Annotated in this window: 56 protein-coding genes (1 of these 56 running past the window's edge); 29 read left to right on the top strand and 27 right to left on the bottom strand. The window is 50.4% G+C overall.

What is annotated here, in order from left to right:
- From glnH to rhtA, 3 genes are all read right to left on the bottom strand, one after another.
- A protein-coding gene (gene glnH, locus HEN33_RS08760; RefSeq protein ID WP_000843866.1) for a glutamine ABC transporter substrate-binding protein GlnH crosses the window boundary here: on the bottom strand, window positions 1–520 show its 5' portion. 227 nt of this gene lie to the left of the window's left edge; the window shows 520 of its 747 coding nt (coding positions 1–520); the start codon lies at window positions 518–520; its stop codon lies off the left edge, out of view.
- 403 nt (window positions 521–923) lie between these two features.
- Window positions 924–1,427 carry a DNA starvation/stationary phase protection protein Dps gene (dps, locus tag HEN33_RS08755; RefSeq protein ID WP_000100800.1) on the bottom strand — a complete coding sequence of 168 codons (504 nt, stop codon included), beginning with the start codon at window positions 1,425–1,427 and terminating at the stop codon, window positions 924–926.
- A gap of 298 nt (window positions 1,428–1,725) precedes the next feature.
- Window positions 1,726–2,613: a threonine/homoserine exporter RhtA gene (rhtA, locus tag HEN33_RS08750; RefSeq protein WP_001295297.1), complete on the bottom strand. Its 888-nt coding sequence runs from the start codon at window positions 2,611–2,613 to the stop codon at window positions 1,726–1,728.
- Between the two features lie 234 nt (window positions 2,614–2,847).
- Between rhtA and HEN33_RS08745 the strand changes: the two genes are divergently transcribed.
- Complete coding sequence (locus HEN33_RS08745) at window positions 2,848–2,913, top strand: protein YliM (protein WP_120795379.1); 66 nt, start codon at window positions 2,848–2,850, stop codon at window positions 2,911–2,913.
- A gap of 52 nt (window positions 2,914–2,965) precedes the next feature.
- Complete coding sequence (gene ompX / locus HEN33_RS08740; RefSeq protein WP_001295296.1) at window positions 2,966–3,481, top strand: outer membrane protein OmpX; 516 nt, start codon at window positions 2,966–2,968, stop codon at window positions 3,479–3,481.
- Between the two features lie 48 nt (window positions 3,482–3,529).
- Here ompX and opgE read toward each other — a convergent pair whose 3' ends face one another.
- Together opgE and mntS are read right to left on the bottom strand one after the other, a co-directional pair.
- A complete protein-coding gene (opgE, locus tag HEN33_RS08735; protein WP_176263129.1) occupies window positions 3,530–5,113 on the bottom strand; it encodes a phosphoethanolamine transferase in 1,584 nt (527 codons plus the stop codon).
- Window positions 5,114–5,384: 271 nt separating this feature from the next.
- Window positions 5,385–5,513, bottom strand: coding sequence for a manganase accumulation protein MntS (gene mntS / locus HEN33_RS08730; RefSeq protein ID WP_001001761.1), 129 nt, complete (start codon window positions 5,511–5,513; stop codon window positions 5,385–5,387).
- Between the two features lie 185 nt (window positions 5,514–5,698).
- Between mntS and mntR the strand changes: the two genes are divergently transcribed.
- Both mntR and HEN33_RS08720 read left to right on the top strand, forming a co-directional pair.
- Window positions 5,699–6,166, top strand: coding sequence for a manganese-binding transcriptional regulator MntR (mntR, locus tag HEN33_RS08725; protein WP_000091016.1), 468 nt, complete (start codon window positions 5,699–5,701; stop codon window positions 6,164–6,166).
- Window positions 6,163–7,281 carry an anion transporter gene (locus HEN33_RS08720; RefSeq protein WP_000056409.1) on the top strand — a complete coding sequence of 373 codons (1,119 nt, stop codon included), beginning with the start codon at window positions 6,163–6,165 and terminating at the stop codon, window positions 7,279–7,281. Before mntR ends, HEN33_RS08720 begins: the two co-directional genes overlap by 4 nt.
- Before the next feature lie 58 nt (window positions 7,282–7,339).
- Here the strand turns inward: HEN33_RS08720 and ldtB are convergent, their stop codons facing one another.
- The gene (gene ldtB, locus HEN33_RS08715) at window positions 7,340–8,260 is read right to left on the bottom strand and encodes a L,D-transpeptidase (protein WP_001056376.1); all 921 of its coding nucleotides are present in this window, start codon (window positions 8,258–8,260) and stop codon (window positions 7,340–7,342) included.
- A 218-nt stretch (window positions 8,261–8,478) separates the two neighbouring features.
- Here ldtB and HEN33_RS08710 point away from each other — a divergent pair, with 218 nt between their 5' ends.
- Complete coding sequence (locus HEN33_RS08710; protein ID WP_000961458.1) at window positions 8,479–10,071, top strand: ABC-F family ATPase; 1,593 nt, start codon at window positions 8,479–8,481, stop codon at window positions 10,069–10,071.
- Window positions 10,072–10,320: 249 nt separating this feature from the next.
- Here the strand turns inward: HEN33_RS08710 and HEN33_RS08705 are convergent, their stop codons facing one another.
- The 4 genes from HEN33_RS08705 to HEN33_RS08690 all read right to left on the bottom strand — a co-directional run bounded on the left by HEN33_RS08705 (window position 10,321) and on the right by HEN33_RS08690 (window position 16,024).
- Window positions 10,321–11,580 carry a DUF1479 domain-containing protein gene (locus HEN33_RS08705; RefSeq protein ID WP_160530849.1) on the bottom strand — a complete coding sequence of 420 codons (1,260 nt, stop codon included), beginning with the start codon at window positions 11,578–11,580 and terminating at the stop codon, window positions 10,321–10,323.
- A 151-nt stretch (window positions 11,581–11,731) separates the two neighbouring features.
- Entirely contained in the window at window positions 11,732–12,547 is an 816-nt protein-coding gene (gene ybiV / locus HEN33_RS08700) for a sugar-phosphatase YbiV (RefSeq protein ID WP_160530851.1), read from the bottom strand.
- A 139-nt stretch (window positions 12,548–12,686) separates the two neighbouring features.
- Window positions 12,687–15,119, bottom strand: a complete 2,433-nt coding sequence (locus HEN33_RS08695; RefSeq protein WP_103253279.1) for a glycyl radical protein — start codon at window positions 15,117–15,119, stop codon at window positions 12,687–12,689.
- A gap of 5 nt (window positions 15,120–15,124) precedes the next feature.
- Window positions 15,125–16,024 carry a glycyl-radical enzyme activating protein gene (locus HEN33_RS08690; protein ID WP_176263130.1) on the bottom strand — a complete coding sequence of 300 codons (900 nt, stop codon included), beginning with the start codon at window positions 16,022–16,024 and terminating at the stop codon, window positions 15,125–15,127.
- Window positions 16,025–16,153: 129 nt separating this feature from the next.
- On the opposite strand from HEN33_RS08690, the gene fsa reads away from it, so the two are divergent.
- Window positions 16,154–16,816, top strand: coding sequence for a fructose-6-phosphate aldolase (fsa, locus tag HEN33_RS08685; RefSeq protein WP_001305948.1), 663 nt, complete (start codon window positions 16,154–16,156; stop codon window positions 16,814–16,816).
- A 178-nt stretch (window positions 16,817–16,994) separates the two neighbouring features.
- On the opposite strand, the gene moeB is transcribed toward fsa, so the two are convergent.
- Window positions 16,995–17,744: a molybdopterin-synthase adenylyltransferase MoeB gene (moeB, locus tag HEN33_RS08680; protein WP_176263131.1), complete on the bottom strand. Its 750-nt coding sequence runs from the start codon at window positions 17,742–17,744 to the stop codon at window positions 16,995–16,997.
- Entirely contained in the window at window positions 17,744–18,979 is a 1,236-nt protein-coding gene (gene moeA / locus HEN33_RS08675) for a molybdopterin molybdotransferase MoeA (RefSeq protein WP_176263132.1), read from the bottom strand. The genes moeB and moeA overlap by 1 nt, the downstream gene beginning before the upstream one ends.
- Before the next feature lie 203 nt (window positions 18,980–19,182).
- Here moeA and iaaA point away from each other — a divergent pair, with 203 nt between their 5' ends.
- The 7 genes from iaaA (at window position 19,183) to HEN33_RS08640 (ending at window position 29,278) form a co-directional block, all read left to right on the top strand.
- Window positions 19,183–20,148 (top strand): beta-aspartyl-peptidase, encoded by a 966-nt coding sequence (gene iaaA / locus HEN33_RS08670; RefSeq protein WP_032183815.1) that lies wholly within the window; start codon window positions 19,183–19,185, stop codon window positions 20,146–20,148.
- Complete coding sequence (gsiA, locus tag HEN33_RS08665) at window positions 20,135–22,006, top strand: glutathione ABC transporter ATP-binding protein GsiA (protein WP_088541633.1); 1,872 nt, start codon at window positions 20,135–20,137, stop codon at window positions 22,004–22,006. Before iaaA ends, gsiA begins: the two co-directional genes overlap by 14 nt.
- A 19-nt stretch (window positions 22,007–22,025) precedes the next feature.
- Window positions 22,026–23,564 (top strand): glutathione ABC transporter substrate-binding protein GsiB, encoded by a 1,539-nt coding sequence (gsiB, locus tag HEN33_RS08660; protein WP_176263133.1) that lies wholly within the window; start codon window positions 22,026–22,028, stop codon window positions 23,562–23,564.
- A 17-nt stretch (window positions 23,565–23,581) separates the two neighbouring features.
- Window positions 23,582–24,502: a glutathione ABC transporter permease GsiC gene (gsiC, locus tag HEN33_RS08655; RefSeq protein ID WP_176263134.1), complete on the top strand. Its 921-nt coding sequence runs from the start codon at window positions 23,582–23,584 to the stop codon at window positions 24,500–24,502.
- A 2-nt stretch (window positions 24,503–24,504) separates the two neighbouring features.
- Window positions 24,505–25,416, top strand: coding sequence for a glutathione ABC transporter permease GsiD (gene gsiD / locus HEN33_RS08650; protein WP_176263135.1), 912 nt, complete (start codon window positions 24,505–24,507; stop codon window positions 25,414–25,416).
- A gap of 177 nt (window positions 25,417–25,593) precedes the next feature.
- Complete coding sequence (locus HEN33_RS08645; protein ID WP_176263136.1) at window positions 25,594–27,942, top strand: sensor domain-containing phosphodiesterase; 2,349 nt, start codon at window positions 25,594–25,596, stop codon at window positions 27,940–27,942.
- A gap of 7 nt (window positions 27,943–27,949) precedes the next feature.
- Entirely contained in the window at window positions 27,950–29,278 is a 1,329-nt protein-coding gene (locus HEN33_RS08640) for a GGDEF domain-containing protein (protein ID WP_000086878.1), read from the top strand.
- A gap of 46 nt (window positions 29,279–29,324) precedes the next feature.
- On the opposite strand, the gene rimO is transcribed toward HEN33_RS08640, so the two are convergent.
- Window positions 29,325–30,650, bottom strand: a complete 1,326-nt coding sequence (gene rimO / locus HEN33_RS08635; RefSeq protein WP_000049367.1) for a 30S ribosomal protein S12 methylthiotransferase RimO — start codon at window positions 30,648–30,650, stop codon at window positions 29,325–29,327.
- A 212-nt stretch (window positions 30,651–30,862) separates the two neighbouring features.
- Between rimO and bssR the strand changes: the two genes are divergently transcribed.
- Together bssR and yliI are read left to right on the top strand one after the other, a co-directional pair.
- On the top strand, window positions 30,863–31,246 hold the full coding sequence (gene bssR / locus HEN33_RS08630; protein WP_000497137.1) for a biofilm formation regulator BssR: 384 nt from the start codon (window positions 30,863–30,865) through the stop codon (window positions 31,244–31,246).
- Window positions 31,247–31,356: 110 nt separating this feature from the next.
- A complete protein-coding gene (yliI, locus tag HEN33_RS08625) occupies window positions 31,357–32,472 on the top strand; it encodes an aldose sugar dehydrogenase YliI (RefSeq protein WP_176263137.1) in 1,116 nt (371 codons plus the stop codon).
- On the opposite strand, the gene gstB is transcribed toward yliI, so the two are convergent.
- Complete coding sequence (gene gstB, locus HEN33_RS08620; RefSeq protein ID WP_176263138.1) at window positions 32,469–33,095, bottom strand: glutathione S-transferase GstB; 627 nt, start codon at window positions 33,093–33,095, stop codon at window positions 32,469–32,471. The two genes, yliI and gstB, sit on opposite strands and share 4 nt — an antisense overlap.
- Window positions 33,096–33,341: 246 nt before the next feature.
- On the opposite strand from gstB, the gene dacC reads away from it, so the two are divergent.
- The gene (gene dacC, locus HEN33_RS08615) at window positions 33,342–34,544 is read left to right on the top strand and encodes a serine-type D-Ala-D-Ala carboxypeptidase (RefSeq protein ID WP_000195961.1); all 1,203 of its coding nucleotides are present in this window, start codon (window positions 33,342–33,344) and stop codon (window positions 34,542–34,544) included.
- A gap of 46 nt (window positions 34,545–34,590) precedes the next feature.
- On the opposite strand, the gene deoR is transcribed toward dacC, so the two are convergent.
- Together deoR and ybjG are read right to left on the bottom strand one after the other, a co-directional pair.
- Window positions 34,591–35,349, bottom strand: a complete 759-nt coding sequence (deoR, locus tag HEN33_RS08610; protein WP_000450117.1) for a DNA-binding transcriptional repressor DeoR — start codon at window positions 35,347–35,349, stop codon at window positions 34,591–34,593.
- Window positions 35,350–35,406: 57 nt separating this feature from the next.
- A complete protein-coding gene (gene ybjG, locus HEN33_RS08605; RefSeq protein ID WP_105277056.1) occupies window positions 35,407–36,003 on the bottom strand; it encodes an undecaprenyl-diphosphate phosphatase in 597 nt (198 codons plus the stop codon).
- A gap of 285 nt (window positions 36,004–36,288) precedes the next feature.
- Here ybjG and mdfA point away from each other — a divergent pair, with 285 nt between their 5' ends.
- Window positions 36,289–37,521 (top strand): multidrug efflux MFS transporter MdfA, encoded by a 1,233-nt coding sequence (gene mdfA / locus HEN33_RS08600; protein WP_088541635.1) that lies wholly within the window; start codon window positions 36,289–36,291, stop codon window positions 37,519–37,521.
- Between the two features lie 40 nt (window positions 37,522–37,561).
- Here mdfA and ybjH read toward each other — a convergent pair whose 3' ends face one another.
- From ybjH to HEN33_RS08585, 3 genes are all read right to left on the bottom strand, one after another.
- Window positions 37,562–37,846 carry a protein YbjH gene (ybjH, locus tag HEN33_RS08595; RefSeq protein WP_000605480.1) on the bottom strand — a complete coding sequence of 95 codons (285 nt, stop codon included), beginning with the start codon at window positions 37,844–37,846 and terminating at the stop codon, window positions 37,562–37,564.
- Between the two features lie 85 nt (window positions 37,847–37,931).
- On the bottom strand, window positions 37,932–38,747 hold the full coding sequence (gene ybjI, locus HEN33_RS08590) for a 5-amino-6-(5-phospho-D-ribitylamino)uracil phosphatase (protein WP_001353328.1): 816 nt from the start codon (window positions 38,745–38,747) through the stop codon (window positions 37,932–37,934).
- The gene (locus HEN33_RS08585; protein WP_176263139.1) at window positions 38,747–39,955 is read right to left on the bottom strand and encodes an MFS transporter; all 1,209 of its coding nucleotides are present in this window, start codon (window positions 39,953–39,955) and stop codon (window positions 38,747–38,749) included. The genes ybjI and HEN33_RS08585 overlap by 1 nt, the downstream gene beginning before the upstream one ends.
- Window positions 39,956–40,038: 83 nt before the next feature.
- On the opposite strand from HEN33_RS08585, the gene rcdA reads away from it, so the two are divergent.
- Window positions 40,039–40,575, top strand: coding sequence for a DNA-binding transcriptional regulator RcdA (rcdA, locus tag HEN33_RS08580; RefSeq protein WP_001295289.1), 537 nt, complete (start codon window positions 40,039–40,041; stop codon window positions 40,573–40,575).
- Window positions 40,576–40,749: 174 nt separating this feature from the next.
- On the opposite strand, the gene HEN33_RS08575 is transcribed toward rcdA, so the two are convergent.
- Window positions 40,750–42,435 carry an aspartate:alanine antiporter gene (locus HEN33_RS08575; RefSeq protein WP_001024876.1) on the bottom strand — a complete coding sequence of 562 codons (1,686 nt, stop codon included), beginning with the start codon at window positions 42,433–42,435 and terminating at the stop codon, window positions 40,750–40,752.
- A 269-nt stretch (window positions 42,436–42,704) separates the two neighbouring features.
- Between HEN33_RS08575 and HEN33_RS08570 the strand changes: the two genes are divergently transcribed.
- Window positions 42,705–43,079, top strand: a complete 375-nt coding sequence (locus HEN33_RS08570; protein WP_000681109.1) for an inner membrane protein YbjM — start codon at window positions 42,705–42,707, stop codon at window positions 43,077–43,079.
- A gap of 32 nt (window positions 43,080–43,111) precedes the next feature.
- Here HEN33_RS08570 and grxA read toward each other — a convergent pair whose 3' ends face one another.
- Complete coding sequence (gene grxA / locus HEN33_RS08565) at window positions 43,112–43,369, bottom strand: glutaredoxin 1 (RefSeq protein ID WP_176263140.1); 258 nt, start codon at window positions 43,367–43,369, stop codon at window positions 43,112–43,114.
- Window positions 43,370–43,528: 159 nt separating this feature from the next.
- Between grxA and HEN33_RS08560 the strand changes: the two genes are divergently transcribed.
- From HEN33_RS08560 to rlmC, 10 genes are all read left to right on the top strand, one after another.
- Window positions 43,529–43,816 carry a YbjC family protein gene (locus HEN33_RS08560; RefSeq protein WP_176263141.1) on the top strand — a complete coding sequence of 96 codons (288 nt, stop codon included), beginning with the start codon at window positions 43,529–43,531 and terminating at the stop codon, window positions 43,814–43,816.
- Window positions 43,800–44,522, top strand: coding sequence for a nitroreductase NfsA (nfsA, locus tag HEN33_RS08555; RefSeq protein ID WP_000189134.1), 723 nt, complete (start codon window positions 43,800–43,802; stop codon window positions 44,520–44,522). Before HEN33_RS08560 ends, nfsA begins: the two co-directional genes overlap by 17 nt.
- Window positions 44,523–44,582: 60 nt before the next feature.
- Complete coding sequence (rimK, locus tag HEN33_RS08550) at window positions 44,583–45,485, top strand: 30S ribosomal protein S6--L-glutamate ligase (RefSeq protein ID WP_176263142.1); 903 nt, start codon at window positions 44,583–44,585, stop codon at window positions 45,483–45,485.
- Between the two features lie 87 nt (window positions 45,486–45,572).
- Window positions 45,573–46,049 carry a type III secretion system chaperone family protein gene (locus HEN33_RS08545; RefSeq protein WP_000203025.1) on the top strand — a complete coding sequence of 159 codons (477 nt, stop codon included), beginning with the start codon at window positions 45,573–45,575 and terminating at the stop codon, window positions 46,047–46,049.
- A gap of 350 nt (window positions 46,050–46,399) precedes the next feature.
- Entirely contained in the window at window positions 46,400–47,512 is a 1,113-nt protein-coding gene (potF, locus tag HEN33_RS08540; RefSeq protein ID WP_000126061.1) for a spermidine/putrescine ABC transporter substrate-binding protein PotF, read from the top strand.
- Between the two features lie 94 nt (window positions 47,513–47,606).
- Window positions 47,607–48,740, top strand: coding sequence for a putrescine ABC transporter ATP-binding subunit PotG (potG, locus tag HEN33_RS08535; protein WP_000996009.1), 1,134 nt, complete (start codon window positions 47,607–47,609; stop codon window positions 48,738–48,740).
- 9 nt (window positions 48,741–48,749) lie between these two features.
- Window positions 48,750–49,703, top strand: a complete 954-nt coding sequence (gene potH / locus HEN33_RS08530; RefSeq protein ID WP_000105436.1) for a putrescine ABC transporter permease PotH — start codon at window positions 48,750–48,752, stop codon at window positions 49,701–49,703.
- On the top strand, window positions 49,700–50,545 hold the full coding sequence (gene potI, locus HEN33_RS08525) for a putrescine ABC transporter permease PotI (protein WP_032302777.1): 846 nt from the start codon (window positions 49,700–49,702) through the stop codon (window positions 50,543–50,545). Before potH ends, potI begins: the two co-directional genes overlap by 4 nt.
- Window positions 50,546–50,604: 59 nt before the next feature.
- The gene (locus tag HEN33_RS08520; RefSeq protein ID WP_000389258.1) at window positions 50,605–51,093 is read left to right on the top strand and encodes a YbjO family protein; all 489 of its coding nucleotides are present in this window, start codon (window positions 50,605–50,607) and stop codon (window positions 51,091–51,093) included.
- Between the two features lie 40 nt (window positions 51,094–51,133).
- On the top strand, window positions 51,134–52,261 hold the full coding sequence (rlmC, locus tag HEN33_RS08515; RefSeq protein ID WP_176263143.1) for a 23S rRNA (uracil(747)-C(5))-methyltransferase RlmC: 1,128 nt from the start codon (window positions 51,134–51,136) through the stop codon (window positions 52,259–52,261).
- Between the two features lie 174 nt (window positions 52,262–52,435).
- Here rlmC and artJ read toward each other — a convergent pair whose 3' ends face one another.
- The 6 genes from artJ to HEN33_RS08485 all read right to left on the bottom strand — a co-directional run bounded on the left by artJ (window position 52,436) and on the right by HEN33_RS08485 (window position 57,059).
- Window positions 52,436–53,167, bottom strand: coding sequence for an arginine ABC transporter substrate-binding protein ArtJ (gene artJ / locus HEN33_RS08510; RefSeq protein ID WP_001354873.1), 732 nt, complete (start codon window positions 53,165–53,167; stop codon window positions 52,436–52,438).
- Window positions 53,168–53,457: 290 nt separating this feature from the next.
- Window positions 53,458–54,126: an arginine ABC transporter permease ArtM gene (gene artM / locus HEN33_RS08505; protein WP_000895400.1), complete on the bottom strand. Its 669-nt coding sequence runs from the start codon at window positions 54,124–54,126 to the stop codon at window positions 53,458–53,460.
- On the bottom strand, window positions 54,126–54,842 hold the full coding sequence (artQ, locus tag HEN33_RS08500) for an arginine ABC transporter permease ArtQ (RefSeq protein ID WP_176263144.1): 717 nt from the start codon (window positions 54,840–54,842) through the stop codon (window positions 54,126–54,128). Before artQ ends, artM begins: the two co-directional genes overlap by 1 nt.
- A gap of 6 nt (window positions 54,843–54,848) precedes the next feature.
- A complete protein-coding gene (gene artI / locus HEN33_RS08495; RefSeq protein WP_000756580.1) occupies window positions 54,849–55,580 on the bottom strand; it encodes an arginine ABC transporter substrate-binding protein ArtI in 732 nt (243 codons plus the stop codon).
- 17 nt (window positions 55,581–55,597) lie between these two features.
- Window positions 55,598–56,326 (bottom strand): arginine ABC transporter ATP-binding protein ArtP, encoded by a 729-nt coding sequence (gene artP, locus HEN33_RS08490; RefSeq protein WP_000027198.1) that lies wholly within the window; start codon window positions 56,324–56,326, stop codon window positions 55,598–55,600.
- 217 nt (window positions 56,327–56,543) lie between these two features.
- Window positions 56,544–57,059, bottom strand: a complete 516-nt coding sequence (locus HEN33_RS08485) for a lipoprotein (RefSeq protein ID WP_001270657.1) — start codon at window positions 57,057–57,059, stop codon at window positions 56,544–56,546.
- Between the last annotated feature and the right edge of the window lie 612 nt (window positions 57,060–57,671).

Here is a 57,671-nt window from a genome sequence, read left to right as displayed (position 1 = left end):
CTGCGCGGTTGGTGCCCAGTTCCATATAGGCGTTATCAATGTTCGGGAACTGACGCAGATCTTTAGTTTTGATGTTTGCTTTCGCGTAATCAACGGAGCCAGTGCCGCTCTTCACAGCAACCACTTTCCCGTCGAGATCTTTCACGCTTTTCACATCGTTATTGTTAGCTTTCACCATCACTAACAGGCCGCTTTTGTAGTAGCCGTCAGAGAAATCGATCGCTTTTTTACGCTCGTCGGTAATGGTGATGCCCGCCAGCGCCAGATCGACGTTTTTGGTTTGCAGTGCCGGAATGATCCCACTGAAATCCATCGGCTTCAGTTCGTAATCCAGCTTCAGCTCTTTAGCGATGGCAGCCCACAGATCAACGTCAAAGCCCACGTATTTATCGCCCTGTTTAAATTCAAACGGAACGAAGGCGGTATCCGTCGCGACAACTAATTTTTTATCCGCGGCATGAGAAGAAACCGCAAAAGCCAGGGTCAGTGCAGCCAGTGAAACTTTTAATACAGACTTCATAGCATTTCCTTTTTTCTATCCACGGGACGATCCCCTGCGTGACATTCACATATATGAAAAAATCGTGCCAGTTTTGCAACTCATTGATTTATCGAGATGCGGTAAAAACGTGATGCACGATTTATAGGGCAATACCCTGAAGATGCACCATTCTGGGGCACCAAACTGGTGCGCTAAAATTGTGCACTCAACACAGTGATTATTTAGCGTAAAACCTGATGAAAAAACAATCTTTATGTAACGATTGTGTGATGATGTGGATACAAAAAATTTACTTTGATGGTCGTGGACAGCGGATGGATGCACTAAATAAGTGCGTTGAGGCGGATTGCAAAACAAAACGGCCTCCTGTCAGGAAGCCGCTTTTATCGGGTACTAAAGTTTTCCACCATCAGCGATGGATTTATTCGATGTTAGACTCGATAAACCACAGGAATTTATCCAGGTCGCGAGACGCGGCGGTCAGGATATCTGCGGTGTCGTCATCTTTCGCTTCACCAATCGCTTTGCGTACGTCATTAGCGACGATTGCGTAACGGTCAGCCAGTTCTTTCAGGTGATCCTGAACGTTGTGGATGTCCAGCGGGTAACTTTTCAGCGGGGTTTTGCTGTTGATAACTTGAGTGGTCCCCAGAGCTACACCGCCCAGCTGCACTGCACGTTCTGCCATGGTATCCAGATGATCGATCAGTGCGGTGCGGAAGCCATCCAGCATTTCATGTACGGCAATGAAGTTAGCGCCGCGCATGTTCCAGTGCGCTTGTTTGGTAATTAAAGAAAGATCAATAAACTGGATAACCTGGCGATTCAGCAACTCTACTGTTGCTTTTTTCTCGCTGTCAGAGACATCGTTGCGGGTATAAAGCAGATTGGTCGCTTTTGATTTAACTAATTTAGCGGTACTCATAATTTCATATCCTCTTGATGTTATGTCCCAGTAATTAACGAGACTAAGTATAGCACCGGCTATGTGTTCCGCTATTCTGGCTGTTCCTATCACACTAATAGTGGTAACAAGCGTGAAAAACAAAACTAATAAAATTTCAATGAGTTAGATATATTGATAAGAATAATTCTTATTTATTGGCTCGCCAGGAATTTTCGGAATAAATATGCTTTTGCATAATTCGATATATAAAGACGGTGTGGAGGAAAAGTAGCGAGAAATTCTGCATGGTTATGCATAACCATGCAGAAATGTAAATTTAATTAATGTCTAATTCTTTTATTTTGCTCTCTTTGCGTACTGTCAGCGTAGAACCCATTGAAGCGGCGATGATAGCGCCGAGCGCCAGCAGCTGTATGGGTGTCAATGTTTCTCCGAGGAAAATCATCCCGGAAACGGCAGCCAGCGCCGGTTCCATGCTCATCAGCGTACCAAATGTCCGTGTTGGCAAACGGGTGAGGGCAATCATTTCCAGCGAATAAGGTAGAGCGGTCGAGAGAATAGCGACCGCCAGACCCAATGGAATAACCGACCAGTGCCAGAGTGCTTCACCAGCCTGAAGCGCTCCAATTGGCACGAAAATTAACGCTGCAATCAACGAACCAATTGCCACCGTCGCAGGGCCATGTTCCGCTCCTGCGCGTTGCCCACTTAAAATGTAAATAGCCCAACAAGCCCCGGCCCCCAGTGCCAGCGCACAGCCGGTTAAATCGACATGGGAAACGTCTTGCCCCAGCGGTAGCAGGAACCACAGACCAAGAACCGCCAGCACAACCCAGACGAAATCTACCGGGCGACGAGAAGAGAACAGCGCCACCGCCAGTGGTCCGGTGAATTCCAGAGCCACCGCAATACCCAGCGGTACTGTCTGAATAGAAAGATAAAAAAGATAATTCATCCCACCCAGCGAAACGCCGTAAAACAACAGCGGTAACCGCTGCTCTTTGGCAAAGCGCAGTCGCCATGGCTTAAAGAACGCGATGAGGATCAGCGTTCCTAATGCCAGACGCAGCGCAGTGACACCCGGTGCGCCCACCAGAGGAAAAAGTGACTTAGCTAACGAGGCTCCACCCTGAATAGACGCCATGGCAACGAGCAATATGACTATTGGTAACCAGACCGGCATTTTACGTAATGAACCAGGCATCCTTTCTCCCACAAATATCTAAACCTAAGTAAAGCGTGGAGTGTACTGGATATACCCAATGCTGGTTGAGCATTTGTTGAAAAAATTTTCCCCCGTTTTGACTAAAATGCGCCAGGATTGATGGAATCATTAGTCTGGTGATTAGGAATAATCTGGATGAATGACAGGGAATACATGCGTAATACTTACGCAGTTCTCTGAAAAAGTGATTTAAATTTAGATGGATAGCGGTGTATGGAAACGTTCTGTTACATGAAATGGCCCGTTAGACATCATAAATCGCGAAGAGTTTCCCATTAATTTTTGATATATTTAAAACTTAGGACTTATTTGAATCACATTTGAGGTGGTTATGAAAAAAATTGCATGTCTTTCAGCACTGGCCGCAGTTCTGGCTTTCACCGCAGGTACTTCCGTAGCTGCGACTTCTACCGTAACTGGCGGTTACGCACAGAGCGACGCTCAGGGCCAAATGAACAAAATGGGCGGTTTCAACCTGAAATACCGCTATGAAGAAGACAATAGCCCGCTGGGTGTGATCGGTTCTTTCACTTACACCGAGAAAAGCCGTACTGCCAGCTCTGGTGACTACAACAAAAACCAGTACTACGGCATCACTGCTGGTCCGGCTTACCGCATTAACGACTGGGCAAGCATCTACGGTGTAGTGGGTGTGGGTTACGGTAAATTCCAGACCACTGAATACCCGACCTACAAACACGACACCAGCGACTACGGTTTCTCCTACGGTGCTGGTCTGCAGTTCAACCCGATGGAAAACGTTGCTCTGGACTTCTCTTACGAGCAGAGCCGTATTCGTAGCGTTGACGTAGGCACCTGGATTGCCGGTGTTGGTTACCGCTTCTAATCACTTCGGTGATATAAAAAATCCGCCTCTCGGGGCGGATTTTTTGTTTTAAGGTTTCGGGTCGAAAATATCGGTTCCGAGATGGTTGTAATCCACCTTCTGTAACTGGAAGTTGGTGATGTATATCGGCCCGGCTTTCTTCTCAGATATAAACGGGTATTTGATGTTAATTTCCTTCGCTTTAATTCCCGTCCACTGCGAGAAAAAGCCTAAAAAGTCATTGGCTGAACGGCGGGCTTTAATCACCCGATGCGCTTTATCATCGCTGGAGATGACCATAAAAGGCACCTGGAAATTTTGCTGATACTTATCATCATGGGCAAGGTATTGCACGTCTTTGCCGCGTTCTTTAAAGGCCAGACCGTGGTCCGCAAAGTAAACCAGCGAGAAGCTGCTGCCGCTATTGCGTAACTGGTCGTACAGCTTACGCAACAAATCGTCCGTTTGTGTCATGGTATAGAGATAGCACGACGTTTCTTTCGATTGCACAAAGGTTGCGTATTTGCCTTGTGTCCGGTCGCAGGCCTGTGGATGTGAGCCCATCAGATGTAAAACAATCAGTTGCGGTTGCGAGTGTTCTTGCGCCAGCACCTGCGCGGTCATATCCAGTAACGCTTCGTCTTTCGTGTTTTTATCTGCTTCAAAATTACCTTCTTTCAGGAAGTACACTTCATCTGCACGTTTGGCGATGCTGGCGATGGCGGTATCGTATTCGCCGATTTGGCCCTGGTTGGAAAACCACCAGGTCTGGAAGCCCGCGCGATTTGCCAGGGTGACAAAGTTATCCTGAAACTGTGGTTTGCCATCGACTACGCGATTGAGCGTTAAGCCAAGCGATTTCTGCGTGGAGCCACTGGCGGCAATGTAGTCAGCAAATATCAAACCGTTAACACTGCTGGCAAACGGGGTATTGTCCCAGTGACCGCCAAAGGCACCGAGGGCATCGCGACGCGCGCTTTCACCGATCACCACCACATAGGTCTGATACTTCGGCTTAACGGCAGTGACCGTCCAGGTATCTTTCATTCCGGAAAGTTTTGCCATCCGTTCTTGCTCTTCGATCACCTCGTTATTATTGACGATGACATCCTTAGCAAAACGAAATACCGGATAGCCAGTATCTTTCAGTTTAAATACGCCGCCCCAGGCCAGGTTTTGCATGGGAGCAACAAAAAATGTCGCCACACTGAATACCAGACACAGGCTGTCGAAGGTATTCCAGCGCGCTTTTTCACTCTCTTTTTTCCGCCTGATTGCTATTACGCCGAGTGCAAAAATAAATAAGCCGACCAGGTAGCTATACCACGGAAAAATCGTCAGGATTTCGGTCGACTCTTCCATATTGGTGGAGTGCAATGCCAGCAAGGTATTGAAGTTAGGCGCGCCGTAGGCCTGAGCAAAAGGGAAATAACAAGCTGCCACCAGCGAACTGACACCGACCAGAACTTTTTGTACGCGAGGCAATGTTCGCCATAGCAAAAGCAAAATAGCCGTAAATGCGGCGGTATATAGCAAACTGAAGGGGTAACCTAAGCCGAGGTTAATTAATAGCGACTGTAAAAAGTAGAACGCAGTCCACGGGCTAAATACCCGGCTACGGGTAACAAGCGATTCTTTGAGGGTTAAATTCATATGCCACTATCGTAACAAACGCCATGTGCTTACCCTGGCGTCAAGGGTCAATACCTGCAAGAGTGCGTGAAGAGGGGAAAAGGGTCCGCATCCGCGAGCCGCAATATACGCAGGGCTGCAAGAAGATAGAGCGAGCTGCCGTTCAGGTCAACTACTGACGAACAAATCTTTTGCGAAGGGGATTGCAAATCCGACAAAAAGTGGGGTTTTTCAGAGCAAAACGCGTTGTGCCTGCATAAAAGCAGGAGTGAAGCGGCGTACCGCGACGCCGCTATTTATCGGAAGGTTTATCTTGCTGCGGTTTGTTGTTGACCATATCGCACAACATAGAGAGCAGCATTAACCGTACTTTAAAGGGAGAATGACTAAACACGCGCATACACCTCTTGAACTCATTCATAAGACCTCCTGACTTGCTAATCCCGTCGATCCTTGAGGGATGATTGCATTACATACAGATATAGCACAGGCTATATTATATAGCTATTGCTAAAACGTTAATTTTTTGTACCTTCGCAACTCTGGTTTACAATGTGCGCACGAAATGAGAACGCTATGTATGCGTCACCATAATGAGGAAGCACAATGAGTCGTCGCGCAGGTACGCCAACAGCAAAAAAAGTGACGCAGTTAGTGAATGTGGAAGAGCACGTTGAAGGGTTCCGCCAGGTCAGAGAGGCACACCGGCGCGAGCTTATTGATGATTACGTTGAGCTGATTTCTGACTTGATCAGGGAAGTGGGGGAAGCTCGTCAGGTGGACATGGCGGCTCGTCTGGGCGTTTCGCAACCGACGGTGGCTAAAATGCTTAAGCGACTGGCAACCATGGGGCTGATTGAAATGATCCCCTGGCGTGGCGTGTTTTTAACGGCAGAAGGAGAGAAGCTGGCGCAGGAAAGCCGCGAGCGACATCAGATAGTCGAAAATTTCTTGTTAGTGTTGGGTGTCAGCCCGGAAATCGCTCGTCGCGACGCGGAAGGCATGGAGCACCATGTTAGTGAAGAGACGCTGGATGCCTTTCGTTTGTTTACCCAGAAACACGGTGCCAAATGAGCCTGCCTTTTTTACGCACGCTGCAAGGCGATCGCTTTTTTCAGTTATTAATTCTTGTTGGCATCGGATTAAGTTTTTTCGTTCCCTTTGCACCGAAATCCTGGCTTGCTGCTATCGACTGGCACACTATCATCACCCTCAGTGGCCTGATGCTGCTGACCAAAGGTGTGGAGTTAAGCGGTTATTTTGATGTGCTGGGGCGCAAAATGGTGCGCCGCTTTGCTACTGAGCGTCGGCTGGCAATGTTTATGGTGCTGGCGGCGGCGTTGCTTTCAACATTTCTGACCAACGATGTCGCGCTGTTTATTGTTGTTCCGCTGACAATCACACTAAAAAGACTGTGTGAGATCCCGGTTAATCGACTGATTATTTTTGAGGCGCTAGCAGTCAATGCGGGTTCGCTACTGACGCCGATTGGCAACCCGCAAAATATTCTTATCTGGGGTCGTTCTGGTCTTTCGTTTGCCGGGTTTATTGCCCAAATGGCACCGCTGGCTGGCGCAATGATGCTGACACTCCTGCTACTGTGCTGGTGTTGTTTCCCTGGAAAGGCGCTGCAATATCATACGGGGGCGCAAACACCTGAGTGGAAACCGCGGCTGGTGTGGAGTTGTCTGGGGCTGTATATCGTCTTTCTGACGGCGCTGGAGTTAAAACAAGAGCTGTGGGGACTGGTGATTGTAGCGGCGGGCTTTGCGCTGCTGGCTCGTCGCGTGGTGCTCAGTGTGGACTGGACGCTGCTGCTGGTGTTTATGGCGATGTTTATCGACGTCCATTTACTAACCCAACTGCCAGCTTTGCAGGGGGTGTTAAGTAACGTGAGTCATTTATCCGAACCCGGATTATGGTTAACGGCGATTGGTTTATCGCAGGTGATCAGTAACGTGCCGAGCACGATTTTGCTGCTCAATTATGTGCCACCGTCTTTATTACTGGCATGGGCGGTAAACGTCGGTGGCTTTGGTTTATTACCCGGATCGCTGGCAAATTTGATTGCGTTACGGATGGCAAACGATCGCCGTATCTGGTGGCGTTTCCATCTCTATTCAATACCGATGCTGTTGTGGGCGGCGCTGGTGGGATACGTTTTGTTAGTTATGTTCCCGGCCAGCTAGGTGCTGGCAAATAAAAAAGGCGGATTATGAGTCCGCCTTTTAATTTAAGTTTTGAAGATTAATTCAGACGAACCGGCATCCCGGAACGATTTTTGATCGCTTCATCCAGCACGACCTGATCCACATCAGGCTGACCAGTTACTGTCTGCACGCTCTTCGTCAGGGTAATTGGCACAATTTCCTGACCTTCAAACTGGGCTTCGGTGGTAGACAGCGGGTTATGGACTTCAATATAACGGCTGCCGTCAGGCTCGGTGGTCGCTTTTACCGGCTCATCAATAAACTGTACGCGAGTACCGACCGGTACTTTCTCGAACAGGAATTTGATGTCTTCGTTACGCAGACGCACACAGCCATGACTTACACGCAGACCGATACCGAAGTTGGCGTTGGTGCCATGGATAGCGTACAGGCGACCGATGTAGAGTGCATACAGCCCCATCGGGTTATCCGGACCTGCCGGAACGACAGCCGGAAGCGGTTCGCCCGCAGCGCGGTACTCTGCGTGCATTTTGGCGGTCGGCGTCCAGGTCGGGCCTGCTTTCTTACGCTCAACTTTGGTGGTCCAGTTGATAGGCGTGTCTTTGCCTAACTGACCAATGCCGATGGGCAGCACGATAACGGTGTTGCTGCCTTTCGGATAGTAATAGAGACGCATCTCTGCGCTGTTAATGACAATGCCTTCATGAACGGTATCCGGCAGGATCAGCTGCTGCGGAATGTTCAGTACAGTACCGCCTTTCGGCAGGAAGGTGTCCACACCCGGGTTAGCTTCCATCATGTTGGAAAGACCCATCTGGTACTCGGCGGCAAAATACTCCAGCGGCTGAGTGTTACCTTCAGGAATGGTGATCACCTGATTCTGACCAACCAGGCGACTCCCGTCGGTTGGCAGAGGATAAGTTACCGCAGAGGCGGTACTGCAAAAGCCGACAACAGCGAAGGCCGCTGCGAATAATGTTTTCAATTTCATATTCATGTTAAGCGAGATTTAGTGCCTGGCAGGCCATTGGGTTGAGAATATTAGAGTATTGGAAGCGCATTATAAGTTCATTCCAGCTCACAGTGAAATCAGATGTGTACGAAATCACATTTTTTGCCTTTGGGAAGAGTGTAGACCTTAAGCGGGGGACGGGATCTTCTTTCAGACTTATGGCATAATACGCGGTTTGTCATATCTCTTTTCAGGATACGCCTGTGTTAGTTTCCAGTAACGTCACCATGCAGTTCGGCAGTAAGCCGTTGTTTGAAAACATTTCCGTCAAGTTTGGCGGCGGCAACCGTTACGGCCTGATTGGCGCGAACGGTAGTGGTAAATCCACCTTTATGAAGATCCTCGGCGGCGACTTAGAGCCGACGCTGGGTAACGTTTCCCTCGATCCCAACGAGCGCATTGGTAAATTGCGTCAGGATCAGTTTGCCTTTGAAGAGTTCACCGTGCTGGATACGGTGATCATGGGGCATAAAGAGTTGTGGGAAGTGAAGCAGGAGCGCGACCGCATCTATGCTTTGCCGGAAATGAGTGAAGAGGACGGCTATAAAGTGGCCGATCTGGAAGTGAAATACGGCGAAATGGACGGTTACTCTGCGGAAGCTCGCGCCGGTGAACTGTTGCTTGGCGTGGGAATCCCAGTGGAACAGCACTACGGCCCGATGAGTGAAGTTGCTCCTGGCTGGAAGCTGCGTGTGCTGCTGGCGCAGGCGCTGTTTGCTGATCCGGACATTCTCCTGCTCGACGAACCGACCAACAACCTCGACATCGACACCATTCGTTGGCTGGAACAGGTGCTGAACGAGCGTGACAGCACCATGATCATCATCTCGCACGACCGTCACTTCCTTAACATGGTTTGTACCCACATGGCGGATCTGGATTACGGTGAACTGCGCGTTTATCCGGGCAACTACGATGAGTACATGACGGCGGCGACTCAGGCGCGTGAACGTCTGCTGGCTGATAACGCCAAGAAGAAAGCGCAGATTGCTGAGTTGCAATCTTTCGTTAGCCGCTTTAGTGCCAACGCCTCGAAATCTCGCCAGGCAACTTCGCGCGCACGCCAGATTGATAAAATCAAACTTGAAGAGGTGAAAGCCTCCAGCCGTCAGAACCCGTTCATCCGTTTTGAACAGGATAAGAAACTGTTCCGTAACGCGCTGGAAGTGGAAGGTCTGACCAAAGGGTTTGATAACGGTCCACTGTTTAAAAATCTCAACCTGCTGCTGGAAGTCGGTGAAAAACTGGCGGTACTGGGTACCAACGGCGTCGGTAAATCAACGCTGCTGAAAACGCTGGTGGGCGATCTGCAACCGGACAGCGGCACCGTAAAATGGTCTGAAAACGCGCGCATTGGTTACTACGCCCAGGACCACGAATATGAGTTCGAAAATGATCTGACCGTATTCGAATGGATGAGTCAGTGGAAACAGGAAGGCGATGACGAGCAGGCGGTACGTAGCATTCTCGGTCGTTTGCTGTTCAGCCAGGACGACATCAAAAAGCCAGCGAAAGTGCTTTCCGGTGGAGAAAAAGGGCGGATGCTGTTTGGTAAGTTAATGATGCAGAAGCCGAACATTCTGATCATGGACGAACCGACCAACCACCTTGATATGGAATCCATTGAGTCGCTGAACATGGCGCTGGAACTGTATCAGGGCACGCTGATCTTTGTTTCTCACGACCGTGAGTTTGTAAGCTCCCTGGCGACCCGAATTCTGGAAATCACCCCGGAACGCGTGATCGACTTTAGCGGTAATTACGAAGATTACCTGCGTAGTAAAGGGATCGAGTAAGTTATTATCAGTAGCCCTGATATGGCCAGGGCTACTGAAACTGATGACAAATGCAAAATTGCCTGATGCGCTACGCTTATCAGGCCTGACAGTGTATCGCAATATATTGAATTTGCATGATTTTGTAGGTCGGATAAGACGGTCACGCCGCATCCGGCATGAACAAAGCGCACTTTGTCAGCAATCTGAGCAACACCGAACCTGCTTTCTTAACCTCACATCAATTCACTTCTACTAATCCATCACCTCTCAAACATCCATGCCCAGCGCGCGCTTACCGTGAATGTTCAGATCATCCAGCGTAAATCGGCCATCCCAGTTTGCTTCATAATCTTCTCGAGGGAAATCGCCCGGTGATGCCCCTTTTTCCAGTGCTTTCCTGACGTTATGCGCATAAGCCCGGTTTTTCTCACACATCGGCGCGGCAGGGATATACATCACATTCCCCCAGCCTTGTTGATTATTTACCGATGCGACGGAGTGGATCACGTCGCAGTGCCACCAGACGGAATCCCCCGCTGTAATAGCTGGAATGGAAGTGAGTGCTTTAATCAGTAGTGGATGCCATTTCTCTGAAATGGGCAGAACTTTGCCAGGAGCGACCCCACACAACTCATCGTCCGGTACGTCATCCAGCAGTGGGCGCAATAAAACATACGCCATCGCTTCCGGGATTGGCACCACATGCAATAATCCCTGTCCTGGTAACATATCGGAAAGCGCCGTCCAGCCTTGAAAAGTGCGGAACACCGAACATTTTGTGGTGTTATCCACCGTGTACTCTTCAACATCAGTACGGTATGCAGCATCCCACGGATCGTAATCGTCGACATTACCGTTGAAAACATGGGCAAAAACACGCTGATAAGCGGGTAATAACCAACGTTCCAGCGCCCCAGAATCAGTGTGTGCACCCAGACCTTTAGACGTCGTGCCTGGTGGGCGGCGGCGGATCCTGTCCGGATAGATCACGCTAATATCGGGATCAAACCACTGCCTGCCGTTGCTTTCAGACTTCCACAGGCGGTTAAGGAAAGATTGCACCGCCGCCATATTGTCACTTTGTCGCGCCTGCATTTGTGCCTGCGACCAGTAAATAGGGTAGATTTCAGGACGAGATGCCTCCAGCGATCCAAAGAAGCTGTCGCCGGGACCTTTATAAACATCATCAAAATGATTGGCATCAAGATAGTCAAGCATTGCGCGATCCCATGCCAGTGCCTGTTCGCGGGGGAAATGGCCTTTAATTACTGCACAGCCGCGACGTTTAATTTCATTGCGCGTGGCTTCATTCACTGTACCTGCTGCAACGTCGCTATATGGGACTTCCGGCCAAACCGGTAATCCTTGCCCTTTGAGGGCGTCTATTTCTGCTACACGTGCTTCGATTTTTGCAGAGAGTTTATCGAAGACCTGTTGTACATCGCCGATCTGTTGTCGCAGCTCCGCTTTCATCTTACGGATAGCCGTTTTCGCATCTGTTGGCAGTGTCTCATAGGTAAAAGTCATATCAACCTCACAACTTTCGTTCGAAAGTGAAAATAGTTATGATTGATACTTTAAGTTAAAAATAAGTTAACGCAAGATGAAAATCTTGAGTAAGTGCACAAAGTGAGCAAAAAAGAGAGATGCCGGAACGATTGCTCCGGCCGGGAAAAGGTTACTTATTGAAAGGAGCGGTGTTATCCAGCACCGCCTGAATCACATTCAGCGCGCCTTCATGATTATTATCATCGGTAGCGTAACGGGAGATTTGTTTAATGTTTTCCGCAGCATTGCCCATCGCAAAGGAATAACGCGCCATTTTCAGCATCTCCGCATCGTTACCGCTGTCGCCAATCGCTACCACATTTTGCGGTGACAGATCCCAGCGTTTCAGTAACCGCGAAATACCATTCGCTTTATGCAGGCCAGGAATAATCAGGTCGATAAAGCCAAAACCACTGGTAACCGGCTTCATAATGCCGTCGAGCGCAACGTGCAGTTTGTCGACGACCAAGGGGATCTGCTCATCTGGCAGGTTGAGCGAAAATTTAAACAGCACATCGTCAATCTCCTGATAATCTTTTACAGGTTTCAGGCGATGGTAGTGTTTTGCCATCAGTGCGACGAATGCTTCGGGGGCATTTTCGCTGACATATGCACTTTGCAGACCGCAGGCGACAAAATTGAGTTGCTTATCTTTTAGCAACTCGCCAATCACAATCCGCGATTCATGTCGGGTTAATTCGCCGTGGAACAACTGCTTGCCATGTTCGTAAACCAATGCGCCGTTTTCTGCGACAAAAGAGATCTCATCCTTTAGCTCAGGAAAGAACGAAATAAGCTGGTAATACTGATTACCGCTGGCGACAACAAACTCAATGCCACGCTTTTTAAGTTCCTGATATTGCACCATAAAACGCTCATTGTTGTACGTTTTGGCGTCGCTCAGAAAAGTACCGTCCATGTCTGTGACGATAACTTTTACGCTCATAGATGTGCTCCTGACAATGAATGCAAACCGCCACAGTGTAATGACAATGTGACGCGGAGCACAAATTTATTTCGGATTAAAATAATATCGATGGGATGAGTATTTTCGCCCGGCAACAACCGTTACCGGGCGAAGGAGATTACAGCATATGTTCAGTACGGGCGATGATATCGTCCTGTGCGTCTGGAGAGAGCGCAGTGAAGAAGGCGGAATAACCCGCTACGCGCACCACCAGATCGCGGTACTGATCCGGATGTTTTTTCGCTTCCAGCAGCGTTTCGCGGGAAACGATGTTGTACTGAATATGCCAGCCTTTATGCACCTCGAAGAAGGTGCGCAGTAGGATCATCAGTTTCTGCTTGTCAGATTCGTTCTCCAGCGTTGCCGGATTCAGTTTCTGGTTGAGCAACACGCCGCCGAGAATCGCTGCCGTAGGCAGTTTACCCACCGAGCCAATGACCGCCGTTGGGCCGAGATGGTCAGTACCGGAGGCCGGACTAGCGCCTTCTGCCAGCGGGGTATGTGCTTTACGTCCGTCCGGCGTTGCCATAGTCTGCGCGCCAAACGGTACGTTAGCGGAGATAGACGACGTACCTGCGTAATAGTTGCCGCCAATCGGACCACGACCGTAGCGCGGGTTATGGTACTGTTTCAGTTCGTCGATATAGGTCTGATAAGCGCGAGCCAGCAGCGTATCGACAGTATCATCGTCGTTGCCGTACTTCGGCGCGCCGTTAATCAGCCGCTGACGCAGCTGCTCGTGCGTCAGGCCGTCGAAGTCATCCGCCAGTGCGGCAGCCAGTTGTTGCTGACCAATCGCGCCCTGTTCAAACACCAGTTTCTTCACTGCCGCCAGGCTGTTGCCGAGGTTAGCAATGCCGACCTGCAGGCCAGAAACCCAGTCATACTTCGCGCCGCCTTGTTTAATGCTTTTCGCTCGCTCAATACAGTCATCCACCAGCGCCGAGCAGAGAATATCGTGCACGTTCTCTTCCAGCATGGTGTCGACGACATATTCGATTTCGATTGATTTACGGGTGTAGTAACGGATTTGCGTGTCCCACGCGTCCATCACTTCATCGAAGTTGTTGAAGTTACCCGCTGACAACGCTTTTTCTTGTGGCAGGAACACTTTGCCGCTGGTGGCATCACGACCGCCTTCCAGCGCCGCCAGCATCACGCGGGCGAAGTTGATAAAGCTCATCCCGGTGCAGCGATAGCCCCATTTGCCACCGACGGCGGTTTCGATACAGCCAATCGCCGCGTAGTCGTAAGCATCCTGCGGTTCAATACCGAGTTTAATAAATTCCGGGATGACGATTTCGTCGTTGTTGAACGCCGGCATCCCGAAGCCGCAGCGGATCACCTGTACGCAGGCATCGAGGAAATCGTTACTCATTCCCGCGTGGTAGCGCACGCTGAGGTTAGGCTGAGTGGAACGCAGGCGGCCGCAAGATTCGAGGATTGCGTAAGAGAGTGGATTCACCGCGTCCATCGGCTGACCATCAACCAGATTTTGCCCGCCAATGGTGACGTTCTGATACAGCGGACTTCCCGCAGAGGCTTTTGAGTGCGAGCCGGAGCGGATCTTGTTCACTTCCAGCAGTTTCAGCCAGCAGCTATGCAGCATCTCGATGGCGTGTTCACGATCCAGTGTCTGGTTCAGTTCAACGTCGCGGCGATAGTACGGGTAGAGATACTGGTCCATACGACCAAACGATACTGAGTGACCGTTAGATTCGATCTGCAAAATCAACTGGATGAAGTAGCACAGTTGCAGCGCCTGCCAGAAAGTCTGCGGCGGCTGGTGGGCGATAAGGTCGCAGTTTTCGGCCATCGCCAGCAGTTCATCGCGACGGCTTTCGCGGGGTTCGGTAGCGGCCATTTCACGCGCCAGGGCAGCGAAACGTTCAATATGTTCACTGACCGCCACCAACACGATATCAATCGCTTTCAGGAATTGCTCGCCGTGCAGATCTTCCAGCACGGTCAGGTTAATACGCATGCGGCGCTCCGCCACTTTCTCGCGCAGACCATCAAGCCCTTTTTCCAGCAACAGTGGGAAATTGACCGCCAGGTGCGCATCGCCGGAGGTCATATTACCTTCCGCTTTAATGATACCGGTCGCCAGCAGGCCTTTTTGCTCATCGGTAAACATGCCATAGCAGCGATCCTGTACCGTCTGACCGCGCCACCAAGGGCACACTTCATGCAGAACGCGTTTGTTCTCTTCGCTCACCGCAAAACCTGCACCCGGACGATCCGCCAGATCATCAATCTCTTTTTCGATCCAGGAGACGGTATATTCCGGGAAGATCGGCGCGGCGCGAACTTCGCTTGCCTGGTTGCCGATGATCAACTCATCGTGCTTGATCCAAATAGTGCGATTCGCCAGGTGATGGGCCAGCGCCAGAGCGCGACGTACCGGGATCGGCTTATCGAGATGTTGTTGATACATCTCGGTATAGTGCTGCGCGCGCTCGGTACAGACCGGCGGTTTCACAATATTCACCAGCGCATTTTTGTGCGCTTTAATGCGGTCGCTGAGCGTGTCCAGTTTCAGTGTGGTCATGGTTGTTATCCTCGTAAGGTCGCGGTTAACCCTTTCTGGCAGGCATACTGCAGGGCAAAGTCGAGCAGTTCTGGCGCATCAAGCGGTTTTTCCGGGGCGTCATAGGGCAGATTAAGTAAGTGATATTTGTTGATGCCCAGCGTGTGGTAGGGCAGGAAATGAATTTCGCCGACGTGCAGCTCGTCGGCGGCAAAATCAGTAATGGCTTTCACAGAGGTTTCATCGGCATTAAAGCCCTGAATCAACGGCACGCGGATGATGATTTTTTTCCCCGCCGCAGCGAGTTTTTTCAGGTTATCCAGCACTCTGGCGGCGTTACCGTCGGTCCACTGTTTAAACGGCGCGTCGGCAACATGTTTTAAATCGGCAAGAAACAGATCGATATAGGGCAGAGAAGGGGCGATATATTTCCACGGCACATGCAGACAGGTTTCTACCGCAGTATGAATGCCGGCCTCGTGGCTGGCTTGCAGTAGCCCCATCGCCATTTCCGGCTGCATAAACGGTTCACCGCCAGAAAGCGTTAAGCCGCCGCCGCTGCGATCGTAAAACGGTTTATCACGCAGAACAGTCGCCATGATCTCCTCTACGCTTTTCACTTCACCACACACGGTTAACGCCTGTGTCGGGCAGCAGTCGGTTAACGCCGTCAGATGCTCCGGGGTTAACTTTTCCCGATGAATAAGCAAACCATTCAGCGCGCGCTCAATCACTTCCGGCGCGGTCTTAGCGCACAGCTCACAGCCTTCCAGACACAGACGTGCGTCATACAGAAGATCCTGCGTGCGGGCGCGGCTTTCCGGGTTCTGACACCAGCGGCAGCCCAGTGAACAGCCTTTAAGAAAAACGACCGTGCGGATACCGGGGCCGTCATGGGTCGAGTAGCGCTGAATATTGAAAATCATAGTTGCCTCTCTGTTTCGTTCAAACATTAAAATACTTTCGAATGAAAGTTTGATTGATGTGCGTCAACTGTTCAGAGAGTTTTCCCGTGATAGTCTACATTCAGACAAAAAGTACATTTTGAGGATGGTATGGAACTGTATCTGGATACTTCAGACGTTGTTGCGGTGAAGGCGCTGTCACGTATTTTTCCGCTGGCGGGTGTGACCACTAACCCAAGTATTATCGCCGCGGGTAAAAAACCGCTGGAGGTGGTACTTCCGGAGCTTCACGAAGCGATGGGCGGTCAGGGGCGTCTGTTTGCCCAGGTGATGGCTACCACTGCCGAAGGGATGGTGAATGACGCGCGTAAGCTGCGCTCTATTATTGCTGATATCGTGGTGAAAGTTCCGGTGACCGCCGAGGGGCTGGCAGCTATTAAGATGTTAAAAGCGGAAGGGATTCCGACGCTGGGAACCGCGGTATATGGCGCGGCACAAGGGCTGCTGTCGGCGCTGGCAGGTGCGGAATATGTTGCGCCTTACGTTAATCGTATTGATGCTCAGGGCGGTAGCGGTATTCAAACCGTGACCGACTTACACCAGTTATTGAAAATGCATGCGCCGCAGGCGAAAGTGTTAGCCGCAAGTTTCAAAACCCCGCGTCAGGCACTGGACTGCTTACTGGCAGGATGTGAATCAATTACTCTGCCACTGGATGTGGCGCAGCAGATGATTAGCTATCCGGCAGTTGACGCCGCCGTGGCGAAGTTTGAGCAGGACTGGCAGGGGGCTTTTGGCAGAACGTCGATTTAACAGGACGTTCTGCATCCTCATCAATTGCTGATAACGTGGTGGAGTGCACCAACGCTTGCCGCGCCTGGAAATCTGCGCCCGAACCGTAGGCCAGATAAGGCGTTCACGCCGCATCTGGCGTCTGGAGCAAATGCCTGATGCGACGCTTGTCGCGACTTATCAGGCCTGGGGCTGGCAATTACTGCCCGCACACCTCACACCCCGGATTACGCATCAGTTTCATTTCACGGAACTGACAGGTCATCGCATCGTACATGACGATTTTGCCGCTGGCAGGCTTGCCATAACCTGCCAGCAGTTTGATCGCCTCCATTGCCTGCAACGAACCAATCACCCCGATCAACGGTGCCATCACGCCTGCTTCTACGCAGGTTAGCGCGTTCTCGCCAAACAAACGGCTAAGGCAGCGGTAGCACGGTTCGCCGTCCTGATAAGTGAAGACCGTGATTTGCCCTTCCATACGAATTGCCGCCCCGGAAACCAGCGGCACCTTTGCGGCAAAACAGCCAGCGTTCAATTGATTACGTACCGCAACGTTATCCGTGCAGTCGAGCACCAGATTGTGTTCAGCGATCAATGCAGCAAGCTCCACGTCATCAAGCAACGCATTTACCGGCGTAATCGCGATATGTGGATTGATCCGCGCCAGTGCGTCTCGGGCGGATTCCACCTTCGGTTGCCCGACCGTGGCATCACTATGCAGTGTCTGGCGTTGCAGATTTGAAAGCGAAACCGTGTCGAAGTCGAGCAGCGTCAGGTTGCCGACACCGGTGCTTGCCAGATACTGCGAAGCTGCACAGCCGAGTCCACCGAGGCCGACGATCAGCACGCGAGAATCTTTTAGCGCCTCCTGACCGTCAAAATCAAAACCGCGCAGAATGATTTGCCGGTTGTAGCGCAGCATCTCCTGATCGCTGAGTTCCGCCATTACAGGCCTCCGAACAACGCGTTAAACGGTTCTACTTCCACCCATTCGCCCACTTCCACATTGCCGCGCTCGCGCTCCAGTACGATAAAGCAGTTGCCGAGGCTAAAGGAGCTAAATATATGTGAACCCTGATGTCCGGTGGTCGTCACTTCCAGTTCGCCATCGGCGTTGCGTTGCAGCACGCCGCGCTGGAAATCAAGGCGTCCTGGCGATTTCTTCAGAGGCGATGCCGTGCGCACACGCTGGCGCGCGGGCAGGCCGCTGGCGGTGTTGCCGCTCAATTTTGCCAGCAAAGGCTGTACCAGTTGATAGAAGGTCAGCGTTGCTGAAACCGGGTTGCCCGGCAGGCCGCAGAACCAGCTATTGCTGAGTTTACCGAACGCGAACGGTTTACCTGGTTTAATCGCCAGCTTCCAGAAGGCGATCTCCCCCAGCTCTTCGAGAATGGTTTTGGTGTAATCCGCTTCACCAACCGATACACCGCCGGAACTGATCACCACATCTGCCTGGCTATCAGCTTCAATAAATGCGGCGCGCAGGGCGTGTGGATCGTCGCGAATAATCCCTAAGTTGATTACCTCGCAACCCAGCTGTTCTAACATCAGGTGCACGGCGAGACGGTTGGTATCGTAGATTTGGCCGTCGCCCAGCGGCTGGCCTGGCAACTGGAGTTCATCACCGGTAGAAAACAGCGCTACTCGCACTTTACGAATCACCGGAACGTCGGCAATTCCCAGCGAAGCAATCACTGGCAGCTCTGCGGTAGTCAGGCGTGTTCCCGCCGGGAAAACAACCGCATCCGCAGAGATATCTTCACCGCGACGGCGAATATTTTGCCCGCTACGCACTTCAGCAGTAAAACGCACGCCAGCGTCAGTCTGTTCGGTCTGTTCCTGCATCACCACCGCTTCGCAGCCTTCCGGCACCGGCGCACCGGTCATAATACGAATGCAGGTACCCGCAGGCCATTCACCATGGTACGGCTGACCGGCAAAGGATTTACCGGCAACGGGCAGCGGTTGCCCGGAGGCAATATCGGCTAAACGCACCGCGTAGCCGTCCATAGCGGAGTTATCAAACCCCGGGACATCCAGTGGCGAAACGACATCGCTCGCCAGAATACGACCAAAACACTGTACCAGTGGCAGCGTTTCCTGGGCGGTCAGTGGGGTAACGCGAGAAAGCATCTCATTAAGCGCGGTGTCGAGCGACATCAATCCGGTGGTAAATTCCATGAAAACACTCCTGCGGAGGCAAAATCGAATTTGCCTATTATGTCAGAAAAACGCCACAGACTGTATGCCACCTCGGGCGTAGCGCTGGCTCCTGCCTTTACATGCCATATCCATCTTTCTATATTCAAAAATTGAATGAGTAATTCATAAAAATTCTGATATTTATAGCAAAAGTGGCGAGCCACCCTTAATGGACGAATACTATGGGCAAAGCAGTCATTGCAATTCATGGTGGCGCAGGTGCAATTAGCCGCGCGCAGATGAGTCTGCAACAGGAATTACGCTACATTGAGGCGTTGTCTGCCATTGTTGAAACCGGGCAGAAAATGCTGGAAGCGGGCGAAAGTGCGCTGGATGTGGTGACGGAAACGGTGCGTCTACTGGAAGAGTGTCCACTGTTTAACGCCGGAATTGGCGCAGTCTTTACGCGAGATGAAACGCATGAACTCGACGCCTGTGTGATGGATGGTAACACCCTGAAAGCCGGTGCGGTGGCGGGCGTTAGGCATCTGCGTAATCCGGTTCTTGCCGCCCGGCTGGTGATGGAGCAAAGCCCGCATGTGATGATGATTGGCGAAGGGGCAGAAAATTTTGCATTTGCTCATGGCATGGAGCGCGTCTCGCCGGAGATTTTCTCCACGCCTTTGCGCTATGAACAACTCCTGGCAGCGCGCGAGGAAGGGGCAATGGTCCTCGACCATAGCGGTGCGCCACTGGATGAAAAACAGAAAATGGGCACCGTGGGGGCCGTGGCGTTGGATTTAAACGGCAATCTGGCGGCAGCCACGTCCACGGGCGGAATGACCAATAAATTACCCGGACGAGTTGGCGATAGTCCCTTAGTGGGTGCCGGATGCTACGCCAATAACGCCAGTGTGGCGGTTTCATGTACCGGCACGGGCGAAGTCTTCATCCGCGCGCTGGCGGCATATGACATCGCCGCGTTAATGGATTACGGCGGATTAAGTCTCGCGGAAGCCTGCGAGCGGGTAGTAATGGAAAAACTCCCTGCGCTTGGCGGTAGCGGTGGCTTAATCGCTATCGACCATGAAGGTAACGTCGCGCTACCGTTTAACACCGAAGGAATGTATCGCGCCTGGGGCTACGCAGGCGATACGCCAACCACCGGTATCTACCGTGAAAAAGGGGACACCGTTGCCACACAGTGATGAACTTGATGCCGGTGATGTGCTGGCGGTTGAAAATCTGAATATTGCCTTTATGCAGGAGCAGCAGAAAATAGCTGCGGTCCGCAATCTCTCTTTTAGCCTGCAACGCGGTGAGACGCTGGCAATTGTTGGCGAATCCGGCTCTGGTAAGTCAGTGACTGCGCTGGCACTGATGCGCCTGTTGGAACAGGCGGGCGGTTTAGTGCAGTGCGATCAAATGCTGTTGCGGCGGCGCACTCGCGAAGTGATTGAACTTAGCGAGCAGAGCGCTGCACAAATGCGCCATGTGCGCGGTGCGGATATGGCAATGATATTTCAGGAGCCGATGACATCGCTGAACCCGGTATTTACTGTGGGTGAACAGATTGCCGAATCAATTCGTCTGCATCAAAACGCCAGTCGTGAAGAAGCAATGGTCGAGGCGAAGCGGATGCTGGATCAGGTACGCATTCCGGAGGCACAAACCATTCTTTCACGTTATCCGCATCAACTCTCTGGCGGGATGCGCCAGCGAGTGATGATTGCGATGGCGCTGTCATGCCGCCCGGCGGTGCTGATTGCCGATGAGCCAACCACCGCGCTGGATGTCACTATTCAGGCGCAAATCCTGCAATTAATCAAAGTATTGCAAAAAGAGATGTCGATGGGCGTTATCTTTATCACTCACGATATGGGTGTGGTGGCAGAGATTGCCGATCGGGTACTGGTGATGTATCAGGGCGAGGCGGTGGAAACGGGTAGCGTCGAACAGATTTTTAATGCACCGCAACATCCTTATACCCGTGCGCTGTTAGCTGCTGTTCCGCAACTTGGTGCGATGAAAGGGTTAGATTATCCACGACGTTTCCCATTGATATCGCTTGAACATCCAGCGAAACAGGAGCCACCCATCGAGCAGAAAACGGTGGTGGATGGCGAACCTGTTTTACGGGTGCGTAATCTGGTCACCCGTTTCCCTTTGCGCAGTGGTTTGTTGAATCGCGTAACGCGGGAAGTGCATGCCGTTGAGAAAGTCAGTTTTGATCTCTGGCCTGGCGAAACGCTATCGCTGGTGGGTGAGTCTGGCAGCGGTAAATCCACTACCGGGCGGGCGTTGCTGCGCCTGGTCGAATCGCAGGGCGGCGAAATTATCTTTAACGGTCAGCGAATCGATACTTTGTCACCCGGCAAACTTCAGGCATTGCGTCGCGATATTCAGTTTATTTTTCAGGACCCTTACGCTTCGCTGGACCCACGTCAGACCATCGGTGATTCGATTATCGAACCGCTGCGCGTACACGGTTTATTGCCAGGTAAAGAAGCGGCTGCACGCGTTGCGTGGTTGCTGGAGCGCGTGGGTCTGTTACCTGAACATGCGTGGCGTTACCCGCATGAGTTTTCCGGCGGCCAGCGACAGCGCATCTGCATTGCTCGCGCGTTGGCATTGAATCCAAAAGTGATCATTGCCGATGAAGCTGTATCAGCGCTGGATGTTTCTATTCGCGGGCAGATTATCAACTTGTTGCTCGATCTCCAGCGTGATTTCGGCATTGCGTATCTGTTTATCTCCCACGATATGGCCGTTGTAGAGCGGATTAGTCATCGTGTGGCGGTGATGTATCTCGGACAAATTGTTGAAATTGGTCCACGGCGCGCGGTCTTTGAAAACCCGCAGCATCCTTATACGCGTAAATTACTGGCGGCAGTTCCGGTCGCTGAACCGTCCCGACAACGACCGCAGCGTGTACTGCTGTCGGACGATCTTCCCAGCAATATTCATCTGCGTGGCGAAGAGGTTGCAGCCGTCTCGTTGCAATGCGTCGGGCCGGGGCATTACGTCGCACAACCACAATCAGAATACGCATTCATGCGTAGATAACATTCAGGCGGAGAATAAAATGGCAAGAGCTGTACACCGTAGTGGGTTAGTGGCGCTGGGCATTGCGACAGCGTTGATGGCATCTTGTGCATTCGCTGCCAAAGATGTGGTGGTGGCGGTAGGATCGGACTTCACCACGCTCGATCCATATGACGCGAATGACACGTTATCTCAGGCCGTAGCGAAATCGTTTTACCAGGGGCTGTTCGGTCTCGATAAAGAGATGAAACTGAAAAACGTGCTGGCGGAGAGTTATACCGTTTCCGATGACGGCCTTACTTACACCGTGAAACTGCGGGAAGGAATTAAATTCCAGGATGGCACCGATTTCAACGCAGCGGCGGTAAAAGCGAATCTGGACCGGGCCAGCGATCCGGCGAATCATCTTAAACGCTATAACCTGTATAAGAATATTGCCAAAACGGAAGCGATCGATCCGACAACGGTAAAGATTACCCTCAAACAGCCGTTTTCAGCGTTTATTAATATTCTTGCCCATCCGGCGACCGCGATGATTTCACCGGCAGCGCTGGAAAAATATGGCAAGGATATTGGTTTTCATCCGGTGGGAACCGGGCCGTATGAACTGGATACCTGGAATCAGACCGATTTTGTGAAAGTGAAAAAATTCGCGGGTTACTGGCAGCCAGGATTGCCCAAACTGGACAGCATAACCTGGCGTCCGGTGGCGGATAACAACACCCGCGCGGCAATGCTGCAAACCGGTGAAGCGCAGTTTGCTTTCCCCATTCCCTACGAGCAGGCCGCACTGCTGGAGAAAAACAAAAATATCGAGTTGATGGCCAGTCCGTCAATTATGCAGCGTTATATCAGTATGAACGTGACGCAAAAGCCGTTCGATAACCCGAAGGTCCGTGAGGCGCTGAATTACGCCATTAACCGTCAGGCACTGGTGAAAGTGGCCTTTGCGGGATATGCAGTTCCTGCTACTGGTGTGGTGCCACCGAGTATTGCCTACGCGCAAAGTTATCAACCGTGGCCTTACGATCCGGCGAAAGCGCGTGAATTATTGAAAGAGGCGGGGTATCCCAACGGCTTCAGTACCACGCTGTGGTCGTCACATAACCACAGCACCGCGCAGAAAGTGCTGCAATTTACCCAGCAACAGCTAGCGCAGGTGGGGATTAAAGCCCAGGTAACGGCGATGGATGCCGGGCAGCGGGCGGCAGAAGTTGAAGGTAAAGGGCAGAAAGAGAGCGGCGTGAGAATGTTCTACACTGGCTGGTCGGCCTCGACTGGTGAAGCTGACTGGGCGCTATCGCCACTGTTCGCCTCGCAGAACTGGCCGCCGACGCTGTTTAATACTGCGTTTTACAGCAATAAGCAGGTGGATGACGAGCTTGCCCAGGCGCTGAAAACCAACGATCCGGCGGAAAAGGCGCGCTTGTATAAGGCGGCGCAGGATATCATCTGGCAAGAGTCGCCGTGGATCCCGCTGGTAGTCGAAAAACTGGTGTCGGCACACAGCAAAAACCTGAGCGGTTTTTGGATCATGCCAGACACCGGTTTCAGCTTTGAAGACGCGGATTTGCAATAAGCAACGCAGGGAGTGGAATGCTTAATTACGTTATCAAACGCTTACTGGGGTTGATTCCGACGCTGTTTATCGTCTCGGTGCTGGTGTTTTTATTTGTTCATATGCTACCCGGCGATCCAGCGCGATTGATTGCCGGACCAGAAGCCGATGCGCAGGTCATCGAGCTGGTGCGTCAGCAACTGGGGTTGGATCAGCCACTGTATCACCAGTTCTGGCACTATATCACCAATGCCGTACAGGGCGATTTTGGCCTGTCGATGGTGTCGCGTCGTCCGGTTGCCGATGAGATTGCCAGCCGCTTTATGCCAACGCTGTGGCTGACCATAACCAGTATGGTCTGGGCAGTGATATTTGGTATGGCGGCGGGAATTATCGCCGCCGTCTGGCGTAACCGTTGGCCGGATCGATTAAGTATGACTATCGCGGTATCAGGGATTTCATTCCCGGCATTTGCGTTAGGAATACTGTTGATTCAGGTTTTCTCAGTTGAACTTGGCTGGTTACCCACCGTTGGTGCAGACAGTTGGCAGCACTACATTTTACCCTCCCTGACGCTCGGCGCGGCAGTGGCAGCCGTGATGGCGCGCTTTACCCGCGCATCGTTTGTCGACGTCTTAAGCGAAGATTATATGCGTACCGCGAGGGCGAAAGGGGTGAGCGAAACCTGGGTCATCCTCAAACACGGGTTACGCAATGCGATGATCCCGGTAGTGACCATGATGGGCTTACAGTTTGGCTTTTTACTCGGTGGTTCCATTGTGGTGGAGAAAGTCTTCAACTGGCCCGGACTTGGACGCTTACTCGTCGACTCCGTAGAAATGCGCGATTACCCGGTGATTCAGGCGGAAATTCTGCTTTTCTCGCTGGAATTTATTCTTATCAACTTAGTGGTGGATGTGCTTTATGCCGCCATTAACCCGGCTATCAGGTACAAGTAAGGATGCGAATATTTAACTGGCGACGTCAGGCGGTGTTAAACGCCATGCCATTGGTTAAACCTGACCAGGTACGTACACCGTGGCATGAATTCTGGCGACGATTTCGCCATCAGCATATGGCGATGGCCGCCGCATTGTTCGTCATTTTATTGATTGTGGTGGCCATTTTTGCACGCTGGATCGCCCCCTATGACGCCGAAAATTTTTTCGATTATGACAATCTGAATAACGGACCTTCTTTGCAGCACTGGTTTGGCGTCGATTCACTGGGACGCGACATTTTCAGCCGTGTCCTGGTTGGTGCGCAAATCTCGCTGGCGGCGGGCGTGTTTGCAGTGTTTATCGGTGCGGCGATCGGGACGTTGCTGGGCTTGCTGGCGGGATATTATGAAGGCTGGTGGGATCGGCTGATCATGCGCATTTGCGATGTGCTGTTTGCCTTCCCGGGTATTTTGCTGGCCATCGCTGTTGTTGCGGTGTTGGGAAGCGGCATTGCTAACGTGATTATTGCAGTCGCCATTTTTTCCATCCCCGCGTTTGCCCGACTGGTGCGCGGCAACACGCTGGTGTTGAAACAGCAAACCTTTATTGAGTCAGCACGCAGTATTGGTGCCAGCGATATGACCATTTTATTGCGTCATATTCTGCCTGGGACCGTCTCGTCTATCGTGGTGTTTTTCACCATGCGCATCGGTACCTCGATTATCTCTGCCGCCAGCCTGTCATTTCTCGGCCTCGGTGCGCAGCCGCCGACACCAGAGTGGGGAGCAATGCTCAATGAGGCACGAGCGGATATGGTTATCGCGCCGCATGTCGCTATTTTTCCGGCCCTGGCTATTTTTCTGACTGTACTGGCGTTCAATTTGTTGGGTGATGGTTTACGCGATGCGCTGGATCCGAAAATTAAAGGATAGTTACGTTTGAATATTGCTTGAAAGGGTAATCACCTCACAGGAAATTATTGCTCTAAGCAAGTGTTGTAACTTTCTGCTGATTTTGTAGAATCGGGTAATTTGGTTAAAAAGCCGCAGCAAGGGACTGTTTTTGCAGCGGCACAGCGTTCAGACAGTTATTTTGTTAAATGTATTAACATGCTGAGTTTATACGAAAAGATAAAGATAAGGCTGATAATTTTATTTTTATTGGCAGCACTGTCATTTATTGGCCTTTTTTTCATCATTAACTATCAACTGGTATCGGAACGCGCGGTAAAACGTGCCGATAGCCGCTTTGAACTTATTCAGAAAAACGTTGGCTATTTCTTTAAAGATATTGAACGTTCGGCCCTGACATTAAAGGACTCACTGTATTTATTAAAAAATACAGAGGAGATTCAACGCGCTGTGATCCTTAAAATGGAAATGATGCCATTTTTAGACTCGGTGGGACTGGTACTTGATGATAATAAATATTATCTCTTTTCGCGGAGGGCGAATGATAAAATTGTTGTTTATCATCAGGAACAAGTAAATGGACCGCTTGTCGACGAGTCAGGGCGGGTTATTTTTGCCGATTTTAACCCATCGAAACGACCGTGGTCGGTGGCTTCAGATGACTCTAACAACAGCTGGAATCCGGCATACAATTGCTTTGATCGTCCGGGTAAAAAATGTATCTCTTTTACGCTACGCATCAACGGCAAAGATCACGATTTGTTAGTGGTGGATAAAATTCATGTCGATTTAAACTGGCGATATCTGAACGAGTATCTTGATCAAATCAGCGCTAATGATGAAGTTCTATTTTTGAAACAAGGCCATGAGATCATTGCCAAGAATCAACTCGCTCGTGAAAAACTGATTATTTATAATAGCGAAGGCAATTATAATATTATTGATTCTGTCGATACTGAATATATCGAAAAAACATCAGCGGTGCCAAACAACGCATTATTCGAAATCTATTTTTATTATCCTGGCGGTAATTTATTGAACGCATCAGATAAACTTTTTTATCTGCCGTTTGCTTTCATTATTATCGTATTGCTGGTGGTTTATTTAATGACCACTTGTGTGTTCCGTCGGCAATTTTCTGAAATGACCGAGCTGGTTAATACGCTGGCATTTTTGCCTGACTCAACGGATCAAATCGAGGCTCTGAAAATTCGCGAAGGCGATGCGAAAGAGATTATCAGCATCAAAAATTCGATCGCGGAAATGAAAGATGCCGAAATTGAACGTTCGAATAAATTGCTCTCGCTGATCTCTTACGATCAAGAAAGCGGTTTTATTAAAAATATGGCGATTATTGAGTCCAACAATAATCAGTATCTGGCTGTGGGGATCATTAAACTGTGTGGTCTGGAAGCCGTGGAAGCGGTGTTTGGTGTTGATGAACGCAATAAAATCGTCAGGAAATTGTGTCAGCGAATTGCCGAGAAATATGCGCAATGCTGCGATATCGTGACATTCAATGCCGATCTCTATTTACTTCTGTGCCGGGAAAATGTACAGACATTTACCCGTAAAATAGCGATGGTAAACGATTTTGACAGCAGCTTTGGCTACCGCAATCTGCGCATCCATAAGTCTGCCATTTGTGAACCTTTGCAGGGAGAAAACGCCTGGAGTTACGCAGAAAAACTGAAACTGGCGATTTCCAGTATCCGTGACCATATGTTCTCAGAGTTTATTTTCTGTGATGACGCGAAACTCAACGAAATAGAAGAGAATATTTGGATTGCGCGTAATATTCGCCATGCAATGGAAATTGGCGAACTATTCCTGGTCTATCAACCGATCGTTGATATTAACACCCGCGCCATTCTGGGCGCGGAGGCGTTGTGCCGTTGGGTGTCTGCGGAGCGGGGGATCATTTCACCGCTGAAGTTCATTACCATTGCTGAAGATATCGGGTTTATCAATGAGCTGGGTTATCAGATTATTAAAACGGCAATGGGTGAATTCAGACATTTTAGTCAGCGTGCGTCGCTGAAGGACGGTTTCTTACTGCATATTAATGTTTCGCCCTGGCAGTTAAACGAACCACACTTTCATGAGCGTTTTACCACCATCATGAAAGAAAATGGCCTGAAGGCGAACAGCCTCTGTGTTGAGATCACTGAAACCGTGATCGAGCGAATTAATGAACATTTTTATCTCAATATTGAACAACTGCGTAAACAAGGGGTACGGATATCGATTGATGACTTTGGCACCGGTTTGTCAAACCTGAAACGTTTTTATGAAATTAATCCAGACAGTATAAAAGTGGACTCGCAATTTACCGGCGATATTTTCGGTACTGCGGGGAAAATTGTGCGCATTATTTTCGATCTGGCACGCTATAACCGGATCCCGGTGATTGCGGAAGGCGTAGAGAGCGAAGATGTTGCGCGCGAATTAATCAAATTAGGATGTGTTCAGGCTCAGGGGTATCTGTACCAGAAACCCATGCCGTTCTCCGCCTGGGATAAAAGTGGAAAATTAGTAAAAGAGTAGTTTACGTATGTCCAGAATCAATAAGTTCGTACTTACAGTCAGTCTGCTGATTTTTATCATGATTTCAGCAGTTGCCTGCGGGATCTACACTCAAATGGTAAAGGAACGGGTGTATGGCCTGAAACAGTCCGTTATTGATACTGCTTTTGCGGTGGCAAATATTGCTGAATATCGGCGTAGCGTGGCAATTGATCTCATCAACACGCTAAATCCCACGGAGGAACAGCTGTTGGTTGGCTTGCGCACAGCTTACGCCGACTCGGTTTCACCCTCTTATTTGTACGATGTCGGTCCTTATCTGATTTCCAGTGACGAATGTATTCAGGTAAAGGAGTTCGAGAAAAATTATTGTGCAGATATTATGCAGGTTGTTAAGTATCGACATGTCAAAAATACAGGGTTTATCTCTTTTGACGGTAAAACCTTCGTCTATTACCTCTATCCGGTAACTCACAATCGCAGTCTGATATTTTTGCTTGGTCTGGAGCGTTTTTCTTTACTGTCAAAATCGCTGGCGATGGATAGCGAGAACCTGATGTTCTCTCTGTTTAAGAACGGTAAACCGGTGACCGGTGATGAATATAATGCTAAAAACGCCATCTTCACCGTTTCGGAAGCAATGGAGCACTTCGCCTATTTGCCGACCGGATTGTACGTATTTTCGTATAAAAAAGACGTTTATTTTCAGGTATGTATGTTGATTATTTTCTTTGCTGCATTGGTGGCAGTGATATCGGGTGCTAGCTGCCTTTATCTGGTGCGCAGAGTGATTAATCGTGGCATTGTGGAGAAAGAAGCCATTATTAATAACCATTTTGAACGCGTCCTGGACGGTGGGCTTTTCTTCTCGGCTGCCGATGTCAAAAAACTCTACAGTATGTATAACTCGGCGTTTCTGGACGACCTGACCAAAGCAATGGGCAGAAAATCCTTTGATGAAGATTTAAAAGCCCTGCCGGAAAAAGGGGGCTATCTGTGTCTTTTTGATGTCGATAAATTCAAAAACATTAACGACACCTTCGGTCATTTGCTGGGCGATGAAGTGTTGATGAAAGTGGTGAAAATCCTTAAATCACAAATCCCGGTAGATAAAGGTAAAGTCTACCGCTTCGGCGGTGACGAATTTGCGGTGATTTATACTGGCGGAACGCTGGAGGAGTTGCTATCGATTCTAAAAGAAATCGTCCATTTCCAGGTGGGGAGTATTAACTTGAGCACCAGTATCGGTGTAGCGCATTCAAATGAATGTACCACCGTTGAACGTTTGAAAATGCTGGCGGATGAGCGGCTGTATAAGAGTAAGAAAAACGGCAGGGCGCAGATTAGCTGGCAGTAATCATTATTAGCAGGCAGGGCAAATGATGTTGCCCTGCCTGAATTAATTAAACCCGGCTACCCCACAAATCGTACTCATCGGCGTGCTCGACTTTCACTCGCAGGATATCACCCGGCTTAACGTTAGTTTCACCATTGAGATAAACCGCGCCGTCGATTTCTGGTGCATCTGCCATGCTGCGGCCAATCGCGCCTTCTTCGTCCACTTCGTCGATAATCACCAGAATTTCACGGCCCACTTTCTCTTGCAGGCGCTCGGCGGAAATCTGCTGCTGTAGCTGCATGAAACGGTTCCAGCGTTCTTCTTTCACTTCTTCCGGAACCTGGTCAGGCAGGGCATTGGCGTCTGCACCTTCAACCGGGCTGTATTTAAAGCAGCCAACGCGATCCAGACGTGCTTCTTTCAGGAAATCGAGTAGCATCTGGAAATCTTCTTCCGTCTCGCCAGGGAAGCCGACAATAAAGGTTGAGCGCAGGGTCAGTTCCGGGCAGATTTCGCGCCACTGTTTGATGCGCGCCAGTTGGCGATCTACAGAACCCGGACGCTTCATCAGTTTGAGAATGCGCGGGCTGGCGTGTTGCAACGGGATATCCAGATACGGCAGGATTTTGCCTTCCGCCATCAGTGGGATGACGTCGTCCACGTGTGGATAAGGGTAAACGTAGTGCAGACGTGTCCAGATCCCCAGTTTCGATAACTGTTCACACAGGCTGACCATGCTGGTTTTTACCGGCTCGCCGTTGTGGAAGCCAGTACGATGTTTAACATCAACGCCATAGGCGGAAGTATCCTGCGAGATCACCAGAATCTCTTTAACGCCCGCATCAACCAGTCGTTTCGCTTCACTTAACACTTCGCCAATCGGACGGCTCACCAGATCGCCGCGCATAGACGGAATAATGCAGAAGGTGCAGCGGTGGTTACAGCCTTCAGAAATTTTCAGATAGGCATAATGACGCGGCGTCAGTTTCACACCTTGTTCTGGCACCAGGCTCAGGAATGGGTTGTGTTTCGGTTTTGGTACGTAGTGATGAACGTGCTCAAGAACCTGCTCATAGCTATGAGGCCCGGTGATTTCCAGCACTTTCGGGTGGACTTCGCGGATCTGATCTTCTTTCGCCCCCAGACAACCGGTCACAATTACCTTGCCGTTTTCATTCAACGCTTCGCCAATGGCTTCCAGTGATTCTTGTACCGCGCTGTCAATAAAGCCGCAGGTATTGACGATCACCATGTCCGCATCGTCATAGCTCGGTACCACGTCATAACCTTCGGTGCGTAGTTCGGTGAGAATTCGCTCTGAATCGACAAGGTTTTTCGGACAGCCAAGGGAAACAAAGCCGATTTTCGGCTGGGGAGTTACTTTGCTCATAGCTTAAAAAATATTCAGTTACAGGAAAGGTCAGGGCAGGGATTCTACAGAGTTCTGGATAAAATTTGTATCGCAATCTCATTCGCTGGCGGAGGCGAAGGAAATGTAAATTTTGTTAATTCGGGGTGAAGAATTGATCCTGGACAGCATTTTGCTCAATAAATAGCCATACTATTTAATTGCAACAAGGCTGGAAAGAGGAGGATCGAAGTATGTTCGTTGACAGACAGCGAATCGATCTGCTGAACCGGTTGATCGACGCACGCGTTGACCTCGCTGCATACGTGCAACTGAGGAAGGCAAAAGGATACATGTCCGTCAGCGAAAGCAATCATCTACGAGATAACTTTTTTAAACTGAATCGCGAACTGCACGATAAATCGCTGCGGTTGAATCTTCATCTGGATCAGGAAGAGTGGAGTGCTCTTCATCATGCTGAAGAAGCATTAGCGACAGCCGCAGTATGTTTGATGAGTGGGCACCATGATTGCCCGACTGTTATTACCGTCAACGCCGATAAGCTTGAAAATTGTCTGATGAGCTTAACGCTGAGTATCCAGAGCCTGCAGAAACACGCCATGCTTGAGAAGGCCTGAAAACAAAGGGGGAGAAAGCGTCTCCCCCTTCATATTTAAGTTTTTGTAAAAATGAATTTGTTATCGCCTTCACTGACTACGCTTTAAGCCAGAGTCAATCCGGAGGCGTTATGCAGAGACAATCCTTTTTCCTTGTGCCCCTTATCTGTCTTTCTTCTGCTCTCTGGGCAGCTCCTGCAACGGTAAATGTCGAAGTATTGCAAGACAAACTCGATCACCCTTGGGCGCTGGCCTTTTTACCCGATAATCACGGCATGTTAATCACCCTGCGCGGCGGTGAGTTGCGTCGCTGGCAAGCAGGAAAAGGATTATCTGCGCCGCTTTCCGGAGTGCCGGAAGTTTGGGCGCACGGGCAGGGCGGCTTAATGGATGTGGCTTTAGCGCCTGATTTTGCCCAGTCGCGCCGCATCTGGTTAAGTTATTCCGAAGTTGGCGATGATGGCAAAGCCGGAACTGCTGTGGGTTATGGCCGCTTAAGTGATGATCTCTCAAAAGTGACCGACTTCCGCACCGTCTTTCGCCAGATGCCAAAACTGTCTACCGGCAACCATTTTGGCGGGCGGCTGGTATTCGACGGTAAAGGTTATCTTTTTATTGCTCTGGGCGAAAACAATCAGCGCCCGACGGCGCAGGATCTGGATAAATTACAGGGCAAATTGGTGCGTCTTACTGACCAGGGCGAGATCCCGGATGATAATCCTTTTGCCAGGAGATCCGGTGCGCGCGCCGAGATCTGGTCTTATGGTATTCGTAACCCGCAAGGAATGGCGATGAATCCGTGGAGTAATGCACTGTGGCTGAATGAACATGGCCCCCGCGGTGGTGATGAAATTAATATTCCGCAAAAAGGCAAAAACTACGGCTGGCCGCTGGCAACCTGGGGAATCAACTATTCGGGCTTTAAGATACCGGAAGCGAAAGGGGAGATCGTCGCCGGGACCGAGCAACCTGTTTTTTACTGGAAAGATTCGCCCGCCGTGAGCGGCATGGCCTTCTATAACAGCGATAAATTCCCCCAGTGGCAGCAAAAATTATTTATTGGCGCGCTGAAAGATAAAGATGTCATTGTGATGAGCGTCAACGGCGACAAAGTGACAGAAGATGGCCGTATTTTAACGGACAGAGGGCAGCGAATTCGTGATGTTCGCACTGGACCCGACGGTTATTTATACGTTCTCACCGACGAGTCCAGTGGGGAATTACTTAAAGTTAGCCCACGCAATTAGCTAACGGGAATCATCACCACTTTGCGCACTGCGGGGCGTTCAGTGAGTTGCTGATACCAGCGTTGCAGATTTGGACGCGGTGTCCAGGTCAGGCCAACGTTAAACAAATTGTAGATGAACGGTGCGACAGCGATATCGCCCACACCAAACTCGTCGCCGGAGAACCATTTTACTTTTGCCAGTTCCGCATCGAGCAGGGCAAACAGGGCGTCGCACTCTTTACAACTGGCATCAATGGCGGCCTGATCGCGCTCTTCCGGTGGTGTTCTGACTAATCCCATCAGGATCCCGCGATGGGCATTGCTGAGCGTCTGGTTTGCCCAGTCCATCCATTTTTCCGCTTCTGCACGGCGTGCCGGTGAGTCGATCCACAGGCGGTTTTGCCCATACTGTGCCGCCAGATAGCGGACAATGGCGTTTGATTCCCAAAGGATGAGATCACTTTCGTCGTCACGCAACAACGGCACCAGCCCGTTAGGGTTCATCGCCAGAAAATCAGCATCGTGGTTTACCCCAAACTCACGGCCCGCGAGAATTTGCTCATAAGGTAGTTCCAGTTCTTCGAGCGTCAGCAATACTTTTTTTACGTTGGTTGAATTATTCCGACCCCACAGCGTAATCATACTTACCCCTTTTCAGACAGGCAGCCACAGGCTGAACAGGACTTTGATGGTGAAGTAAAGTTAACTTTTAAGCAACAGCTGGCAAAAAAATGACGGCAGAAGCAGCGAAGCGGCAGGATATTGCATAAACTTTAAAAACTTTACCAACTTACGGTTTCTTTAAGTTTGTGTGTGCGTTATTAATCACCGAACGTATCATACGGCGATATAACGTATTTTTTTTGAATGGATACTCGGGTGGCATTTATGACGCAATACTCCTCTCTCCTTCGTGGTCTTGCAGCGGGTTCTGCATTTTTATTCCTTTTTGCCCCAACGGCATTCGCGGCGGAACAAACCGTTGAAGCGCCGAGCGTGGATGCGCGTGCATGGATTTTAATGGATTACGCCAGCGGTAAAGTGCTGGCAGAAGGCAATGCGGATGAGAAACTGGACCCCGCGAGCCTGACTAAAATCATGACCAGCTATGTGGTTGGGCAGGCGCTTAAGGCCGATAAGATTAAACTCACCGATATGGTGACGGTCGGTAAAGATGCCTGGGCGACGGGAAACCCGGCACTGCGTGGTTCGTCGGTAATGTTCCTTAAACCGGGCGATCAGGTTTCGGTGGCAGACTTGAACAAAGGCGTGATTATCCAGTCCGGTAATGACGCCTGTATTGCGCTGGCTGATTACGTTGCCGGGAGCCAGGAGTCATTTATTGGTTTGATGAATGGTTATGCCAAAAAACTGGGGCTGACCAACACGACCTTCCAGACGGTGCACGGTCTGGATGCGCCGGGGCAGTTCAGTACCGCGCGCGATATGGCATTGCTGGGTAAAGCATTGATCCACGATGTGCCAGAAGAGTACGCCATTCATAAAGAGAAAGAGTTCACCTTCAACAAAATTCGTCAGCCTAACCGTAACCGTCTGCTGTGGAGCAGCAATCTGAATGTTGATGGCATGAAGACAGGAACCACGGCAGGCGCGGGATATAATCTGGTTGCTTCTGCTACCCAGGGCGATATGCGTTTAATCTCCGTAGTGCTGGGGGCGAAAACTGACCGTATCCGTTTTAATGAGTCTGAGAAATTATTGACCTGGGGTTTCCGCTTCTTTGAAACCGTGACGCCAATTAAACCTGATGCCACCTTTGTGACTCAGCGCGTCTGGTTTGGTGATAAGAGCGAAGTGAATCTCGGGGCAGGCGAAGCGGGATCCGTGACCATACCGCGTGGGCAGCTGAAAAACCTGAAAGCGAGTTATACGTTAACGGAACCGCAGCTTACCGCACCGCTGAAAAAAGGTCAGGTTGTCGGCACCATTGATTTCCAGCTTAACGGTAAATCCATTGAGCAGCGTCCGCTGATCGTGATGGAAAATGTGGAAGAGGGCGGATTCTTTGGTCGGATGTGGGATTTCGTGATGATGAAATTCCATCAGTGGTTCGGCAGCTGGTTCTCTTAATCTTCTGATAACCGGATGGCGCGAAACGTCATCCGGTTATTCGTTGTTAATACATCAACTTAATACGCTGCGTCTGCGCGTACTTCACATACTCATCTTCCGGGCAACAATCGCTCACTACAATATCAAAGCGTTTCAGGTCACCCATGCGTGCCGGACGCACCTTGCCAAATTTACTGTGGTCGACAACCAGCACATGCTTTTGCGCCATCGACATGGCCCAGTGTTTTACCGGCAACTCTTCAAGATTAAAACAGGTAGCGCCCTTACTGACATGCACCCCCGCCGCGGAATAAAAAGCGATATCCGGGCAAAAATTATTCAGCGTTTGCTGAAAATCGATGGGTTTGAAAATGGCGTTGCTGGCGTGAAATTCACCACCGCAAAGAAACGCGCGGCAATGAGGTTTCTCTTTCAGTGCCAGAAAGGTATTTAGCGAATAACAAATGGCGGTAAAAGGGATTTCATTATCAATCGCTTCAATAATCCACGGTGTGGTGGTGCCACAGTCAAAAAAGAGGGTCTGATCGGGTTCTACCAGCGTCGCAGCCAGTTTTGCCGCCCGGCGTTTTTCCTCTACCAGACGGGATTTTTGATCGCTTAACAGATAATGGCTGGCGCTGCGCGGTTCCAGAACAATATAGCCGCCAAGCAAAACGACGGGGGCGCTGTGGTTATTCAGATCGCGACGAATCGTCATCTCCGAAACCCCAAGCAGGGCGGCGGCGTCTTTAAGATGTAACTTATCGCTGCGTTTTAATTCTTGCAGCAGCTGCCCGATACGCTCTTCGCGACGAGTTTCCATAATCCCTCTGAATAGTTATTGAAGCGAGCCGCTCAATACTACACTTTTTAGCAGAGATCAGTCACGCACCCAGCCTTTGCGGATCGGTAATGCAAAACAGAAACGATACCACGATTGCAGACGTTGATAGAGTTTATGCCCCATCGCTTGCCAGATAATCTGGGCGCTAAGGCAGCCAATCATACCTGCCAGCAATCCACCGAGCATATCCAGCGGCCAGTGGACGCCAAGATAAACGCGCGACCAGGCAATGACGACGGCCAGCACCATTAAAAGTGAGCCGGACCACAGGCGATGCCAGCATAAAAATGCCAGTGCAAAGGTGAAAATCACCGTACCGTGATCGCTCGGGAATGAGTCATCCGCCGCATGATGCAGGAAGTTATAGCCGATATTCTCGACAAAGGGTCGGTCGTGTGGGAAAAGATGCCCCATCGTCCAGGACACTAACAGGCTGACGACTAGCGCGATTGCGATTTTTATCACCAGTTGCCGTTGTGCTGTAAGCCCCCACAACCAAAGTACTGCGGCCAGCAGCGGCACCACGGTAATCAAATCTTTAGCAATAAAAATCGCCAACGAGATCATCCACGGCGCAGAGTCTGGCGTCGCGTTAATAAGAGAGAATAGAGAGAGATTCAAATTTTCCAGCATAACTTCCCGACGCAAAGTGATTAAAAGGGAGCCAATACAGGCAAGTCGTTGAGAATAAAGTGCAGGTTAAACTGGGTAAAGCGGCATCGTCTTATTTCCCTCAAGCGGCCCTGTTTACGGTGGCTGATTGTAACGAGCATAGGTTAAATAAAACTTAAAGAAAGCGTAGCTATACTCGCAATAATGTAAGAATGTGCTTAACCGAAGTTTCAGCTACAAAATTCGCTTTCTCGTTAGCTGCGCTTTTATTAAACTTTGCGCGATTATTATTGGCGAAGAAATTGCATGCAAAATAGATTAGCTTCCGGTGCCAGGCTTGGACGTCAGGCGTTACTTTTCCCTCTCTGTCTGGTGCTTTACGAATTTTCAACCTATATCGGCAACGATATGATTCAACCCGGTATGTTGGCCGTGGTGGAACAATATCAGGCGGGCATTGATTGGGTTCCTACTTCGATGACCGCGTATCTGGCGGGCGGGATGTTTTTACAGTGGCTGCTGGGACCACTGTCGGATCGTATTGGTCGCCGTCCGGTGATGCTGGCGGGAGTAGTGTGGTTTATCATCACTTGTCTGGCGATATTACTGGCGCAAAACATTGAACAATTCACGCTGTTGCGCTTCTTGCAGGGCATAAGCCTCTGTTTCATTGGCGCTGTGGGTTACGCCGCAATTCAGGAGTCCTTCGAAGAGGCGGTTTGTATCAAGATCACCGCGCTGATGGCGAACGTGGCGCTGATTGCTCCGCTACTTGGTCCGCTGGTGGGCGCGGCGTGGATCCATGTGCTGCCCTGGGAGGGGATGTTTGTTTTGTTTGCCGCATTGGCAGCGATCTCCTTTTTCGGTCTGCAACGAGCCATGCCTGAAACCGCGACGCGTATAGGCGAGAAACTGTCGCTGAAAGAACTCGGTCGTGACTATAAGCTGGTGCTGAAGAACGGTCGCTTTGTGGCAGGGGCACTGGCGCTGGGATTCGTTAGCCTGCCGTTGCTGGCGTGGATCGCCCAGTCGCCGATTATCATCATTACCGGCGAGCAGTTGAGTAGCTATGAATATGGCTTGCTGCAAGTGCCTATTTTCGGGGCATTAATTGCGGGTAACTTGCTGCTAGCGCGTCTGACCTCGCGCCGCACCGTACGTTCATTGATTATTATGGGCGGCTGGCCGATTATGATTGGCCTGTTGGTCGCTGCTGCGGCAACGGTTATCTCATCGCACGCGTATTTGTGGATGACCGCCGGGTTAAGTATTTATGCTTTCGGTATTGGCCTGGCGAATGCGGGATTGGTGCGATTGACCCTGTTTGCCAGCGATATGAGTAAAGGTACGGTTTCTGCGGCGATGGGAATGTTGCAAATGCTTATTTTTACCGTCGGTATTGAAATCAGCAAACATGCCTGGCTGAATGGGGGCAACGGCCTGTTTAATCTCTTCAACCTTGCCAACGGGATTTTGTGGCTGCTGCTGATGGTTATCTTTTTAAAAGATAAACAGATGGGTAATTCGCACGAAGGGTAAAAAAATGCCTGGTTGCGCAAAGCAATCAGGCATTTTCAAATTAATGGTGATGGTCATCAATCTGGTGTTCGATAACCATCCCTTCACCTACGCTGGCAAGATGGCGAACATACGGATGCGGGCGGTAAGCCGGAGCTGGCGCAGGAGCCACATAGACGGTTTGCGGCACAGTCGCGACGCTGACTGCTTGTGGAACGCTGACTGAATCAGGAACCACAACCACTTTGTATCCACTCGGCACATCGACGGTGACACTTTGCGCCATCGCCACACCAGTAAAGCCCATTAAAAGCGCGCCCAACAGTAGACAATTTTTCATAATCATTTCGCCTGAAATAATGCAGCGGGTTAATTTCCGCGAATTATGCAGCCTGCATTCAGGCTTTGTGTTGCCGGGCGTGCTACCGTTTTTATTGATCAAAAGGCGCTTCGTGTTTAAGAACTTTATCGATCACATCCAGTACACCTTCATGATTATTGGAGCCTGCCCGGTATTTTGCCGCTGCGACGACCGCGCTGCCGGCATTTTCCATCGCAAAACTAAAGCCTGCCTGACGCAGCATCTCAATATCGTTACCACCATCGCCGAAGACCACCACTTCGCTGTCGTCTATTCCCCATAATTTCTGAAGTTGGCGCAGGCCATTCGCTTTATGTACGCCGGGGATAATCAGATCGATGCTGCCGTTGCCGGTGTGGACCGGCACCATAATATCGCCGATGGTCTCATGTAATGCTTTTTGCACTTGTGGAATCAGTTCATCGGAAAGATTCAGGCCAAACTTAAAGAAGATATCTTCTAAATTATCAAAGTTATCGACGTATTCCAGACGGTGATAATACATTTCCGCCACCGTTTTCATGGCATCGTCATATTTTTTGAGGGTATAGGCGCTATTTTTTCCGCAGGCAATAATTTCCACTTCCGGGCGCGTCAGCAAATGTTCCACGACAGTAGCAAACGCATCCTTCGACAGCTCGCCATTAAAAACATCTTTGCCTTCGCTCACTACCCAGCCGCCGTTTTCAGCCACAAAGGCAATTTCATTAGCAATTTCAGGGAAGAAAGAGATCAACTGATAATATTGATTCCCACTGGCGACCACAAAGCGAATGCCTTGTGCTTTCATCTGCTGATACTGAGCCATAAACCGCTCACGGTTATAGGTTTTTTGATCGCTTAAGAAAGTACCATCCATGTCTACCGCAATTAATTTAATGCTCATCAACTATTCTCCATCGCCGTCTGCGTTTGGGTATTGGGTTTGGCAACGGCTTTCGCGACAATAGCCGCAAGAATAACCAGCGCCAGTACAACCAACATTGCACTACGTAATCCATAATGTTCGCCGAGATAGCCCAGCAGCGGCGGCCCGACGAGGAAAGCCAGATAACCGGTCGTTGCTACCACGCTGACGCGGGTCGGTGCATCGGGGCCGGTATCGCTGGCGGCAGAAATGGTCAGTGGGAAGCCCAGCGAGGCACCCAGTCCCCAAAGTACAACAGACACCCCAGCGACCCAGGCGCTATCGACAAAAATAATCAGCCCAATACCCAACGCTCCCATCAGTGCACTGGCCCGAACCACGGCAACGCGACTATAACGGTCGATGAACCAACCGCCGGTAAAGCGTCCAACAGTCATCCCCAGGGTAAAACCGGCATAAATCAGCGAGCCGGAAGTAGGGCTAAAACCGTGACCGTCAACCATTAATAAGGGTAACCAGTCGTTGGCAGAACCTTCGGCAAAGGCCATCGCCAGTACCACAACACCAATCAGCAGCAACTGGATATCCCGATAAAAAGGTACGCCTTTTTCACCATGCTGGGTGCCATCGGCAGCATTTTTGCCCGTACCGTCAGGGATTGCCTGAATGGCGATATAAATAGGCGCGATGCCTACCAGCGCCGCCAATAAAATGTGCACCGTTGCCGGAACGCCAAAGGCCGTCAGTGCCATCCCGACACCAGCGCCTGCCAGCGTGCCCAGGCTATAAAAACCGTGCATCATCGGCAAAACCGTCTTATTCATTTCTCGCTCAACGGCAGCACCTTCAACGTTTATCGCCACTTCCGCAGAACCAAAACTTGCCCCAAAGACGCCGAGACCAACGGCAAAGAGCAGGGGCGATGTCAGCCAGAGTGCCAGACTTAATATCATCATCCCGATCAATGCGCAGGACATCGTGACCAGGATGACATTACGCGTCCCAAAGCGTTTCACTAACCACGCCGAGCAGAGAATACCGCTCATTGAACCGATCGACAGACCAAAGAGGACTCCGCCCATTTCAGCGATCGAAACAGAAAGAATATCGCGGATAGCAGGTGTACGAGTTGCCCAGGACGCCATTAACAGGCCCGGCAAAAAGAAGAACATAAACAGCGCCCAGGTTCGGCGTTTCAATGCATTACGTGAAGAATTTACGGTCATAGATCACGTCAAAATAAGAAGAGGGAAGACAACATTAGCAAGGTTGTGTACATTTGTACACAATTGCAGAGAGAGGAAATGACATGCGTCGCGCTAACGATCCGCAACGGCGAGAAAAAATTATCCAGGCCACGCTGGAGGCGGTGAAACTTTATGGAATACATGCTGTTACGCACCGCAAAATTGCTACCCTTGCCGGGGTACCGTTGGGGTCGATGACCTACTATTTTTCAGGAATTGATGAGTTGTTGCTGGAGGCGTTCAGCAGTTTTACTGAGATCATGTCCCGGCAATATCAGGCATTTTTTAGCGATGTTAGTGATGCTCCGGGCGCATGCCAGGCTATCACCGATATGATCTACAGCTCACAGGTTGCAACGCCGGATAACATGGAGCTGATGTACCAGCTCTACGCGCTGGCTAGCCGAAAACCGCTATTAAAAACGGTAATGCAAAACTGGATGCAGCGCAGTCAGCAAACGCTCGAACAATGGTTTGAACCCGGAACCGCCCGCGCGCTTGATGCGTTTATTGAGGGGATGACGCTGCATTTTGTCACCGACCGTAAGCCGCTATCGCGCGAGGAGATTTTGAGGATGGTTGAGAGGGTTGCAGGGTAGTAGATAAATTTTAGATAACAAAAAACCCACCAACCTTGAACCAAAATGGCGGGGTTGATGGGCTCCACAAAATGGGGACATCAAAGAAAAGCAGTGGCACTAATTAAGACTGATGCCCTGCGGAAAAGTTCTGCGGTTGTGCAAAAAAATTTCATTTTCAGGGCAACTTCAGTTTTATCCTAATCCTGGCCATACCATGACGATGATTGTCCCTGCCAGCGTCAGCAGGACGTTGGCGATTGCGTAAGTGCCCGCATAGCCCAGCGCCGGGATATTACTGCGAGCTGTATCACTGATGATCTCCATTGCCGGCGCGCAGGTGCGTGCGCCCATCATTGCGCCGAACAACAGTGCGCGGTTCATTCGCAATACATAAGCACCGAACAAGAAGCAGATAACCACTGGCACCAGACTGACAATCAATCCGGCAATCAACATCTGACCGCCAATCGCGCCCAGGCCGTTATTAATACCGCTACCAGCGCTCAGACCAACGCCTGCCATAAACACCATCAAGCCGAACTCCTTCACCATGCTTAACGCACCCTGCGGAATGTAACCGAAGGTCGGGTGGTTAGCGCGCATAAAGCCCAGCATAATTCCGGCGAATAACAACCCGGCAGCGTTCCCCATGCCGAAACTGAATGTGCTGAACTGGAAGGTGATCATCCCGATCATCAGCCCAATAACAAAGAAGGCGCAGAATGCCAGCAAGTCAGTGACCTGGCTGTGAATCGAGATAAAGCCGATGCGATCGGCGATGGTTTTTACGCGACGGGCATCGCCGCTGACTTGTAAAACGTCACCTTTGTTAAGCACGACGTTGTCATCAATCGGCATCTCAATCTGGCTACGAATGACGCGGTTAAGGAAGCAACCGTGATCGGTCAACTTCAGTTGTGCGAGACGTTTGCCTACAGCGTTATGGTTTTTAACGACCACTTCTTCAGTGACGATACGCATGTCGAGAAGGTCACGATCGAAAACTTCTTTGCCATTACGGAAACTGGGATCGAGTCGGGCGTGGGCGTCGGGATAGCCTACCAACGCTATTTCATCGCCCATTTGTAGTACGGCATCACCGTCTGGATTTGCCAGAATCCCGTTACGCCGAATACGTTCAATGTAACAGCCAGTTTGTCGATAAATACCCAGTTCACGCAGATTTTTGCCGTCGGTCCAGGCTACCAGCTCCGGGCCGACGCGGTAGGCGCGGATCACCGGCAAATAAACCTTACGATTGGCATCCGTGTCCAGGCCACGTTCGCGGGCGATTTGCTGGGCGCTGGTCTGTAAGTCCTGATGCTGCAATTTCGGCAAGTAACGCGCACCAACAATCAAACTCACCAGACCGATTAAATAGGTTAAGGCATACCCGAGGCTCAGATTATCCAGTGCCAGTGAGAGCTGCCTGCTTTCCATGCCGGAATGACGCAGTGTATCGCCAGCACCGACCAAAACCGGTGTTGACGTCATAGAGCCTGCTAACATACCGGCCGTCAGGCCAATATCCCAGCCAAACAGCTTACCTAACCCTAAGGCGATCACCAGCGCACTGCCAACCATCACCAGTGCTAACATTAAGTAATTTTTCCCATCGCGAAAAAAAATGGAAAAAAAGTTCGGTCCGGCTTCGACCCCGACGCAGAAAATAAACAGCATAAAGCCAAGATTAAGCGCGTCGGTGTTAATGCTGAAATGTTGTTGGCCTAATAACAGCGATACGACTAAAACGCCAATGGAATTACCCAGTTGGATCGAACCAAGTCGTAATTTCCCGAGACATAGCCCAAGCGCGAGGACCACAAATAATAACAGAATGTAATTCCCATTTAACAATTCGGCGACGTTTATATTCACGGAGGCTAACTTCTTGTTTACTAGTAAGCTGTTGAAAGAAATGGTAATTTACGATAATGTTTTTTACCAGAATTCAGGGCGCAGATTCATTCAGCGCACCTAAACGATAGTAAAGTAACAATATATTTTACTAGTGTAATCACATTAGGTATCAACGGCTATATGAATTGCGTTGGCCTATATTAGCATGGAATGCGAAGCGGCTTTATCTTACTGAACGCCACACTGGCGAAAAATGTGTTCGATAGACGCAGTGTCAGGAGGAACGAGTGAAACATAAACAACGTTGGGCGGGGGCAATCTGCTGTTTTGTCCTCTTCATTGTGGTGTGCCTTTTTCTGGCGACGCACATGAAAGGCGCTTTTCGGGCTGCCGGGCATCCTGAAATTGGCTTGCTGTTTTTCATTCTTCCTGGAGCGGTTGCCAGCTTCTTTTCACAGCGTAGAGAAGTCCTGAAACCTCTATTTGGCGCAATGCTGGCGGCACCCTGTTCGATGCTCATAATGCGGCTGTTTTTTTCACCAACGCGCTCATTCTGGCAAGAGCTGGCATGGTTATTAAGTGCGGTGTTCTGGTGTGCGCTGGGGGCATTGTGTTTCTTATTTATCAGTAGTTTGTTTAAATCACAGCACAGAAAAAATTAATGAAGCCCTCAACACGAGGGCTTGTCAGACGCTCAGGCGTCCAGATTCTCTTTCACCCATGCAGCAAAATCGGTATAGCCGCCGATATGTTGCTGATCGACAAAAATCTGCGGCACGGTTTCTACGGGTTTACCTGCCTTTTGTTGTAGATCTTCTTTAGTGATCCCTTCCGCACGAATATCTACATACTGATACTGAAAATCATCGCGTTCATTGCTCAACTTCTCAGCCAGATCTTTTGCGCGCACACAGTAAGGGCAACCCGGACGACCAAAAATAACGGCTTGCATTGTTTCTCTCCTCATCGGTTTATGCCGGTAATGATCACGCCAAAATGTATTCGCTGAAAGTAGGTTTAACCTGTTGCATTAATTGCTAAAAGCTATAACTGTTAAACACAATACTGTGAAAAGTTATAGACTGAGGGCTTACTTTGCTGAGGGAAGCGTATGCGCGCGATCGGTAAATTGCCTAAAAGCGTGGTGATACTGGAATTTATCGGGATGATGTTGCTGACGGTAGCGCTACTGTCGGTAAGCGACGTCTTGTCGCTGCCTGAGCCATTTTCTTGGCCAGAGGTGCAGATTCTGATGATTTTTCTCGGTGTTTTGCTCATGCTTCCCGCTGCGGTGGTGGTTACCCTTCAGGTGGCAAAACGTTTAACACCACAGTTGATGAACCGTCCACCGCAATATTCACGTTCAGAAAGAGAAAAAGATAATGACGCCAACCATTGAACTTATTTGTGGCCATCGCTCCATTCGCCATTTCACTGATGAACCCATTTCCGAAGCGCAGCGTGAGGCGATTATTAACAGCGCCCGTGCGACGTCCAGTTCCAGTTTTTTGCAGTGCAGTAGCATTATTCGCATTACCGACAAAGCGTTACGTGATGAACTGGTGACGCTGACCGGCGGGCAAAAACACGTAGCGAAAGCGGCGGAGTTTTGGGTGTTCTGTGCCGACTTTAACCGCCATTTACAGATCTGTCCGGATGCACAACTTGGCCTGGCGGAACAACTGTTGCTCGGTGTCGTTGATACGGCAATGATGGCGCAGAATGCGTTAACCGCAGCGGAATCGCTGGGATTGGGCGGGGTATATATCGGCGGCCTGCGCAATAATATTGAAGCGGTGACGGAACTGCTGAAATTACCGCAGCATGTTCTGCCGCTGTTTGGGCTGTGCCTTGGCTGGCCTGCAGATAATCCGGATCTTAAGCCGCGTTTACCGGCTTCCATTTTGGTGCATGAAAACAGCTATCAACCGCTGGATAAAGACGAACTGGCGCAGTATGACGAACAACTGGCGGAATATTACCTCACCCGTGGCAGCAATAATCGCCGGGATACCTGGAGCGATCATATCCGCCGAACAATCATTAAAGAAAGCCGCCCATTTATACTGGATTATTTGCACAAACAGGGTTGGGCTACGCGCTAAAACCGCCACGCCGATGTATGATACGCGGGCTTTTGACCAGGTCTGACAGAGAGGTGCAGGGTGAAAATTGCCATATTGTCCCGGGATGGAACGCTCTATTCGTGTAAGCGGCTGCGTGAAGCCGCTATACAGCGTGGTCACCTGGTTGAAATTCTTGATCCGCTTTCTTGCTACATGAACATAAATCCTGCGGCGTCTTCTATTCACTACAAAGGCCGCAAGTTACCCCATTTTGACGCTGTGATCCCGCGTATTGGCACCGCCATTACCTTTTATGGGACGGCGGCACTGCGCCAGTTCGAGATGCTGGGGAGCTATCCGCTCAATGAGTCGGTCGCCATTGCCCGGGCGCGTGACAAATTGCGTTCGATGCAACTGCTGGCGCGTCAGGGCATCGACCTGCCTGTCACGGGCATTGCGCATTCGCCGGATGATACCAGCGATTTAATCGACATGGTCGGTGGTGCGCCGCTGGTGGTTAAGCTGGTTGAAGGTACGCAGGGAATTGGTGTCGTGCTTGCGGAGACGCGTCAGGCGGCGGAAAGCGTGATTGACGCCTTTCGCGGTCTGAACGCGCATATTCTGGTGCAGGAATATATCAAAGAGGCGCAAGGGTGCGATATCCGCTGCCTGGTTGTTGGGGATGAAGTGGTCGCTGCGATTGAACGGCGGGCGAAAGAGGGCGATTTTCGTTCCAATTTGCATCGTGGAGGCGCGGCAAGCGTCGCCAGTATCACACCACAGGAGCGTGAAATCGCGATAAAAGCCGCGCGAACGATGGCGCTGGACGTTGCTGGTGTGGATATTCTGCGTGCTAATCGCGGGCCATTGGTGATGGAGGTGAATGCGTCGCCGGGGCTGGAAGGAATAGAAAAAACCACCGGTATCGACATCGCGGGTAAAATGATCCGCTGGATCGAACGCAACGCCACGACAGAATATTGCCTGAAAACGGGTGGTTAGTCGCAATCACATTACTGATCATGGTTTTGCCTGCGCTTTTTGCGTAAGCTGTGCCGGTCTTTTTATCGAAAGAGGTTGTACAAAATTATGACATCGCTGGTCGTTCCTGGTCTGGATACGTTGCGTCAATGGCTCGATGACCTGGGGATGAGTTTTTTTGAATGTGATAACTGTCAGGCTCTGCATCTGCCCCATATGCAGAATTTCGACGGTGTCTTTGATGCCAAAATCGATCTGATCGATAACACGATCCTGTTTTCTGCCATGGCGGAAGTCCGACCTTCAGCCGTATTGCCGCTGGCGGCGGATTTATCTGCCATCAATGCCAGTTCGCTGACCGTGAAAGCATTTCTTGATATGCAGGATGATAATCTGCCAAAGCTGGTGGTTTGCCAGTCTTTATCCGTTATGCAGGGCGTAACCTATGAGCAGTTTGCATGGTTCGTGCGTCAGAGCGAAGAGCAGATTTCGATGGTCATTCTTGAAGCTAATGCCCATCAACTGCTGTTACCGACTGACGATGAAGGGCAAAACAACGTTACCGAAAACTATTTCCTCCACTGATAACTCCTTTAGAGTACGCAGTCGCTGCCGCAGTGACTGCGTGCTGCAAAATTATCTGCTGTTTTTAACCTTTTATTAAAGATTATTTCACTTCTCTTGTGCCGATTTGGCTTTATCACATAGAGCAAATACGCATAAAAATTTGTTAAATACCGTTTTTTAATTCGAGCTATAGTCTCAAACCCTGGCTAAAGTTATTCTTGCGATGCTTTTATATAGCGAGCAGTGCTGGCCGGGAGAGAGTTCTCTTTTCTTACACCGAGCCGATAAAAAATATGCACGAATATTGCATATCTTTCAGTGTGACAACTTTTGTTCGTTTGTTAACGAACTTTCAGAAGGAAAGAGATATGACCGCCTTAAATAAAAAATGGCTATCGGGTCTGGTTGCGGGTGCTCTGATGGCCGTCTCTGTCGGCACGCTCGCGGCTGAACAAAAAACACTCCACATCTATAACTGGTCTGATTATATCGCCCCGGATACGGTGGCCAATTTTGAAAAAGAAACCGGTATTAAAGTCGTTTACGATGTTTTCGATTCCAACGAAGTACTGGAAGGCAAATTAATGGCGGGGAGCACCGGGTTTGACCTGGTGGTGCCGTCAGCAAGCTTTCTTGAACGCCAGCTGACAGCGGGAGTTTTCCAGCCACTGGATAAAAACAAATTGCCGGAGTGGAAGAATCTCGACCCGGAACTGCTGAAGCTGGTCGCCAAACACGATCCCGACAATAAATTTGCTATGCCCTATATGTGGGCGACGACCGGGATTGGTTATAACGTCGATAAAGTTAAAGCGGTGCTGGGCGAAAACGCGCCCGTCGATAGCTGGGACTTGATCCTCAAACCTGAAAATCTGGAAAAACTGAAAAGCTGCGGCGTCTCTTTCCTTGATGCACCGGAAGAAGTGTTTGCTACCGTGCTGAATTATCTCGGTAAAGATCCCAACAGCACTAAAGCAGATGATTACACCGGACCGGCAACCGATCTGCTGTTAAAGCTGCGCCCGAACATTCGTTATTTCCATTCATCTCAATACATTAACGACCTGGCAAACGGCGATATCTGCGTCGCTATTGGCTGGGCGGGCGATGTCTGGCAGGCGTCAAACCGCGCGAAGGAAGCGAAGAATGGCGTTAATGTCTCGTTCTCGATTCCGAAAGAAGGGGCGATGGCGTTCTTTGATGTCTTCGCCATGCCTGCGGATGCCAAAAATAAAGACGAAGCCTATCAATTCCTGAATTATCTGCTGCGCCCGGATGTGGTGGCGCATATTTCCGACCATGTGTTCTATGCCAATGCTAACAAAGAAGCTACGCCGCTGGTAAGCGCGGAAGTGCGTGATAATCCAGGGATTTACCCGCCTGCGGACGTTCGTGCGAAGCTGTTCACTCTGAAAGTGCAGGATCCGAAAATCGACCGTGTGCGCACCCGCGCGTGGACCAAAGTGAAGAGCGGAAAATAATCCGCAGCCGTAGATGCCGGACGGGCGCACCACACCCGCCGGCAATTCGCACCATCAGGGTGCGCTTGCACACATTCAATGCCGGAGAGCAGCCGTGAATGACGCTATCCCTCGCCCCCAGGCGAAAACCCGTAAGGCGCTGACGCCGCTATTAGAAATCCGTAATCTGACTAAATCTTACGATGGTCAGCATGCGGTCGATGATGTCAGCCTGACCATCTATAAAGGCGAAATCTTCGCGCTGCTGGGCGCATCCGGCTGTGGCAAGTCCACGCTACTGCGTATGTTGGCCGGTTTCGAACAACCTTCTGCCGGGCAGATTATGCTTGATGGCGTCGATTTGTCACAGGTGCCGCCTTATCTGCGTCCTATCAATATGATGTTTCAATCTTACGCGCTGTTTCCGCATATGACCGTGGAGCAGAACATCGCCTTTGGCCTGAAACAGGACAAACTGCCGAAAGCAGAAATTGCCAGCCGGGTCAACGAGATGCTCGGCCTGGTACATATGCAGGAGTTCGCCAAACGCAAACCGCACCAGCTTTCCGGCGGTCAGCGACAGCGTGTGGCGCTGGCCCGAAGCCTTGCCAAGCGCCCGAAACTATTACTGCTCGATGAGCCGATGGGCGCGCTGGATAAAAAGCTGCGTGACCGGATGCAGCTTGAAGTGGTGGATATTCTGGAGCGCGTCGGTGTGACCTGCGTAATGGTCACTCACGATCAGGAAGAGGCGATGACCATGGCGGGGCGCATCGCCATTATGAATCGTGGGAAATTTGTCCAGATTGGCGAGCCGGAAGAGATCTACGAGCATCCGACCACGCGCTACAGTGCTGAATTTATCGGTTCGGTAAACGTCTTTGAAGGTGTACTCAAAGAGCGTCAGGAAGATGGTCTGGTGCTTTATTCGCCGGGGCTGGTGCATCCACTGAAAGTTGATGTAGATGCTTCGGTGGTCGATAACGTGCCGGTGCATGTGGCGCTGCGGCCGGAAAAAATCATGCTTTGCGAAGCACCGCCCGCCAATGGTTGTAACTTCGCGGTGGGGGAGGTGATGCACATTGCCTATCTCGGCGATCTTTCGGTGTATCACGTTCGCCTGAAAAGCGGGCAGATGATCAGCGCCCAGCTACAAAACGCCCATCGCTATCGTAAAGGATTACCCACCTGGGGCGATGAAGTGCGCTTGTGCTGGGAAGTGGACAGCTGTGTGGTGTTGACGGTTTAAGGAGCAAAGATGAGTACACTTGAACCTGCTGCCCAGTCGAAACCGCCGGGCGGATTTAAGCTGTGGTTGTCGCAGCTGCAAATGAAGCATGGGCGCAAACTGGTCATTGCGTTGCCGTATATCTGGTTGATCTTACTGTTTCTGCTGCCATTTCTGATTGTATTTAAAATAAGCCTGGCGGAGATGGCGCGCGCTATTCCACCTTATACCGAACTGATGGAGTGGGCTGACGGGCAACTTTCCATCACCCTCAATCTTGGTAATTTCCTGCAACTGACTGACGATCCGCTCTATTTCGATGCATATCTCCAGTCGTTACAGGTAGCGGCGATTTCGACAATTTGTTGTTTACTGATCGGCTATCCGCTGGCGTGGGCGGTGGCGCACAGTAAGCCTTCGACCCGCAATATCTTATTGCTGCTGGTGATCCTGCCGTCGTGGACCTCGTTTCTGATCCGCGTTTATGCCTGGATGGGAATATTAAAAAATAACGGCGTGCTGAATAACTTTCTGCTATGGCTGGGGGTTATCGACCAGCCGCTGACCATTCTGCATACAAACCTGGCTGTTTATATCGGCATTGTTTATGCCTATGTACCGTTTATGGTGCTGCCGATTTATACCGCGTTGATTCGTATTGATTATTCGCTGGTGGAAGCGGCACTGGATCTCGGTGCACGACCGCTGAAAACGTTCTTTACTGTGATCGTGCCGCTGACCAAAGGCGGGATTATTGCCGGATCGATGCTGGTGTTTATCCCGGCTGTGGGCGAGTTTGTGATCCCTGAACTGCTCGGTGGCCCGGACAGCATCATGATCGGGCGCGTGCTGTGGCAGGAGTTTTTCAATAACCGCGACTGGCCGGTGGCCTCGGCGGTAGCGATCATCATGTTGCTGCTGCTAATTGTGCCGATAATGTGGTTCCACAAGCATCAGCAAAAAAGCGTGGGAGAACACGGATGAATAATTTACCGGTGGTTCGTTCGCCCTGGCGGATTGTGATTTTGCTGCTGGGCTTCACCTTTCTCTACGCGCCAATGCTGATGCTGGTGATCTATTCATTCAACAGCTCGAAGCTGGTGACGGTGTGGGCCGGCTGGTCAACGCGCTGGTATGGCGAATTATTGCGCGATGACGCGATGATGAGTGCGGTTGGTTTAAGCCTGACAATTGCGGCCTGTGCGGCGACGGCGGCGGCGATCCTCGGGACGATTGCGGCGGTCGTGCTGGTGCGCTTTGGCAGGTTTCGCGGATCAAATGGTTTTGCCTTTATGATCACCGCGCCGCTGGTGATGCCAGATGTCATCACGGGCTTGTCGCTATTGTTGTTATTCGTCGCGCTTGCTCATGCCATTGGCTGGCCTGCGGAGCGAGGTATGCTCACCATCTGGCTGGCGCATGTCACTTTCTGTACGGCTTATGTGGCAGTCGTTATTTCGTCGCGTCTGCGGGAACTGGATAGCTCGATAGAAGAAGCAGCGATGGATCTTGGTGCGACGCCACTGAAAGTGTTTTTCGTCATTACGCTACCGATGATCATGCCCGCGATCATTTCTGGCTGGTTACTGGCTTTTACTCTGTCGCTCGACGATCTGGTGATTGCCAGCTTTGTTTCCGGGCCAGGAGCCACCACGTTACCGATGCTGGTCTTCTCCAGCGTGCGGATGGGGGTAAATCCGGAAATCAACGCCCTGGCAACATTGATCCTCGGCGCGGTCGGAATTGTCGGATTTATCGCCTGGTATCTGATGGCGCGCGCAGAAAAACAGCGGATACGCGACATCCAGCGTGCAAGACGTGGCTGAAGACACTAAAATTTGCCAACCTGGCTACATAATGCCGCGCATGTCGCGGCATTGTTTTCATGGAAGACGAAACGTTGGGATTTTTTAAGAAAACATCTTCATCTCATGCTCGCCTGAATGTGCCTGCGCTGGTGCAGGTGGCGGCGCTCGCCATTATTATGATCCGTGGCCTCGACGTGCTGATGATTTTCAATACGCTGGGCGTGCGCGGTATTGGCGAGTTCATTCATCGCAGTGTACAAACCTGGAGTTTAACACTGGTCTTTTTAAGCAGCCTGGTGCTGGTTTTCATTGAGATCTGGTGTGCGTTTTCACTGGTGAAAGGGCGTCGCTGGGCGCGCTGGCTGTATCTGTTGACACAAATCACGGCCGCCAGTTATTTGTGGGCGGCTTCGCTGGGGTATGGTTATCCGGAGCTGTTCAGCATTCCCGGTGAATCAAAACGTGAAATCTTCCATAGCCTGATGCTGCAGAAGTTGCCGGATATGCTCATCCTGTTGCTACTGTTCGTTCCCTCAACCAGTCGGCGGTTCTTCCAGTTGCAATAATGTGTATAATCGTCGCCCCTGATGATGTGAAGGTCAATGTATGCAGTGCGCACTTTACGACGCGGGTCGCTGTCGTTCCTGTCAGTGGATAACGCAGCTGATTCCAGAGCAACTCTCCGCTAAAACCGCCGATCTTAAAAATCTGCTCGCCGACTTTTCGGTTGAGGAATGGTGCGCGCCGGTGTCAGGCCCGGAGCAAGGGTTTCGTAATAAAGCCAAAATGGTGGTGAGTGGTAGCGTTGAAAAACCACTGCTCGGTATGCTGCATCGCGACGGCACACCAGAAGACCTTTGCGATTGCCCGCTTTATCCTGCCTCATTTGCGCCCGTTTTTGCGTCGCTAAAACCGTTTATCGCCCGTGCGGGGCTAACCCCCTACAATGTGGCGCGTAAGCGTGGCGAACTGAAATACATTCTGCTGACTGAAAGCCAGAGCGATGGTGGCATGATGCTGCGCTTTGTACTGCGTTCCGAAACCAAGCTGGCACAACTGCGTAAGGCGCTGCCGTGGTTACAGGAACAACTGCCGCAGCTGAAAGTTATTACCGTCAACATTCAGCCGATACATATGGCGATTATGGAAGGGGAAACGGAGATTTACCTGACCGAACAACAGGCGCTGGCGGAGCGTTTTAACGATGTGCCGCTGTGGATCCGTCCACAAAGTTTCTTCCAGACTAATCCGGTGGTCGCCAGCCAGCTGTACGCTACTGCGCGCGACTGGGTACGACAGTTGCCGGTTAAACATATGTGGGATCTGTTCTGTGGCGTGGGCGGCTTTGGTTTACACTGCGCGACGCCTGACATGCAGTTAACCGGGATCGAAATTGCGCCAGAGGCCATTGCCTGTGCGAAGCAGTCAGCTGCTGAACTGGGCTTAACGCGTTTGCAATTTCAGGCGCTGGACTCCACTCAGTTTGCCACCGCTCAGGGGGAGGTGCCGGAGCTGGTGCTGGTTAACCCGCCGCGCCGCGGCATTGGTAAACCGCTGTGTGATTATCTTTCAACGATGGCTCCGCGTTTTATCATCTACTCCAGCTGTAACGCCCAAACGATGGCCAAAGATATCCGCGAACTGTCAGGTTATCGTATTGAACGGGTACAGCTTTTTGATATGTTCCCGCACACCGCGCACTATGAAGTGCTGACACTGTTGGTGAAGCAATAAAAAAGCCGCGGCTGCGGCTTCAGATTGCTGATAAGGTGCGCGTTGTTCATGTCGGATGCGGCGTGAGCGCCTTGTTCGGCCTACAAAATCGTGCTAAATCAATGCATTGCAGGGTAAATGTAGGCCTGATAAGCGTAGCGCATCAGGCAATCTTACTTTTGTCATCAGTCCCGATTACTGCGGGAACCACTGGTCATTGATTTTCTGATACGTACCATCTGCTTTAATCGCTGCCAGTGCGTTATTCAGTTTTTCCAGCAGGGCTTTATTATCCGGACGTACAGCGATGCCCAGACCGGTGCCGAAGTACTGCGGGTCGGTTACTTTCTCTGTTGCAACGCCCAGTTGTGGATTGGTTTTCAGCCATTCATTAACCACCGCTGTGTCACCAAATACCCCATCAATACGACCATTTTTCAGGTCGATAAAGGCATTTTGATAACTGTCATAGGAGACAGTTTTTACTTCCGGGTGTTGATCCTGAATATATTTCTGGTGCGTTGTACCGTTTTCCATCCCAATGCGTTTGCCTTTCAGGTCGGCAAACGTTTTGTAGGTATCTTTTTTGGCAATCACAACAGCTGAGTTTTCGTAGTAGGGCGTGGTAAATGATACCTGCTTGCTACGCTCCGGCGTGATATCCATACCGGAGATAACGGCGTCATATTTTCTGAATTTCAGTGACGGGATGAGGCTGTCGAAAGCGTGATTGGTAAAAGTACATTCTGCCTGCATCTGTTTGCATAACGCTTTTGCCAGGTCGATATCAAAGCCGACAATCTCATTATTAGCACCTATAGATTCAAAGGGAGGATAGGTCGCTGATACGCCGAAATTGATTTTCTCTGCGGCAGAAGCGCCGAATGCACAGGATGAAAGTAAAGCGGCAAGAACTAACTTTTTCATGATGGAACTCCCGTCTGTCAATCTTATGATTTTTGGCCGTGTCTGCGGCATGAGATAACAATGCCATTAAGTGAATTTATATGCAATAAATATGATTAAATAATTCATAATGAATAAAAAAAGACGGACAACTTAGTGGGTTGTCCGTCTTCATCATATGATTTTATGCACTATGTAGGCCGGATAAGGCGTACACGCCGCATCCGGCATAGGCACCGTGCTGGTGTCTGATGCGACGCTGGCGCGTCTTATCAGACCTACAAATCATCTGGCATCAGCATGCAGCCATGTCAATTCCGTCGCTCGAACGCCAGCGCTTTGCGCTCGATCAAACGCATCATCAGTGTCAGCAGGCCGTTGACGACCAGGTAAATAATTCCCGCCGCGCCGAACACCATGACATCGTAGGTGCGTCCGTACAACAACTGGCTGTAACCCATCACTTCCATCAGCGTAATGGTGTAAGCCAGAGAGGTACTTTTAAACACCAGCACAACTTCGTTGGAATAAGAAGAGAGTGAGCGTTTAAAGGCATACGGCAGCAGGATCGCCAGCGTATCTTTTTTGCTCATCCCCAGGGCACTACAGGATTGCCACTGGCCTTCCGGGATCGCACGAATTGCACCGTAAAACAGCTGCGTGGTATACGCGGCACTGTTCAGTGACAATGCAATCAGCGCGCATAACCACGGTTCTGATAACAGATGCCACAGTGCCGGATATTCCTGTAACGTCGGGAACTGGCCTGGACCGTAGTAAATCAGGAAGATCTGCACCAGCAGCGGCGTACCGGTAAACAGCGTGATATAGCCCCGCACCAGCCACACCAGTACCGGCGTTTTCAGCGTCAGGATGATGGTAAAAATCAACGCCAGAATTAGCGCCACAATCAGCGAGGCAATCGTCAGCGTCAGGCTGGTGTGCAGCCCTTTCATCAGTTCGGGTAAATACTCAAGCATCAGCCAGGCCTCCGCTCAAAACGTGTCGCGCGCAGGTCAATGCGTTTGAGAATGTACTGACTGAGCAGGGTAATCACCAGATAGATCGCTGCTGCCACAATGTACCAGGTAAACGGCTCCTGAGTACGGGTGGCAATGCTTTTAGTTTGCAGCATTAAATCATTCACACTTATCAAACTGACCAGCGCGGTATCTTTCAGCAGTACCAACCACTGGTTACCGAGACCAGGCAGCGCATGACGCCACATCTGCGGCATCACCAGGCGGAAAAAGATAGCCGATTTCGACAGCCCCAGCGCCTGACCGGATTCCCACTGGCCCACCGGCACCGCTTTCAGTGCGCCACGCAGGGTTTGCGAGGCATAGGCGGCATACAGTAGCGACAGGGCGATAACCCCACACAGGAACGGGCTAACGTCGAAGTTCTCAATGTCCATCTGCACCGGGATCTGTACGATCCCAAGATTGATGGTGAAGCCATCCGAAAGCGTCAGCAGTAACTGCGAGGAGCCAAAATAGATAAACAGCACCACCAGAATTTCTGGCAGACCGCGCAGAATCGTCACCAGTGCTGAACCTGTCCACGCGACAGGACGCCATTTTGCTGACTCCCACACCGCAAAGAACATCGCCAGCGCCAGTCCGACAATCAATGCACAAACGGCAAGGCCGACGGTCATCCCGGCGGCGCTTGCTAAAGGAAAAAATTCATTCATCAGGTATTACTTCTGGAACCATTTGTTGTAGATGGTTTCGTAAGTGCCATCTTTCTTCACTTTTTCCAGCGCAGTGTTGAATTTCTGCTGCAGTTCAGTGTTGCCCTGACGTACCGCGATGCCGAGGCCAGTACCGAAGTAATCTTTATCGGTCACTTTGTCGCCGACAGCCGCCAGTTTCGGGTTATCTTTCAGCCATTCGGTTACCACTGCGGTGTCACCAAAAACGCCGTCGATACGACCGTTTTGCAGATCGAGTTTTGCGTTCTGGTAGCTATCATAAGGAACCGTGGTGATTTCCGGATGTTTATCCATAATGAATTTCTGGTGCGTCGTCCCGTTCTGAACGCCGACTTTTTTGCCTTTCAGCTGATCAACGCTGGTGTATTTACCTTGTTGACCCACAAACAGGGCAGAGTTGTCATAGTACGGCGTGGTAAACAGCACCTGCTTTTCACGCTCCGGGGTGATATCCATACCAGCCATCACCGCGTCTACGCGACGGAATTTCAGGCTTGGGATCAGGCTGTCAAACGCCTGGTTAGAGAAAGTGCAGGTCGCATCAATCTCTTTACACAATGCCTGCGCCAGGTCGACGTCAAAACCAACGATCTGGTTGTTTGCATCCATTGATTCAAACGGAGGATAGGAGGCTTCGGTGGCAAAACGAATAGTTTCGGCAGCTGTGGCGGAAAGACTAAAACCTGCAATTAACGCGGCAATCAGAACTTTTTTCATTGTTGTTATCCCGAATCTTAGTGAGAGAGATAGTTTTTAAATGCTTCGGTTTGCGGCTCGGTAAAGCAGCGCGCGTCGCCTTGTTCTACGATATGACCATTTTCCATATACACCACACGGCTGGCGGTTTTACGCGCCACTTCCACTTCGTGGGTGACGATCACCTGGGTAATATTGGTTTCTGCCAGCTCACGAATGATGCTGACGATTTGTGCCGTAATTTCCGGGTCCAGCGCGGCGGTCGGTTCATCGAACAGCAGTACCTGCGGTTCCATCATCAACGCACGCGCAATAGCAACACGCTGCTGCTGACCACCAGAAAGATGCAGCGGATAGCGATCACTGAAAGGTTTCAGGCGCAGACGTTCCAGCAATTTTTCTGCACGGGCCAGCGCCTGATCTTTACTCAATCCCAGTACACGGCAGGGCGCTTCAATCAGGTTTTGCTGCACGGTGAGGTGCGGCCACAGGTTGTATTGTTGAAACACCATACCGACGTTACGACGCAGATCGCGAATCGCTTTGTCTGAGGGCGTTTTAGTGAAATCGAAATGGTTGCCTGCAATGTTGAGCGTACCGGAGCGCGGCATCTCAAGCAGATTGAGTACACGCAGCAGCGAGCTTTTACCCGCGCCACTGGGGCCAAGTAACACCAGCGTTTCGCCCTGTGGGCAATCCAGCGTGATATCGAACAGCGCCTGATGCGCGCCGTAAAAGCAATTAATGCCGTTTAATTGAATACTCATTGACACTCGTATACTGGCAGTCTGATAGCTATTGAGGTCGAAGATAGTACCTTTGACAGAATAATTATGCAATATTTCTGCTTTAAAAGTTAAAAGCAAAGCGCATTATTCACTAAACATAGCACAAAATAACGGGGGTGGTGGGCGGCGAGCATAAATGTCGGCATTCCTCACGAAATGCCGGACAATTTACGGGGGTTATTGGTTGATCAAGGCGTTAGCGATTCTCGATTGACTGACGGAGTGTACCTGCTGTGGCATGAACGCTGCCGCCTAAGTAGCGCACATCGTCAATCACCCAACACTGGCCTTCCTGAATCATTAACACTTCATCCTGCCAGCCCTGGTCACCCTGTTTGAGATCCACGCGCAAAGGAATGTTACGGGCATCACGATTAGGGATAGTCGATGCACTGGCAACGTGGGCGCTGTCTGGCAAGGTGGTTCGACTGGAGAACGGATCGCTGCTTAACAATTCACGATGACTATTATCGCGGCTGGCATCGCTAAGTAGGGTTGCCAGTTTGTCACTCAAATAGGGGCGCAGAGCGGTAATGTCATTGCTGCGATGTTGAATGCGGTAGTCATAGAATTGTTGAGCCACGCTGTCAGGTCCACCCTGGACACAGGAACCGGTGCGGGGGCCGTTATCTTTATAAGCTGGCGTGACGGTGGTACAGGCACTCAGCAGCAGTGCACATGGAATAAGTAGAGATAGTGAACGGTAGCGCATAATCATTTCCTTATTGGCTTGCTTTCTGCGTCACACTATGACCAAAAACAATCAGATTATTTAATACATTGTTTTTTATACAATTCTGAAACAATCTGAAGACCCGATTAGGCTTAAGTCCATTGCTGGCTCCCCATTCAAGGTTGATCGTAGCTGACTTACTTAAATTACCCAAACAATAGACAGTGTAAACCATTTGTGAGGCTGAGCGTGTTATAAGACTGAAATGATCATTTAAGGTAAATATGATAGTTCTGAAACGCTGGTATAAATCCTGCTGTAGAAGTTAAGAGCATCTGCAGGAAGCCAGTTGCACATTTATAACGCATGATAGGTGACCAAGATTCTTTTCTATGATTGACAAAATTTTAACATATGATGATAGGCCCTAAGATTAAGATGATTGCAAAAATCACAATGTATGTTTGAAATGAGCGAAATTTGATAGTCCCAACTTTAACTTTCGATAATATTATTTTTGTTACGGTTGTGAGTGAAGAATATAATCTTATTTAGCTAATGGATTTGAGTTAAGAATAATATAATTTTTTTTAATGCGCCATTAATTAATATGAATATAGAATGTGTTGTGACTTTATGTTTATAAAGCAC

This window comes from Escherichia sp. 94.0001 (assembly GCF_013369155.2).
GTDB classification, from domain to species: Bacteria; Pseudomonadota; Gammaproteobacteria; order Enterobacterales; family Enterobacteriaceae; genus Escherichia; species Escherichia coli_F.
The sequence above is the reverse complement of the archived record's forward strand: the minus strand, read 5'-3'. Positions and strand labels throughout refer to the sequence as shown.

Bases quoted from the DNA above. Each gene is read 5' to 3' on its own strand.
- deoR (WP_000450117.1), bottom strand. From the start codon at position 35,349: ATGGAAACTCGTCGCGAAGAGCGTATCGGGCAGCTGCTGCAAGAATTA.
- HEN33_RS08705 (WP_160530849.1), bottom strand. From the start codon at position 11,580: ATGACTTTTACCTATGAGACACTGCCAACAGATGCGAAAACGGCTATC.
- HEN33_RS08520 (WP_000389258.1), top strand. From the start codon at position 50,605: ATGGAAGACGAAACGTTGGGATTTTTTAAGAAAACATCTTCATCTCAT.
- gstB (WP_176263138.1), bottom strand. From the start codon at position 33,095: ATGATTACGCTGTGGGGTCGGAATAATTCAACCAACGTAAAAAAAGTA.
- gsiB (WP_176263133.1), top strand. From the start codon at position 22,026: ATGGCAAGAGCTGTACACCGTAGTGGGTTAGTGGCGCTGGGCATTGCG.
- nfsA (WP_000189134.1), top strand. From the start codon at position 43,800: ATGACGCCAACCATTGAACTTATTTGTGGCCATCGCTCCATTCGCCAT.
- ybiV (WP_160530851.1), bottom strand. From the start codon at position 12,547: ATGAGCGTAAAAGTTATCGTCACAGACATGGACGGTACTTTTCTGAGC.
- gsiC (WP_176263134.1), top strand. From the start codon at position 23,582: ATGCTTAATTACGTTATCAAACGCTTACTGGGGTTGATTCCGACGCTG.
- artI (WP_000756580.1), bottom strand. From the start codon at position 55,580: ATGAAAAAAGTTCTGATTGCCGCGTTAATTGCAGGTTTTAGTCTTTCC.
- HEN33_RS08545 (WP_000203025.1), top strand. From the start codon at position 45,573: ATGACATCGCTGGTCGTTCCTGGTCTGGATACGTTGCGTCAATGGCTC.
- mntS (WP_001001761.1), bottom strand. From the start codon at position 5,513: ATGAATGAGTTCAAGAGGTGTATGCGCGTGTTTAGTCATTCTCCCTTT.
- potI (WP_032302777.1), top strand. From the start codon at position 49,700: ATGAATAATTTACCGGTGGTTCGTTCGCCCTGGCGGATTGTGATTTTG.
- rlmC (WP_176263143.1), top strand. From the start codon at position 51,134: ATGCAGTGCGCACTTTACGACGCGGGTCGCTGTCGTTCCTGTCAGTGG.
- HEN33_RS08690 (WP_176263130.1), bottom strand. From the start codon at position 16,024: ATGATTTTCAATATTCAGCGCTACTCGACCCATGACGGCCCCGGTATC.
- potF (WP_000126061.1), top strand. From the start codon at position 46,400: ATGACCGCCTTAAATAAAAAATGGCTATCGGGTCTGGTTGCGGGTGCT.
- ybjI (WP_001353328.1), bottom strand. From the start codon at position 38,747: ATGAGCATTAAATTAATTGCGGTAGACATGGATGGTACTTTCTTAAGC.
- HEN33_RS08695 (WP_103253279.1), bottom strand. From the start codon at position 15,119: ATGACCACACTGAAACTGGACACGCTCAGCGACCGCATTAAAGCGCAC.
- bssR (WP_000497137.1), top strand. From the start codon at position 30,863: ATGTTCGTTGACAGACAGCGAATCGATCTGCTGAACCGGTTGATCGAC.
- HEN33_RS08720 (WP_000056409.1), top strand. From the start codon at position 6,163: ATGAGCCTGCCTTTTTTACGCACGCTGCAAGGCGATCGCTTTTTTCAG.
- rcdA (WP_001295289.1), top strand. From the start codon at position 40,039: ATGCGTCGCGCTAACGATCCGCAACGGCGAGAAAAAATTATCCAGGCC.
- mdfA (WP_088541635.1), top strand. From the start codon at position 36,289: ATGCAAAATAGATTAGCTTCCGGTGCCAGGCTTGGACGTCAGGCGTTA.
- rimO (WP_000049367.1), bottom strand. From the start codon at position 30,650: ATGAGCAAAGTAACTCCCCAGCCGAAAATCGGCTTTGTTTCCCTTGGC.
- HEN33_RS08485 (WP_001270657.1), bottom strand. From the start codon at position 57,059: ATGCGCTACCGTTCACTATCTCTACTTATTCCATGTGCACTGCTGCTG.
- dacC (WP_000195961.1), top strand. From the start codon at position 33,342: ATGACGCAATACTCCTCTCTCCTTCGTGGTCTTGCAGCGGGTTCTGCA.
- HEN33_RS08585 (WP_176263139.1), bottom strand. From the start codon at position 39,955: ATGACCGTAAATTCTTCACGTAATGCATTGAAACGCCGAACCTGGGCG.
- ompX (WP_001295296.1), top strand. From the start codon at position 2,966: ATGAAAAAAATTGCATGTCTTTCAGCACTGGCCGCAGTTCTGGCTTTC.
- ybjG (WP_105277056.1), bottom strand. From the start codon at position 36,003: ATGCTGGAAAATTTGAATCTCTCTCTATTCTCTCTTATTAACGCGACG.
- dps (WP_000100800.1), bottom strand. From the start codon at position 1,427: ATGAGTACCGCTAAATTAGTTAAATCAAAAGCGACCAATCTGCTTTAT.
- HEN33_RS08645 (WP_176263136.1), top strand. From the start codon at position 25,594: ATGCTGAGTTTATACGAAAAGATAAAGATAAGGCTGATAATTTTATTT.
- yliI (WP_176263137.1), top strand. From the start codon at position 31,357: ATGCAGAGACAATCCTTTTTCCTTGTGCCCCTTATCTGTCTTTCTTCT.
- HEN33_RS08560 (WP_176263141.1), top strand. From the start codon at position 43,529: ATGCGCGCGATCGGTAAATTGCCTAAAAGCGTGGTGATACTGGAATTT.
- mntR (WP_000091016.1), top strand. From the start codon at position 5,699: ATGAGTCGTCGCGCAGGTACGCCAACAGCAAAAAAAGTGACGCAGTTA.
- ybjH (WP_000605480.1), bottom strand. From the start codon at position 37,846: ATGATTATGAAAAATTGTCTACTGTTGGGCGCGCTTTTAATGGGCTTT.
- HEN33_RS08640 (WP_000086878.1), top strand. From the start codon at position 27,950: ATGTCCAGAATCAATAAGTTCGTACTTACAGTCAGTCTGCTGATTTTT.
- potH (WP_000105436.1), top strand. From the start codon at position 48,750: ATGAGTACACTTGAACCTGCTGCCCAGTCGAAACCGCCGGGCGGATTT.
- ldtB (WP_001056376.1), bottom strand. From the start codon at position 8,260: ATGAATATGAAATTGAAAACATTATTCGCAGCGGCCTTCGCTGTTGTC.
- iaaA (WP_032183815.1), top strand. From the start codon at position 19,183: ATGGGCAAAGCAGTCATTGCAATTCATGGTGGCGCAGGTGCAATTAGC.
- grxA (WP_176263140.1), bottom strand. From the start codon at position 43,369: ATGCAAGCCGTTATTTTTGGTCGTCCGGGTTGCCCTTACTGTGTGCGC.
- opgE (WP_176263129.1), bottom strand. From the start codon at position 5,113: ATGAATTTAACCCTCAAAGAATCGCTTGTTACCCGTAGCCGGGTATTT.
- moeA (WP_176263132.1), bottom strand. From the start codon at position 18,979: ATGGAATTTACCACCGGATTGATGTCGCTCGACACCGCGCTTAATGAG.
- artJ (WP_001354873.1), bottom strand. From the start codon at position 53,167: ATGAAAAAGTTAGTTCTTGCCGCTTTACTTTCATCCTGTGCATTCGGC.
- rhtA (WP_001295297.1), bottom strand. From the start codon at position 2,613: ATGCCTGGTTCATTACGTAAAATGCCGGTCTGGTTACCAATAGTCATA.
- gsiD (WP_176263135.1), top strand. From the start codon at position 24,505: ATGCGAATATTTAACTGGCGACGTCAGGCGGTGTTAAACGCCATGCCA.
- fsa (WP_001305948.1), top strand. From the start codon at position 16,154: ATGGAACTGTATCTGGATACTTCAGACGTTGTTGCGGTGAAGGCGCTG.
- artP (WP_000027198.1), bottom strand. From the start codon at position 56,326: ATGAGTATTCAATTAAACGGCATTAATTGCTTTTACGGCGCGCATCAG.
- moeB (WP_176263131.1), bottom strand. From the start codon at position 17,744: ATGGCGGAACTCAGCGATCAGGAGATGCTGCGCTACAACCGGCAAATC.
- artM (WP_000895400.1), bottom strand. From the start codon at position 54,126: ATGCTTGAGTATTTACCCGAACTGATGAAAGGGCTGCACACCAGCCTG.
- artQ (WP_176263144.1), bottom strand. From the start codon at position 54,842: ATGAATGAATTTTTTCCTTTAGCAAGCGCCGCCGGGATGACCGTCGGC.